Raw genomic sequence first — 57,671 nt, forward strand, 5'->3', positions numbered from 1 at the left:
ACGTGCTCGCGGATCACTCCTTCCTCAACCATCCCGACAGCCGCCATCGTCTTGGCCGAAGCGTCGTTAAGACGAGACCGCGCTCCCCAAATGCGGTGAAGGCCCAAATCGTCGAAGCCGACGCTGAGCAGCAACCGCACCATCTCCACGCCGTATCCGACGCCCCAGGCATCTGGACGCAGCGCGAAGCCCGTGGTGGCTGCTCGCTGCTGATGCGGATCGGCAGCGAGACGGCCGAACCCGATCAGCTCGTTCGTGTCCCGTTCGATGACGGCGAGAGCGTATTCGATGCGCGGAGTCGCCCTCGCCGAGGCGATCGACCTGGCCACCATCTGGGTCACCTCTTCACGGCTACGCTGTTCGAACGACAGGTGCTCCGTAGCTTCGGGGCTGCCGTAGATGGCCAGCACCGCATCCACGTCCTCAAGGGCGAGTTCACGCACAGCAAGGCGTGGGCCAGAACGTCCGACCGGATGCATGGAATACATCACATGATCCCTTTCCAGCTCCAGGGACGCGGCTCGGCACGGCCGCGCAGGCAGTCGACGCGGTACTGTGCCTCGGCTTGCCACACCGGGCGCGTTGCGGCGTGCTGGGCCGCATAGGTGGTCATGCGCAACTCACGGGCTCCAGCGAGGAGGTCATACCCCTCCCACTGTGTGACGTCCATGCCGTACGCAGCACAGAACTCGGCATACTCCGCTGCGGTGACAGTACCGGTCGTGGACACCTTGACCGCGATCGAGACCAGATCCCATTCTGGCGGCCCGACGGAGGCCCGCTCGAAGTCCAGCAGTACCGGCCCGTCCGTCGTACGTACGACGTTGCCCACCCACGCATCACCGTGTACGACACACTCGGGCAGGCCCTGGGGCCGGCGCTCCCACTGCTCGCGAAGTTCCGCATGCCGGTCCCGCAACCAGGCGCGATCGTCCTCCGACAGCGACGTGGCCGCCTGGATCCGCTCAGACACCCGGACGAACGGGTCCAGCCGGTCGAGCGGCAGGTCCGGCACCGGCAATGGGTGAAGTTGCTTCAGCAGCGTCACGACGTCCATGACGTTGGCGATCTCGTGCGGCGGGAGCTCGGCCCAAAAGGTCACGGGCTGGCCTCCAGCCTCGATGGGCTGCTCAAACGGCAACGCTCGCACGGCCGACACTCCGTTGTCGGCGAGCCACCGGGCCACGAGGACCTCACGCAAGGCTGCCTTCCACTGGCCAGCGCGGGCGATACGGACGATTACATTGCTGGCGAGACGCCAGATCTCATTCTCGGCGAGGCGGACAGGCTCGGCGCCTGCGGGGTCGAAGTCTGCAAGAGCGCAGGCTTCTTCTAATACGGCACGGGCGGGTACAGCCGAGATCGTCATATCAGCAAGGTAGTCGTGAACCGCTTGTGCTGGTGAGGGTTGCAACGCCTGACCAGCCTGGCGCCGGACTGCCTACTCGCCCTTGGGCTCGCCTGCGGCCAACCTCGAGCCGATCCGGGCACACCGAGCGGCGTAAGCCTGAAGATGCAGACTCTCGAATTCGGCTCGGTCCCAGTCCTCTGGCCGCACCTCCCCGTCCGGCCAGATGTACGCCAACCCGTTGCCGCCGGTCGAGAGAGCGACCTCCCGCAACTCGTACCGGTTGTCCTCGAACGAGTCGAGCAACGTCCATTCCTGGTCGGTCAGGTCGGTGAGCAAGAGGCCGGCCGCGGCGGTTCCGGGCGCGGCAACGAGTCCGGGATAGACCCGGCCTTCGAGCACGGCAGCGCGCCACCCCGGTGCGGAAGCAAGAATGTAGGCCGGTACTCGCCCCAACAGAGCTTCGAGGACGACAGCGAACTGAAGCGTGCCGTAAACGAAGAGCTCGCCAGGCGCATCGGAGAGGCGATCGAGACGGCTGGAAGGCTGGACCAAGGTCATGCCTGCAAGGTAGTCGTGATCCGGCGGCACGGGTATGCCGTCTCCTCCATGTGACAACGGGGGTCGCATTGTGGACTGGCCGCACGTGACTCGCCTGGGATGGGCGTCCCGTCCGGGAAGCCGCGCATCGCAGGGCCAGCCGCTCGGCGGTACAGCTACAGGGTCTCGCCGGGGATGGACAGGTACCTCTCGCGGAGCGCGCTCAGCACGGGGTGAACAGTCGGCAGTTCCTTGTCGTCGATCGCCGACAGGGCGCGTACCCCGATGCTGGTGTTCGTCGCGAAGGCCGCCGCCATGCGCTTGGCCTGGTCGAGAGTGACGGGGACAGTGCGGTGCTCAACGCCGTTGGTGTGCTTCTGGAGGAGGGCCATCGTCACGCCGGGCAGCACGGGTGCCTGCGGCCACACCACGGTCCCATTGCCGTCAATGAAGGCGACGTTCCAGGTGCCGCCCTCGCTCACGAGACCGTCGCGGCCGACGAACAGCGCGTCACCGAACCCCGCGCGCTGCGCTGTCCCACGAGCGTGCAAGGCACCGAAGAGACCGACGTGCTTCACCTCGGGCAGGTCGCGCTCGTACGGCACGCTCATGGCGCGCAGCGGTTCCGGGGGCAGAGCTCCGGCACCCCGCACGGACACCATGATGTGCGGCTCGTCAGCGTCGGCCGGGTGCCCCATCTCCACCTTTGGGTCGTAGATCGTGACGCGGACGACGCACGGGGTGCTCTGCCCCTCCAGGGCCCGGCGGACGTACACGCGAACGAGCGTGGTGTCCAGATCCGCGCCCCACACGGTCTTGCAATCCCGGACGAGCCGTTCCATGTGCAGAGAGAGGCCCCGGATGCTGCCATCGCCATCGACGCGCATAGACGTGAACTGACCGAAGTTGGTCAGGGCCAGGGGGAGCAAGTCGTCTGCGGACACCGGCTTACCATCGAGAGTTGCCATGCGGCCCAGCATGTCAGGACCGTCCGCTTCTGCGGCCCCCCGGTCACTCACCGTCTCCGAGCTGGTCACCAACGCCGTCGAGCACCGGACCGGAGACGTGGGACCCCGGGTCCACCACCACGGACAGCAAGGTGCGGATCGAGGTCACTGACGACATCCCGACCCCAGCCGATCTGCGGCGCCCCCCTTCACTCCTTCTCTACCCAGTAGTTCTCCAGCATCTCGCCAGGCCACGCGGGCTCGTGAACCGGGCCGCGCGGCCCCATTTCGATGAAGAACGGAGAGAGGTCGTAAATTCTTGTACCGACCACGGCGTCCAGGTCGGTCACCCGCAGACGGAGGCCGTCGACTCCCAACAGGCGAGGGAAGGACTGCGCGAGCTGGTTGGGGCGCCGGTGGTTGCGGTGCGCGAAGGTGCCTGTTGCCGGCCACCGCGTGTTCCCGCGCGGGCTGCGGGCGTGGTATTCGACGTCGCTCGGGGACGCTTGGTCGAAGTGCCACACGACCACCAGATGAGAGAATTCCTCCAGGCCCTGCACAGAGTCGAGCGGAAACTCATCCTCATCGAGCTGAATTACCGACTCGACGCCACCCCAATAGTCATCGGCGACCTCCGTACGGCCCGCGACAACCTCCCCGATCGGTTTGATCTCCAAAGCCATGGCCCAGCCTTTCGACTCCGTCTCAACGACACTTGCGATCAATCTACTTGGGCCAGATATGCGGACGCACGGGCATCGAGTACGCCCACCGCGGGGATGCCGCGCTTCCGGTAGGGCGACAGAAGTCGTCGCATCTCAACGACCCTCTGCCGCGCACGGCCGGAGTAGATCCCGTCCTCCATCGCGTCCAGGACGCTGGTCCATGTCGCGCAGGCTTCTTCGACGCCACCTTGTGCGATTTGCGTCGCGCCCATGTACCCGAGGGTCACCGCGTGCGTCCGCCGGAACGCAGTTCCACGCGTGCGCACGGAGCGCCGGAACTCCTTGATCGCCCGCTGGTGATCACCGAGATCCCGCAGCGTGCATGCGGTCTCGTGTGCCAACGACGCCTCACCGAAGAAGAACGTGCGGTCCGGCTCCCTGATGCCGTCATGGGCGTTCGACAGATTGTCCTCCGCTCGCAGCAGGGCCCGGACCGCCTCTTGGTTGTGGTCATTCGCAGCGAGAGTCCGCGCGTGCACTACACCCAAGAGAGCACGTTCCCGGGGCGTGGCGGCTGCGTACCGCTCGCCGTGCACCGAAGCCTGCGCGATCTGAAGGGCTTCGCGCCGGAAACCAAGGTCGAGTGCCTGGTGCGCCATGGCCCGCAGTATGTGTCCGATCAGCGGTGCGTCGCCGGAGCGCGCTGCCAGCTTCACCGCGGCATTGAAGCGCTGGAGCGCGATCGCATGCTCGCTGTTGTCGAAGGCCATCCAACCCGATAGATACGCCAGTTCGGCGGAGGCCGCGAACATGGCGCGCCGGGTCTCATCGTCAGCGAACCTGCCCCGGAGGAAGTTGTGGGCCTCATTCCGCAGGTACTCGTCGACCGCGCGCCGGCCGTGCCCGCCGCCACGCCGCTGGTCCATGCGCGAGAACGCTAGGGTCAGCTCCCGTACGGTCTCGACGTCTCCCAGGCCGACGCGCTTGCCCGTCGACGGCTCTTCGGCTGGTGGCCGCGACATGGCGTCCCACCACGTCTCGTCCGGCAGGATCAGGGCCGCCGCGGAGTACACCCCGCCTGCCAGCAGGCGGCGCCGGTCCGGGTCCACGCCACTCCCTATGTCGTTGAGCGTGATCAACGGATCGACGCGCCAGTCCAGCGCCCCCTGCGCTGGTGAGGTGGAAGCTGCGAACCCGATCTCTTGTGGCGTGATCTCACGCTTCAAGCGACGGGACAGCGCCTGACACAAGATAACCGGTGCGATTCCCGTCGGCTGAGTGCCTCCCACCCACATGCTCACGTGGGAGCGCCCGATCTTGGAGTTTTCCCGGACCTCGCCTTTCAGTGTCTCCTCGGCGACTCGGTTGTACGCCGCGGCAGCCTGGGCCCGTGACCAGCGAGCTTCCTCCAGCAGTGCGGCTAGCTTCTCGTTCCGCTCGCGCGCCATCCTTGCGCCCCCACCAGTGAACTCGATCTTTGACCACGTTGACCGACCTGCGCTCGCTGGAAGCCCAAGGCCAGCCACAGCTCCAACGCTAGACTCAACTAGCCGCCCACGTTCGACATGTGGCAGAAAGTCACCTCTCGGGGCAACCTCTGGTCATTCAAGGCGGCCGGGCTCAGGTCGGTGGGAGAGGAGCCGGGCGCGGCCCTCTTGATGTCTCAGGCCGGACGCTTGACCATGGCGGCGTACAGCGGGAGTAGTCAGACGGTTTGGCCTCGTCCTGCTTCTCATAGCCCCACTTCTCGTACAGAGCCTGCGCACGCGCTCGCCAGAACACGGCAAACCATCGAGGCCACGGCACCAGAGCGCCCGAGGTCGTGAACTGGATCGAGGAGTCCCGTCGATGGACGTTCGGATGCGCGGAGTCGACGAGGAACACGCTACGGCGGAGGTCCTTGCCACCGTGAGCTGATAACTACGCTTGCCCTCATGGCGACTAACAGCGTGAGCGTTCGCACCCTTGACGGCCTGCACCTGGCGGGCACCCTTGTACGTCCCCAGAAACCGACACCGTCGGCCGTGGTGCTTGTGCACGGCGGAGGCGTCACCCGTGAAGAAGGCGGCTTCTTCACGCGGCTTGCAGGCGGCCTTGCTGACGCCGGTATCGCCTCACTCCGGTTTGACCTACGCGGCCATGGCGAGAGTGAAGGACGGCAGGAAGAGCTAACGCTCTCGACAATCCTCAACGACATTCGCATCATGCTTGCCCACGTCCACAAAGCGACTCAGGCAGAACAAATCACGTTGCTAGGCGCGAGTTTCGGCGGCGGTATCTGCGCCTACTACGCCGCAAAGCGGCCGAACGAAGTTACTCGGCTCGTGCTGTTCAATCCGCAGCTGGACTACAAGCGGCGGACTATCGACAGTCGGCCGTACTGGACAGATGACGTCATCAGCGAGGAAGCCGCCCAGGAACTCAACGAGCGCGGCGCACTCCAGTTCACGCCAACGCTCCGCCACGGGCGGCCCATTCTCAACGAGGTGTTTTGGCTTAATCCCCATGAAGCACTCGGGGAGGTTCAAGCACCCACTCTCATCGTGCACGGCACGGCTGACACGCTCGTTCCGTATGAGTCCTCGCGCGTTGCCGTCGAGCAGTTCACGGCACCGGTTGAGCTCGTGCCCGTTGAGGGCTCTCAGCACGGTTTCGCTGTCCACGACGACCCGCAATACTTGAACCCCAAGAGCCAGGAATACCAAGCCTTCGTCATCCGCACCGTGACCGAGTGGCTCAGGAAGTAAGCGACTCACGGAATTCACGGACCGCAGGCCGGCTACGCCACCTATCAAGGGTCAGAAGTACCTCGCCGAGGACGCGCACTGTGCGCTCTGACTTCACTTCGCGCGCCACTTCGGCCGACTCCTTGCCGACCTTCGCGGCTTCATCAGGCTCACCGCTGAGCGCCAATGCTGCCGCCCGTCGCGCATTGAAAAAGCCCGTGTCGCGGCGGGAGAGGCTACCCATGCTCAGTACGTCGCTGAAGAAATCGACGGCGAGACTCGGCTTACCGGCCTCGGTGTAGGTAATTGCATCGCGGAGCAGGCGCGTGTGCCCAGTGAAGTACGCCCCGAGACTGTTTGGCTCCTCCTCGGGAACGCTGGCCAAGAGCTTTTGTGCCGTGTCCAGTTTGCCGCGCACCACGTCGAGCGGGTCCCCGAGCATGGCGCGGCCTAGCGCTTCTTGCTGCGTAACTTCGGCCCGGACACGGACCGGCAGCTGCCAGCGGGCATTGCTGGCAGCTTCGGCAAGCGTCAGCATGCGCAGGGCATCACGCTCGTCGTACGCCATCTGTGATTTTTTGAGAAGCACGTAGCCCTGCATGGCTGCGTTGTCCGCTTCCTGCGCCCACTCCATTGCGCGGTCATACCAGAAGACGGCCGCCTGCGGCTGTTGAATGTCTCGATACAGCCATCCGGTGAACTCTGCACCTTCCGCACCGAGGGCGAGGAGTTCACGGCGCACACGCGGCGTCACGTCCCGAGCATGGCCCTCAATCGCACCCAATAGGCCGAGCATAACCGGCAACGTCTTCTTCGGGCCGAGCGCCCCGTCGTCGCGCTTGGCTTGTTCGAGTTGGCGACGGAAGTAGCTAACGACCGGCCCGTCGAGGTAGCGGGCATCGTCCAGCGCAGCCGCAATGTGCTCTAGCTCGTCCAGCCCGAGGCCAGGCAGCGCGGCAGCTGCAACGCCAGTCCTGAGCAAGTCGCGGCGGTTTATGGGGCTCATGGGGTCTCGCTTGCGTGCGTCCGTGGCGGTGCTGTCCGCCGAGTGACCAAGTAGCGTGCCCAAACCGCTCGCTGCAAGGGTCTCAGCGTCTACCGGCACCAGGACTGTCCGGCCGTGGATAACGATCGGCAGCATCACGCCGACCTGCGGAGCCTCTTTCTGAACGGACGACGTTTCTTCGGGTTGTGGCACTACAGGAACAGCCTCGGTAGAAACTTCCTGCGTTGGCCTGGGCAACTTGAACCACAGTAGGTCTGCCGGAATCCGCAGGCTATGCGCCCACCTCATGAGTTTGCTGAGGTCTTGCGGAGGTTTGCCGCTCTCAATACGGCTGAGTTGCGCCTGATTGAGTCCGAGCCATACCGCCATGGCTTCTTGCGAGAGCACACGGCCATGCCACGGATGCGTGCGATAGGCGTAGAACACCCGGCCCATGTGCCAACTACTCAGCGCCTCACGCATGGTGGGCCGCTGCCAGAACTCCGGGGGCACAACGGGCGGGGAGGCCACAGTATGAGCCCGGTCCTTACGGAGGCAGAGGGCGCACCGGTTCGCGTAATTGTCCCGTGCCAATCGCGTGCCACAGGCGCAGTGCCGAACCTGCCCAGTTGCCATGTGCCGTACCCCGCTCGTCTGGCGCTCCGCTCTGGGAGCCCAAGCCTAGAGACGCTAGGTGTCCGCTGTCCGGCGGTCCATGCGTCTCATGCATACCCGCTCATGCAACGACGCAATGACGCAAGAGGGTTCGCGGCACTCATGCTCCTAACCGTGCTTCGCCCAGCAATCGACAGCAAGAGAGCACCACCATGGACCCGGAACCCGTCGTCAGTCGACGGGAGTTGGCCGCGCAGACCGCTGTGCACTGGATCCATCCCAAACGCACAACGTTGACGAGGCAGGGGCCACGCGTGCCCATCCGGCGCGCACCACGCCACCCGCCCGCGTCGATGTCCGCAGACGATCTTTGACCACCTTGACCACCTCCGAGCTCTTGACCCCATTCCAGTCACCGGGATTAGGCGGTTCGCTCTTGTAGGCCGGCCACTCGACGAGCGGGAGCACCCCCACATGAACTCCTCTACTGGCAGATCCACTGTCTTGAGCGCCGTACTGCTGGGCGGCGTCGGCCCGCAGTGGCACCGTGGGACCGGCCCCCGATGAGCCACGCCACGGCCGTCGCCATGGTCGCAGCAGAACTCGTGCACCAAACCGCCCTCGGTTTCGCGGTGGCCTTCACCCCGGACAAGGCCCGAGTCGGACGCATGCGCCGGATCACCGCCGCCCACTTGCGGCTGTGGAAAGTACCTGGGCCGACCGCGGAGAACATCGTGCTCGCCGTCTCCGAGCTTGTCGCCAATGGCATCGAGCACGGCTGCGGAGACATCGAGTTGACGGTCCTCTACGCCTGCGGAGAGGTACGGGTCGAAGTCGCAGACGGCAACCCAGCGCCAGCCAAGCTCACCGTTGCGGACGCCGAAGATGTCTCCGGCCGCGGGCTGTTCCTCGTTGCCGTCCTCGCACAGGACTGGGGCGTCAGCGCCGACGGCAGGTCGACGTGGTGCGTCTTCGGCGTTCCTACGAGGAGGTCGTGATGATCGCAGTCACGCGAGAAGCTGCCTCAGGACTAAGCCGGCGATGCTCCACCGAAGTAGTGAGTCCACTACCTGCATCGCCGTCCCCTCCCGAGATTTCAGGGTCGTCTGGGGGGAGCGACGGAACGACCCAGCCGCAACGGCTCACCGTTGTTGGGTCGTTCGGCCCTGATGGTTGTGCAACCAGTGGGACGTCCCAGGACGTCCCGACCGGGTCCTGCGGCGCGGTACCGGCGTCTACGGGCCCCTTGAACGATGCCCATGTAGCACGCTGCGCCGTGCTTCACCCGGACGAACCGCCCTTGTCGGCGAGTGGCGGCTCGAAATGCCTCGGCGGCTCCTCCTTGAGGGCCGCCGAGGTGACACCCCGATCGCTAACTTCGTATTCGATTAGTGGAGTTGTCCTTATGCCTCGCACCACGGCCTCGGCCCACCCAGTCGGCAGTGGGCAGGTGGACGGCGTGTCCTGGCCGGAGGGCTCATTCAGGGAACTGAGCCTTGACCTGAGGACCGTTGTATCGACCCTCGCACCTGGACCATCGCCTGTCGGGGTGCAGGAGACCCTTCACCCCGAAGTGACCAGACTGGTCTTCGCCGAGACTGCCTCCGTCAGCGAAGACCCGGACGAACGACACGTCCAACTACTCCTCATGCGCGGTCACTTGATGCGACTACTCGGAGCAGTCGTTCCTGTCGATGCCAACGAGCCTCCTCTGGAAGACGCTCGACTGGTCATACGCGTGCGTGCGCTACTCGACGAAGAGATTCCCGGCGACACCGTGCGTGCGGCGTCCCTGCACCGGCGGATGTCCGAGGTCGGGCGGGAGCTGCTCGCCGTCTTTCCTGCTGTCGACGCCTCTGCCGACTTGGTCGACGGCTGGGGCAGGATTGTGTGCGCCGGGTTCGATTCGACGCGTATCCGCGAAGCCATTCGTGCGGCGAAGTCCTGGGAGCATGCGGGGGTGTACCCGCATCCGCACACCCTCGCGGCGGTCACGCGAGCGCTCAGCGGCTACGTCACGACGCTTGTCCCCTACGTCTCGATCCACTTGGAATCGCTCGCCGCCGGGAGTCGCGGGTGGTCCGCATGCGGTGAGGCGATCGAACGCTCGCAGGAGGCCCGCGACGTCGCTCCGGGAGAGGGGCTCAAGGCGGCGAGGGAGCACGCATACCGTCTCGCCGTCCACACCGAGACCCTGGTGCGCTACGCCGAACAGGACTGCGAGCGGGACGGTGCATGACATGACCGGGTCCTATCGCGCGGCGCCTCCTCAGCGGATTCACCGTGCTCCGGCCGCCCCACCGAATTCGGGCTCACCCCGCAAAGACGAGCCGGCCCCAGGGCGCGTTCGACGTGGCTGGCGACAGGCTCGCGAGCACCGGGGCGCCGTCCTCCTCGCTACTGCCATCAGCCTGCCCACCGTCTACGTCCTCGCCGAACTCGCCCTGCAGCTCTACGGCGGTTCGTAGCTCACGCCCCAACCAGCCGACCAGCGAAGTGGGCCGGCCCCGATAAGACGACGACTGTGCCAGAACACCAAAGGAGTACGACCATGCCGGCCCCGGACGAGACCATCTCGCCGCCGCTCTCCCCTCAGGAGCGGGAGGCTCTGCTGGGCATCTCTCAGGGAAGGACGACCGCAGAGACGGCCTGCGACATGGGAGTGTCCGACAGCACGGTCAAGACGTACATCCTCCGGATCGGCGGAAAGCTCGGAACCTCCGAGCGGGCGAGCATGGTGGACCTCGCCTATCGTCGCGGGTACGTGGACGTCCCCGGGCCTGTGGACTACGTCGTCGAGCTGCCCAAGGAGCAGCACACCGTCCTGGCAGGGCTCGCCGGCGGAAAGACCGTCCAGGAGATCGCGGCCGGCGCGAAGCGTCCGCTGGACGACGTACGCAAGGACGCTCGACGCCTGCTGCGGGCGCTGGGCGCTTCCTCGGCCGCGCACGCGGTCACGCGAGGATGGCAGTTGCGTCTCCTGGGCCCCGCGACCGGCCGTGAAAACTCCGGAGACGTCGTCGCCAAGGCAGGACAGGCATGAACGCCCGCGTCGAGGCCGACAGCCTGCAACCGGGCAGTGGCCCCGTTCACCAGCACATGGGGGACGTGTTCACCTGCGACCGGCGACAGGACTTCGTGCCCAACGTGATCCGTACGCACCGAGGTGGGCGCTGGCGCAGGGTGGACCGGAGTAAGAACGCCGGTGAGTGGGCGAAGTTCGTCCATCGCTCCGAGATGCTCGTATTCGACGTCGACGACGGTGGGGAGGGCGGCCCCGGCATCGTCACGGGAGTGATCCCGTCCAAAGAAGACGTCACGGCACGCCTGGCCGCGCTCGCTCCAGTACCGGGGACGGCCGTTGCCGAGATCGGCACGGACTGCGGCTGGACGGCAGCCTCTCTGGAGCACCATCTCCAGGGCGGCCAGGTGGTGACGGTCGCGGACACAGAACGTCTCGCCGAGATCGCCCGGCAGCGCCTACGTCCCTACCCGCGGGTTCAGGTGGTCAGCGGGACTCAGGCCGGGGTCTTGGGACCGGCGGGTTCGTTCCACGGGCTCATGTCCCATCGTGCGGTACGCCGTGTGCCGTGGGAGTGGGTCACCCGGGTTCGTCCGGGTGGCCGGCTGTGCCTGCCCGTCCGTACCGCTCTGGGCGGATCCAGCACTCTGCTCGTCCTGACCGTGGCGCGGGACGGGGCGTCGGCCAGTGGTCGTTTCCACGCCGGACCGGCTCCGCAGACCGTGTGGCTGCGCGAGCACCGCCCTGGTGAGGGCACCTCCGTCGAGTCGCAGGGCAGCCCGAGGGCGTCGGAAGCCCTGGACGCGAGGGGGGCGCATGTACGGCCGGCGGCCCGATTGTTCGCCGGCCTGCTTCGCCCTGACCTTCGGATGCAGGTCGTGCGCAGCGTGGCGCAGCTCGAAGGCGACGTTGCCGACCGCCTGCGTATTCATGACCACCAGGCGTCTCGGGCAGTGGTCTTCCTCCACTCCCCCCGCATCTACGAGTGGGGGCCGCGCGATCTCGGCTCCGATCTGTTCGACGCGCTCGGTCAGTGGCACGCGGCCGGAGAACCAGAGGTGGAGCAGCTGGGCGTGACGATCACGGAGACCGAACACACGCTGTGGCTCGGTGCACCGGACGGTCCGTCGTGGCGTCTGCCCGAACTCCACACGATCACCGGCGAGGTGGAGCGGCATGCGACCTGATCATCCGATGCTCCTCCACCCCTCCGCAGCGATCGCCGAGTTGCAGGCACGGCCGTCGAGCGCCCGGATGCAGAACTACCTGCTCGGCGGGCGAGACCACTACATCGTCGACCGTGACGGGGCCCTTCGGGCGGCCGACCGCATGCCGTTCCTGGAGAGCGCCGTGCGCCACGAGCGCATGTACGTGCTCCTGATGGTGCAGGCCCTGGCCATCGCGGGCATCCGGCAGCTGGTCGACTTCGGCTGCGGCCTTCCCCACGGCCCCACGCCGGTGGATGTCCTGACTCGCATTCATCCTGATGCCCGCGCCGTGTGCATCGACAACGACGTGCTGGTGCACACTCACGCCGACGCAATGATGACGGGCAAGGCGCTCGCTGTCGTCGAGAGCCTGTGCGCCGACGTACGCGACCCTGAGTCGATCCTCGCTTCCAGAGAAATCCTGGAGACGATCAACTGGCGAGAACCGGTCATCCTTCTGTTCGGTAGCGTGCTCCACCACATCGATGACACCGCGGCGCAGCCCCTGGCCGTCCTCGTCGACCAGTACAAGCACGTCGCCGCCACCGGCAGCGCTCTCGTCATCACGCACGCCACCGCCGATGTCTCGGGCAAGCCCGTGCGCCGATTCGCCAAGACCATGACGGCGGCGGGCTGCCCCGTTCACCTGCGGACGAAGGAACAGATCGCGCGGCTGTTCGACGGCTGGCAACTGACCTCCCCGGGCCTGACCGCGCCACAGACACTGGCACTGGAATACCCGGTCCTGCCCCAGGCCGCGTCATACGCCGGCACGGCCCGGAAGGAGTCCGCGCATGGCCGAGCTGTGTGATCAGCAGACCGGCGTGATCAAGCCGGTGACCAGCCAACTCTCCATAGTGTCCCGGCTAGAATCCGTGACGTCCGGAAACGGGCACCCGGGCGTCGCGGTCACTGACGCTGGACGTCACGTCTGCACCCCGGAGATCCGCATGCCCCACACCCGCGCGTTCGCGCGCGTTCCCGTAAACCCCGTTGTGGGGTGGTTCGCCGACGCCACGCCGCGGTGCCCGGACGCGAGTCGGCGTCGGCCGCACCCCCGTCTGGCAGGCCAGCGGTGAACGGGCAGGCAGCCTCGCATCGGGGCGGGGACGACATCGGGCAGCGCCACTGGGAACCGGTCGACGTCCATCTCATCCTGCGCCGTGGCGGCGAGGTGCTGCTGAGCCGGCGGGCGGGCGACACCTACGCCTCCAGCCTGCTGCACATGCCCTCCGGGCACCTCGACGGCGACTTCGAGGACGTGGTCACCGGGCTGGTCCGGGAAGCCGAGGAGGAACTGGGCATCATCATCCGGCCGGCCGACGTCCGCGTCGCGCTGGTGATGCAGCACCGCAGCCCCGCCGGTCACAACCGCACCGGCTGGTTCTTCGAAGTCACCCGGTGGATCGGCGTCCCGCGCATCGCCGAACCGGACCGCTGCTCACAGCTGGACTGGTTTGCCCTCCACGACCTGCCCGACGACATGGTGGCGTACTGCCGGGCCGGCCTGGAGGCATACCGGAACGGGCACTCCTTCGCGCTGCATCTCCAGGAACCCGACGACCCGATCGCCTACGACGCGAACGGGCCAAGCCGTCTGCACCCCTTGCTCGCGCGGGCGCCGGAGCCCTACGCCGTACTGGGTGAACAGCTCGGCACATTCGCCGAGCAGACCATCGGCCCGCTGAAGGGAGCCACGGACGCCTCCTGGGCGCGGGAGGCGTCCCGCGTGTGGCGGCTGACCGGACGCGACAGCGGGAGCTGGTTCCTGAAGGTTCACCAGGGGCCCAAGTTCCATCAGCGTGAGGTGGGTGCCCTGAGAGAGTGGGCCCCGGCCCTCGGAGCCGGCCGCGCCCCGCAGCTCGTCGCCGCCGCCCCGGAACAACTCGCCGTGATCGTCAGTGCGCTTCCCGGCCGCGTACTCCACGGCGCCGACCTGAGCATGGCCGCCTGGCAGTCGGTCTACCGCCAGCTCGGGCAGCTCCTGCGGGCCCTTCACATCGGCGAGCCCCCGATGATGGCGCAGGCCCTGGGAGGGCTGGCCAAGCTGGAGCGGCACCTCGCGACAGCCGACGGGCTCCTCGAGCCCGGAGAGGAGACGCTGGTGCGATCTCTCGCCCTGCACCTGCCCCGTGTCCCGCCAGTCCCCCATGGCCGTCGCCACGGTGATGTACAGCGGCGCAACCTGCTGCTCGACGACCACGGGACCCTGGCCCTCATCGACTGGGAACGCGCGGAAATCGGGCCCCTCGTCAGCGACTTCGTGCGCATCGCCGACACCTGGATTGACGCGCCCGAACTTGAAGCCGCCCTGTTCGACGGCTACGGCCGCACGCTGTCCCCGGACGAGGCCCAAGCGCTCAAGGGTCTGTCGGCCCTCGACGCGCTCAGCGGCATCCAGTACGGCGCCACCCACGGCGACCCCGAACTCGTCGAGCGCGGGCATCGCACCCTGCACCGGCTCCGGAAGGAGGCATGACGACATCCGATCCCACGGCATCGGAGCGGGTCAATGAGCATGCCTGGCGTACGGGCGCAGGCAGCTCGACCGGTCCCGACCACCACACCTACACCTTCGAACGGATTCAGGAGCTGCCCTTGGGGCGCTGAGCAAACGCCGGCTTCCGCCAGCCGGCATCCATCGCCGAACCACCATGCAGTTGGCGCCGACGCCGGAGGCGAAGGCGCACGAGGCCCCGTAAGGAACCCCTCTATGACCGATGTGACCCTGGCCCCCGACGAAGCCACCCGGCTTCGCAACAAGGTCGTCGACCAGCTCAAGGAGGACGGCACGATCGTGTCGCCCGCGGTCGAGGCCGCCATGCGCAAGGTGCCCCGGCACCTTGCCGTGCCGGAGGCGTCGCTGGAGGACGCATACAGCACGTACAACGCCGTGATCACACAGGAGGACGAGCACGGCAATCACACCAGCTCGGTGTCTGCTCCGCAGATCCAGGCGATGCAGCTGGAGCAGGCCGGCATCCGGCCGGGTGACAACGTGCTGGAGATCGGCACCAATGGGCCGAACGCTGCCTACCTCGCGGAGCTGGTCGGGCCCACCGGTCAGGTCACCACCGTCGACATCGACCCCGCGCCCGCCGACCGAGCCAAGCGGTTCCTCACCGAGACCGGCTACACGGACGTCAACGTCGTCGTCGCCGACGCCGAGAACGGCCTTCCCGAGAACGCCCCCTACGACGCGATCGTGGTGACGGTCGGCGCCTGGGACATCCCGCCCGCCTGGATCGACCAGCTCAAGGACGACGGCCGGCTCGTCGTACCGCTGCGCATCAACGGCTTGACCCGCACCTACGGGTTCGTCCGGCAGGCTGACCACCTCGTCGCCACCAGCGCCCACGTGTGCGGTTTCGTGGCGGCACAGGGCGCCGGCTCCCACACGCAGCAGGTCATGCAGCTCCCCGGAGAGGAGGGCGTCACGCTGCGCTTCGACGAGGGCTTGCCCGCCAACCCCTCTCTGCTGGACGGCGTCCTGAACAGCGCCCGCGCCGAGACGTGGACCGGGGTGACCGTCGCCAGCCAGGAGCCGATCGGCACCCTCCAGATGTACCTGTCCACACAGGTTCCCAAGTTCTGCTTCATGTCCACCAACCCCGAGTTGACCACCGGCAAGATCGGCCCCACGGGCAACATCTGGTCCATGGTCGCCATCGACGGGCCGCACTTCGCCTACACCGTGGTGCGCCGCGACACCGAGAAGAAGACCGCAGAGTACGGCGTCCACGCCTTCGGGCCCGACGCGGCCGAGTTCGCTGAGCGAATCGCCGACGTCCTCCGCACCTGGGGCGAGAAGGTCCGCGGCGCTGACGGCCCGCGCATCGCCGTCTACGCGGCGGGCACGCCCGATGACCGGATCACCGGCGACCGGATCATCGACAAGAGGCACAGCCGGATTTCGATCTCCTGGCCGTCCGTCTGAACCGCGGCGCTGGGCCAGGGTGTTCTGCACCATCCCATCGGACAAAGAGAGTGATCGCATGACCACTGCCGTACTCGACCACCCCACCGCCCCGGCCGTGCTGCCGGTCGACGGCCTCGCCGACGACGACTTCGAGCTGGACATCAAGGTCGTCATCTCCGAGAGCCCCCTCACCGTCTTCATGTGCCCCACCAGCGACGGCTGCGGCAACACCTGCGTGAACGGGGCCAGCGCCTGCCAGTCCTCCATCGAGGACGCCGCCTGACACGTGGCGTCCGCCGGGGCGACAGCCGATCATCGCTGCCGCCCCGGCACCCTCCGTCCGCGCACCCCACAACAGGAAGGGACACCGGTGGCCCACGGAGTACCCCTCACGTATCAGTGGCAGCCTGGAATGCTGCTGCGCGCCTCCACCGTTTCCCGGCCGATCCCTGTGCCGGACTTTGACCTGCACGGCGACGACGCCACGATCCGCGGTCGGCAGTGGCTGGAGGAGGTATGGCGCGCTCCAGTGCCGACGGCGCTGTCCGCAGCCAGCCCCGTCCTGTGCCAGCGCGTCGCCGAGATCCTGAACGGCACCGTCACCGACGACCGCCGTATCAGGCGGGCCGTCCGGTCTGTTGCCGCCTACCTCCTGCGGTGGAACCACCGGCCCACCCCGTTCGGGGTTTTCGCCGGCGTCGCCCCCGCTGAGCCCACTCAAGCCGCCCACATTCTGTGGGGTGAGGGGTACCGGACTGTTCTGCGGCCTGACTCCGACTGGCTGACGGACGTCATTACCCGCCTGGAGAGCCACCCCGCTCTGCTGGCCCGGCTGACGGTCGTGACCAACAACACCGGCCGCTCCCGCGGCAACCGGCATGTGGTGGACGGGATGCCGACTGACGCGCACACCTCCGGCTACGCCCCCATCGAGCTGTCGGTCCGCCTCACCCGGCCCGTGGCCGCCGTGCTGGAGGCTGCCCGCACCCCGATCCCGTACGAGCTGCTCGTGCACCGTCTGTCCGGGCAGTTCCCCACCGCACGCCCCGAGCAGCTCGCCGGACTGATCTCCGACCTACTGAGCAAGCACATCCTGATCAGCAGCCTGTGGCCCCCGATGACGTCCGTCGACACGCTCGCCCACCTATGCGATGAGCTGGAGAAAGCAGACGCCACCGGCATACCCGACATCGCAGAGCTGGCCTCCCAGCTCGCTTCGATCCGGGGTGGTTTGAATCACCCGGACACCGTCGCCCCTTGGACGCTCGGCGACCCGCTGACGCAGAGCATGCAGCATGTGAGTTCCACCGGGCGCGTCCCGCTGCTGGTCGACGCCGCACTGGACTGCACCGCCTACATCCCCGAAGCCCTCCTGTCCGAAGCCGCCGAGGCAGCCGGGGTCATGCACCAGCTGTCGCCTCATCCGTACGGGTATCCGCAATGGCGCGACTACCACCAGCGGTTCCTGGACCGGTACGGCAACGAGGCCCTCGTGCCCGTACTGGATTTGGTCGCGGACAGCGGCCTCGGCCTGCCCGCGGGCTTCCTGGGCTCCGAGCGCGCCCGCCCGCCATATGAGGTGACCGACCGGGACGAGAAGATCCTGCGCCTGCTCCAGGAGGCGATGCTCGGTGGGAGGCGTGAGCTGGTCCTCACCCGGGCGACGATCGCCGACCTGACCGCCGGCCACACCGAACCGCTGCTGCCCGTGCCCCGGGCTGAGATCGCCGTGGAGATCCACGCCCCCACTCTGGAGGCCGTGCAGGGCGGCGACTACCGGCTGCTGGTCACCGGAGCCCCCCGCCCCGGCAGCAGCATGCTCGGCCGGTTCGCGCACCTGCTCCCGCCGTCCGCTCAGACCGCGCTCACCGACTCGTACGCGACCGCCGGCCCCGGCGCCATCGCGGCGCAGCTGTCGTTCACCCCTCGCCGGCGCCGCAACGAGAACATCGCCCGCACCGTGCAGGTCCTGCCCTTCACCATCCCTCTCGGCCAGCACCACGAGCCCGGCCCCGGCGTGATCACGTTCGACGACCTGGCGGTGACTGCGGATACCCGCCGTTTCTATCTGGTGCGCAGGTCCACGGGGCAGCAGATCGAGCCTCGCGTCACCCATGCGCTGGAAGCGTCCATCCACACACCGCCGCTCGCCAGGTTCCTGGCGGAGATCACCACCGCCCGCAATGCCGCCTACCGGGCGTTCACCTTCGGCGTCGCCGCCACCCTGCCCTACCTGCCACGCGTGCGGTACAAGCGGACGATCCTCGCGCCTACCCGTTGGTTGCTGTCCGCCGAGGAACTGCCCGGCCGGTCCGCCCCCATGGCCGACTGGGACAAGGCACTGGCCCGATGGCGCGAACGGCTCTGCGTCCCCGATCGCCTTGCTCTGGTCGAAGACGGCCAGCAGCTGCCCCTCGACCTGGACCAGCGCATCCACCGGGCGCTGCTGCGCGCCGGCGTGGACCGCAACCGCGTTGTCGAACTGCGCGAAAGCACCACTGCGCGGGACTGGGCATGGATCGGCCGCCCCCACGAGCTCCTGATCCCTCTGGCGAACTCCACCCCCGCCGCCCCGCCCCGCCTGCCGGAGGCCGCTGCCGCCGCCCCCGCGCCCAGCCAGCCCACCGTCCTGTATGCCCGTCTGTTCGCGCACCCCCAGCGCTACGACGAGATCCTGACCGGCCACCTGCCCACTCTGCTCGACCAGTTCACCACCATGCCGCTCTGGTGGTTCAGGCGCCATCGCGACACAACCCGCCCGGCCTCCGACCAGCATTTGGATCTGTACCTGCGCCTTCCCGATTCAGCCGCCTTCGGTCCGGCCGCCCAACTGGTCACCGGCTGGGCAGACGCCCTCAGCAGCCAACGTCTGGCGTCCCGCCTGGAGTTGGCCACCTACCCGCCTCAGACCGGCCCGTACGGGCACGGCCCCGCTCTGGACGCCGCGCACCTGGTGTTCGCCGCGGACTCGGCCGCCGGCGTGGCGCAGATCCGTGCCGCTGCGGATGACGCCGCCACGGGGCAGGCCCTGACGGCTGCGAGCATGTTCGACCTGACGGTGCGGTTCATCGGCGACGCAGATCAGGCGTCGGACTGGCTGACCCGCACTCTCCCTCAAGAACGCGGCCCCATACCTCGGGATCGAATCGCCCTGGCCCAGGCTCTGGCCGATCCCGAGCACACCGCTCTCCAAGCCCTGCGGGGCGGCCCCGAGGTCGCCGCCGCCTGGCGGCAGCGCGCTGCCGCCCTGACCGCCTACCGGCAGCAGCTGGCCACCGGGCACAACTCCGACAGCGTGCTGCTGTCGCTGCTCCACGAGCACTGCGTGCGGGCGCTGCCCGTCGACCCCGATCGCGAACGCGCCACCGGCAGGCTCGCCAGGGCCTGCGCCCTGCGACACCGGGAGCGGCAGCCATGACCACCGCAACCAGCCCGGCCCTGCTGGCGGACGCAATCGCCCTCCACCTGGCCACCCCCGTCCCGCCGCCCCAAGACCAGCCCTGGGCGGCTCAGGACCTGGCCGCCGGCGCCGCGGGATCTGCGCTCCTGCACATCGAACGCGCCCGTACCGGAGACGGCACCTGGCAGCAGGCACACCCCTGGATCAAGACCGCCGTCGCCACCACCGTCAGCGCCGCCGACACCAGCGGCCTGTACCTGGGGGCGCCTGCGGCAGCGTTCATGCTTGACTGCGCCGTCACCGCCGAGGCGCCCCGGTATCAGGACGCGCTGGCAGCCCTGGACCACCACGTGGCTCAACTCGCCCACCGCAGGTGCGACGCGGCTCGGACTCGTATGCGCTACGGGCGTCCAGCCAACTTCCGCGAGTACGACATCTTTTACGGGCTCACCGGCATCGGCGCGTACCTGCTGCGCCGGTCTCCGTCCGGCGCCGCGATGGCGCGCGTCCTGGCCTACCTCGTACGGCTGACCCGCCCCATCCGGCACGGTGACCAGGGGATGCTGCCCGGCTGGTGGGTCGATCACCAGCCCGACCTCACCCCGTCCACCGTTCCCGCCGGCCACGCCAACTTCGGAGCCGCCCACGGGATTACCGGCCCGCTGCTGCTCCTTGCCCGCGCCCTGCGCCAAGGCGTGAGGGTCGACGGTCAGGAAGACGCCGTCGACACCATCCTTCACTGGCTCGATACGTGGCGGCAGGACGGCCCCGCCGGATCCTGGTGGCCCGAGCACCTCCGCCTCGGTGAAGTCCACGCCGGCCGTCCCGCCCAGCAAGGCCCGGCACGGCCCAGCTGGTGCTACGGCACCCCCGGCATCGCCCGCGCCGGGCAGCTCGCCGCCCTCGCCCGCCGCGACCCGGATCGCCAGCGCCTGTACGAGGACGCCCTGGTCCGCTGCCTGACCGATCCCGATCAGCTGTCCAAGATCACCGACGCCGGCCTGTGCCACGGCTGGGCGGGCGTCTACCAGACCGCCTTCCGCGCCGCCCACGACGCCGCCACCCCGGCCCTGCGCGCCACCCTGCCCGACCTGGCCGCCGCCCTGACCCGGCACGCCCATCCCTGCCGCGACGCCGGCCTCCTGCAAGGCGACGCGGGCACCGCCCTCGCCCTGACCACCGCAGCCCACGACGCTGCGCCGACCTCGGGATGGGACGCATGCCTACTGATCGACTGATCCAGCCCGTCCGCCTGGAAGCGACCCTGAACGCCGTGCTGGACGTCCTGGCCGGCACCGACACGGACACCGCCGCAGCCCGCGCCGGACTCGAGCTCACGGACCTGGACGCCGCCGTCGCCGTCTACCAGCAGGCCGGGCAACAGGCCCTCGCCCAACAGGCGGGGCCCCCGGCATGGCGTCAGCTGTACATCCAGTTCACCGACTGGGCCAAGGCCGAGCAGACGGCCGCCGACCACATCGCCCCCGTCCTGGACCAGGCCCAACAGGACGGCCTGATCACCGGGTGGTGGTTCATCCGTAAGCACCCGTGCTGGCGGATGCGGCTGCTCCCGGCCTTCGGGACGCAACTCCCCCTGGCACTGACCGACATGCTCGACAAACTCACGGCCGCCGGACAAGTCCACCGCTGGTGGCCCGGCATCTACGAACCCGAAACCGCAGCGTTCGGCGGCGACACCAGCATGACCATCGCCCACACCCTGTTCCACGCCGACAGCCACGCCATCCTCACCACAGCTCATGGCGAGCTGGGCCGCCGGGAGTTGTCACTGCTGCTGTGCGCCACCCTGATGCGCGCCGCCGGACTGGAGTGGTACGAGCAAGGAGACGTGTGGCACCGCGTCACCCGGGAACGGCCCCTTCCCTCAGACGTACCGGCCGCCAAAATCCACGCCATGGCCGACAGCCTCCGACAGTTGCTCATCGCTGACACCAGCCCCTCTGGTCCCATGCTCCAGTCGGACCGCACCCTCAAGCCCGCCGCCGACTGGGTGAGCGCGTTTCGGCAGGCCGGAAGAGACCTCGGCACAGCCGCCCGGGACGGAGCCCTCGACCGCGGCCTGCGCGAGGTCATCTCCTACCACGTGATCTTCCACTGGAACCGGATCGGCCTGCCCGCCCGCACCCAGAGCGTTCTCGCTCACGCGGCACATACCGCGATCCTGCATCCCGCTGACCCCACGGACAGGCCGATGCCATGACCGCGCCGCCACAGCACCCACAGGCAAGGCTCCGTCGGCTCTCCAAGCGCTTCCCCCTGGTCAGCCGGTCCCACCTCGTCTACCCCAGCTTCGCCGCGCGGATCGACGAAGTCCGCACCTGCGGGGAGAAGTCGGCGCAGGACGGACCTCTCCTCGACCGGATCAACCTCGCATGCGCCACCTGGAACCTGTCCGCACTGATCGCCTCCGACTGCGGGCTGACCGACCTGGCGACAGACCTCTGCCGGCGTCAGCTCCGTCTCTTCCAGGCAGCATGGCCCGTCACCGGGGACACCGCCATCGCCAGCCTCCAGCCCATCGTCAACCTCGTACGACTGACCGCCCGAACGGGCGACCCTCAGGCCGCCTATCAGCAGCTCATGAAGGTGCACCGCGCCGCCCGTGACGGCGGCACCGTGACCGTCCACGGACAGGCCATCGACCTCACGGGCTTCACCACCGAAGCCACCTTGGACCACATCCAGCCCTGGCTCCACGACCTCTTGCTCGACGACGGCACCCGGCTCCTGGTCGCCGCCGGCCAATGGCATGAGGCGGCAGAACACGCGACCGCCTACGACGAGCGGCCCGAGCGGCTGTACGGCAGCAGGCAAGCACGCATCGTGGCGAACCTGCATACGGACGCTCTGGACACGGCCAACTCCCTGATCGACAAGGCCACGATCACGGAGCCGTGGGAGGAAGCCGTCGCGCAGATCCTCCGCCACTACGCCGACCACCTTGCGGGCCGCGCCACAGCAAGAGGGTTCGCCGCTACGGCACTCGCCGTGCGGGATGCGCTGGAGCCGGACCCGCCACACCTGCGCATGTTCCGGGTGCGGCTGGCCCTGGCGGCGATCGACCTGGCGCCGGAAGGCTGCGAAGTCCTCGCACGCCCCCTGTACGACGCGATCGTCAGCGACACCACACAGGCGCGGGACGCGTACGCAGCACGCGAAATCCTCCGCCACCCCGCTCCACCGGCTGACGAGTGGTCACGCCACGAGCTGGAGGCGATCGTCCACGACGGCGGCCTCGGCCGGGGCACCCTGCCGGAATCGGTGCTGTCCACGTTGATGCGGGCTGTCAGCACGGCTGGGGCGAGCCTCGCTCAGTGCCTCACTGAGGAGGGAGGTGTATCGCCGCATGCGAGAGGGCCAGGCGTCAGCTGATGCAACGACCACCGATGCTCTGGGGGCGTGGGACGCGTGCCGCTCTCACCCGCCACGCAATCGCCGCCTTCGACCACACCTGAGTGCTTCCGACCAGCAGGAGGCTGGGCCATCGGCTGCGCCGCCATGTCGCCTGTGTGGAGGCGCAAGCCACCGACGCGCCTCCCCGTCGTTCCACCCCGCCAGCCCCTAACCTCGCGCGAATGGAGACCACCGTGACGCCCGTCACCGATCCCGCCGTATGGCGGAATGAGCTCGTGAGCCGCCTCGTCGACAGCGGCCACCTGCGGACCCCGGAAGTCATCGCCGCGTTCCGGGGCACCGATCGCCACCGGTTCCTCCCTGGTGTCGACCTTCAGAGCGCCTGCGTCGACGACGCCGTGGCGATCAAGCACGACGCGACGGGCGCGATGCTTTCCTGTATCTCCGCACCCTCCATCGTCGCCACCCAGCTCGAACAACTGGGCGCCCAGCCCGGCCACAAGATCCTCGAAGCTGGGGCCGGCACTGGTTACAACGCCCGGCTGCTGTCAGATCTCGTAGCTCTCGAAGGCCATGTGTGGACCGTGGATGTCGACCAGGACCTCGTCGATGGCGCGCGGAAGAACCTCGCGCAGGCCGCGGCCGCAAACGTCACAGTCGCACTGGGCGACGGCGCCGCCGGTCTGCCCGAACATGCGCCCTTCGACCGCATCCAGTTCACGGTCGGCGTCGGGGACATCCCCGTGCGGATTCTCGACCAGCTCGCCCCAGGTGGACGCCTCGTCATCCCGATGCGGATTCGCGGCAGCATCTCCCGCAGCTTCGCGTTTGAACGCGACGGCCAGACCTGGCGGACGGTCTCCACCGAGATGATGACGTTCGTCCCCCTGCGCAAGGGCGTCTGCAACGACGTCCGAACCATGGTCGACATGGCAGGTGACGGCGACGTGCGCTTGGAGACCTACAGCGAGCAGAACGTCGACCGCGAGGCGATCCGCACCGTCCTGGACCAGCCCCCAGCCGAGATCTACACCAACGTGAAGTTCCGCAAGGGCGACTCCTACGAGTGGCTCTACCTGTATCTGGCATACGTGCTGCCGAACGGCCTGTCCCGGATGCCGGGGTCCCGCTCCGGCCTCATCCCGAACTTCGGCTGGGGCTCGATGACCGCACTCGACAATGACTCCTTGGCGTACCTCACGAAGCGGGAAGGCGAGGACGAGCACGGCACGTTCTGGCAGATCGGCGTCATCGGCCACGGCCCGCGCGCCTCGGAAGTAGCCGACCAGGTCGCCACCGAAATCAGCGAGTGGAACCAAAGCTGGGGCAACGGCTCACCCGACCCAAGCTTCTGCATGGCCGTTGGTGACGCCCGCAACCAACTGACAGCCTCCGAACCGCGCTTCGTCATGGACAAGCCCTGCAGCCGCCTCGTCGTCGACTGGCCCCGCAGGAGTTGAGCCGACGATGTCACCACAGCAATGGAGAGAATTCAGTCCGGTTGACCAGCATCACCGAACATGCAGCGCAGCGGTATTTCCCGTTCTGGGTGCCAACACCCTTGTGCGCCATGCATTTTTCACAGGCTTCTGACCTGAGAGCATCGATTACTTCCCTGGTTTACCTGTAAAATCAACGAAGGCCGGAAACGGTCACCCGGGCGTCGCGGACATGACGCGAGACGACAAGTCTGCGCCCCCGGAGGACATCGTGCCTGCCCCGTTTCCCGCCTTAGCCGGTATGACGGCCCATCTCGGCCGCGCACGGACCAATTCGGTCACCAGCTGCGCATGTGCGCCATCCTTCAGGCGCGCCAAGGCTTCGCGGGTCATTGCCGCCGACCCGATTGGCAGCGCGGGGCCCCTCGGACGCACTCGCCCAGCAGAAACCCAATTCCGTGAGCATCACTGTCTCCCTGGTTGTTGTGCTGGCCGTCATGGTGTGGCTGCTGATCCGCAAAGGCGGCCTCAAGGCCGGCCACGCAATAGCGGCCGTGCTCCTCGGCTTCTATCTCCACGACAGCTCGCTCGCTCCGTCCATCAGCCGCATCGTGCAGAGTGCGGTCGAGACGATCAGCGGGATCCGTATATAGACCGGCCGCCGGGGCACCCCCGTGGACCCGGGCCGTACGCCGCCTCCCCCGTCGGCTGCGGTCTGGCGCGCGTGCCCCGGCGGCCACTCCCACCCGAATCCCGGCCTGCACGCTGCGGTCCCCGCGCCCGGTGCGGGTGCGCTGCTCGCTCGTTCCCTGCCGGCCATTCCCTCCTCCCTGTCAGGACCACGTTCTTCGAGGTCACCAATGTCTGATCAGTCACGCCCGCGACCCATCGGTCACCGACGTGGCCAGCGCCGACGTGCGCGCGGCGCCGAGCCCCTACGCACCGAGAAAGGGCTGCATCTGCGGCTGCGGCTTCTGGTACTCGTGCCCGCCCTCTTCGTCGCGGCGATCTTGTGTACGGCGGCTGCCGTCGGCACGACGGCACGCGTCCATGTGGATGGCTGGATCATCGGGGCCGTGGCAGCAGCCGCCGGCCTGGCCGTGCTGGTCTCCGCGGACTGGATGGCAGTTCGCACGGCGGCTGAGCTGCACCGGCAGCGCAGCGAGTACAGCGATTCAGTGCATGGCTGGCTGCGGCACTTCCAAGCTGGCGTGGACGAAGGACGCAAGAGCATCAGCGATGCTCTGGAGCAGATCGACCGGGGCGAGCGGCCTTCCCCTCCCGACTTCTCCACAGCGCAGGCGAACTCCGGGGGCAACCCGTGGAATGAAACCGAGGCCGCTCTGTTCCAGTTGCACGCAGATACGTGGCGGGCGGTGGTGAACGGGCGGCAGACGGAACTGACGCAGGCGCTTGTCTATCTGGCCGGGGGCTTGACCCTGCTGCTCGTACGCGCGCTCGGCATCGTGACGGAGCTGACCAAGCAGGTCCAGGACCCGGACGTGCTGTATCGCGTGTTCGACGTCAACAACCTGCTCAAGCGCATGCGCCGGTCGGCTGGACGGCTGGCGGTGCTGGGTGGTGTGAAGGCGCGCACGCTGAACCAGCCGATCGGGCTGGTGGACCTGCTGCGCGGCGCGTCGGGGGAAATCGAGAAGTACGCCCGGGTCCGCATGCACACATCCACCCTGGATGTGCAGATACCGGGCTTCGCCGGTCCCGATCTGATCCACCTGCTGGCCGAGTTGGAGGAGAACGCCACTCTCTGCTCCCCGCCGGACAGCAAAGTCGTCGTGCGCGCGACGAGGGTCACCGCGGGTCTGGCCGTGGAGATCGAGGACCGGGGCATAGGCATGGCCCAGGGCGAACTCGATCGCTGCAACCGGATGTTGGCCGATCCCCAGGACACGGACCTGGCCGAGCAACTGGCCCAGCGCCAGACCGGGTTGCTCGTGGTGGCCAAACTCGCCCGCCGGTACGGCATCCAAGTGCGACTGCAGAAGAATCTCATGCACGGGATCACGGCGCTCGTGGTGATGCCGGACAAACTCCTGCTCTGGCAGAACGAGCCGGCGGCACCGTCACAGGCTCACGCGTACGTTGCCGCCACACCGGTCCCGGCAGCGCAACTCACGAGGCACCCCAGTCCTCGGCCGTCCGGCGGTCCTCGGCCCAGTCCTCCGGCCCCAGTCCCAGCGGGGACGGCGCCACTGCCTTACCGTGACGCGCGGCCTGCCCCTGAGCGGCGACCCGTCGCCTCGACAGCGACCACGCCAGCGCCGCCACTCGGCGCAACACCTGACACTCGCCCCCGGTTGCCGCAGCGAACACCACAAGCAACGGTCCATGAGCGCGCGGCCCCTGCCGAGCCAGAGGCCACCCCCATCCCGCTCCCGCCGCCGGATCCGGCCTTCGTCAGCAATTTCACCCAAGGCGTGCATCGCGCGGAACAAGCCGCGGCAGACAGCGAGGCACGACCGCCAAAGGGGAGCGCGAGCTGACCCCCGCAACGCGCCCCACACATCCTTCGTGCCTCGCTTCGCGCCTGAGCACCAGTCCGTACAGCGTACGGAGATACGGAGAATTGGAATGACCACCGACTCGACGGCAGCACAGCCGGATGTGGTTGTGGACGAGCTCCTCAACGACTTGGCCCAGCTGCCCGATGTGACGGGCGTCCTGCTCGGCACGCAGGACGGTCTGCGGCTGGCTCACGCGGGACCGAGCATGGACGGCAAACTGGCGGACCGTCTGGCCGCGGTGATCAACGGCCTGTACTCGATCGCTCACGGAGTCGACGACGGCGAGGGCCGTGTCGAACAGGTCCTCATCAGGAAGAGCAGCTTCCTGCTGTTCATCATGAGTGCCGGGAGCCCCCCGTCCGTAGTGGCGCGAAATGCGGGACGCGACCCGAAAAAGGTCGAAAGCGTGCTGGGTGTGCTGACCAACACCCGCGCGGACGAGGGAGCCGTCGGTTTCGCGATGGTCGACCTGATCAAGCGGATGGGCGAGTTGCTGACCATAGAGGCACGTGTGGGCGGGGCTCCTTCCGGTGACGGCCAGTGAGATGGCGTCCGCAAGCAGCCCGGCCTGGACCGTCGAGGACACCGAGGCCCCCAGCCTCTATGTCCTGACCGGCGGCCAGACCAAGCACACGCACGACTTGCAGATCGAGACGCTGCTGTGGGCCGAGGGAGAACCGCCTGCGGGCCAGCCGCCGGAAGTCGAACAGGCGATGGCGTTGTGCCGGGAGCAGCCCCTGGCCGTCGCTGAGATCGGCGCCCTGATCGGCTTGCCCTTCCAGATCACCAGGATTCTCATGTCCCGGCTGATCGACATCGGTGCGCTGAGTGCCGTGACCACCACGGGCTCCACTGACCTTCCCGACGTTGCTCTCCTAAAGGCCCTTCGCAATGGACTCCTCAAGCTCTGACCTCGGGCTGCCACGCCGGCTCGGCGGCGCGAATGCCACCTCCGTCAAGATCGTTGTCGCCGGCGGGTTCGGGGTCGGCAAGACCACGTTTGTGGGCGCCGTCTCCGAGATCACCCCGCTGCGTACCGAGGCCGTGATGACGGCCGCCTCCGAGGGCGTGGACGACCTCACGCTGCTGCTCGACAAGAAGGCGACCACCGTCGGCATGGACTTCGGCCGGATCACCTTCCCCCAGCTGAACACCGTGCTGATGCTGTTCGGCACCCCAGGGCAGACCCGGTTCTGGTTCATGTGGGACGAACTCACCCGAGGAGCCCTCGCCGCGATCGTCCTCGTCGACACCCGCCGCCTCGACGAAAGCTTTCCCGCGGTCGACTACTTCGAGCGACGCGGCCTGCCCATCATCGTCGCCGTGAACGAGTTCGACGACGCCTGCCGCTACGACCCCGACGAAGTCTCAGCCGCTCTCGCCCTGCCAGCCACGGTTCCGGTCGTGCTGTGCGATGCCCGCAAGAGGGCGGACGCGGCCGGCGTACTCGCCCATCTCATCGACCACGCACTCACCCGCCCACATTCCCCTGCCACCGTCCTTCAAGGAGCACAGCTGTGAACTCCCACGCTCCGTCCGACCTCCTGTCCACCGCCGGCCACGACATCGACTGGCAGAGCCACCTGCCCGAATTCTTCGACCCCACGGCTCCGCCCGTGGGCGCGTTCGACGCCTTCGCCCAACAGGTCGCCAACGCGGCCGGCACTCCGTACGCCATGCTCAACTGGGTCGGCAGCGAGCAGTTCTTCCTCGGTCTCGCCAACCCCTCCGGAGGCGAACTGCCCGTGGTGGGCCGCACCATGCCGCTGACGCACGGCTTTTGCCCGCACGTCGTCCAGCGCCGGGGCTCGCTGGTCCTGACCGATGTCCTCGATTTCGACGAGTTCGCCGGCAACTCGGTCGTCGACGAGATCGGGGTCCGCGTGTACGGGGGAGCCCCTCTCATCGACGAGCGCACGAACCATGTCTGGGGCACGGTCTGCGTGGTCGGCACCGAGCCGCGCAACCGCTCGGAAGGTCGCCCGCTGTGGACGCTCATCGACCACTACCGCGACCTCTTCATGACCGAGTTCTACCGGCGTACCAGCTCGTAGCAACACCCGCGCGCCCGGCCGCACCAGCCGCGACCACCACCCCGAGGGGGAGACAACGATGCCCACGATGTCGTCCACGACTCCGGTCACGCCCGACTACGAAGCCCTGGTCCAGCAGTTCGACGAGTTCGCCGCTGCGGAAGTCACCCCCCGAGTCCAGCGCATGGAGTCCTCCCCTCACTCCGTGGAACGCGACCTGGCCCTGCTCATGGCCGAGCAGGGATGGTTCGGCGCCACGATCCCGCGCCAGTACGGTGGTATGCATGCGGGACATCTCGCCAAGACCCTCATGATCCAGAGCGTGGCGCGGGCATCAGGCGCGGCCGGCGCCGTCCTGCAGGCGAGCCAACTGCCCGTATCAATGATCATCCACTTCGGCAGCGACGAGCAGAAGGCTCTGCTGCTGCCCCAGATCTCCTCCGGGGACACGCTGCTGTCGATCGCGGTGACCGAAGAGGAGACCGGCAGCCATGTGCTCGGCCTGGAGACCACCGCCCGCCGCGACGGCAGCGACTGGATCATCGACGGCAGCAAGGTCCACATCGGCAACAGCCACATCGCCCACATCCACTGCGTCGTAGCCCGCACCGCCTCCGCCGAGAAGGCCAACTCCCGCGCCCTGACCGCCTTCCTCGTCGAACACGACCGCGCCGGACTGACCGTCGAACCGCACCGGCCCGCCCTCGGCCTCCACGGCTTCAGCTTCGGCAAGCTCACCTTCGACGGCGTACGAATACCCGAAGCCAACGTGATCGGCGAAGTAGGCGACGGCAAAGACATCGCCTACAGCAGCAGCATCCTCTACGGCCGGCCCAACCTCGCCGCGGTATCCCTCGGCATCCACGAAGCGATCATGGAATGCGCCGCCAGCTTCCTTGAGGGACGCCGCCGCTACAACGGCACCCTCGCCGACCTGCCCGTTCTGCGTGACCGGATCGGTGCCATGAAGTCCCGGCTGATGGCCTGCCGCGAACTCGCCCACCAGGCCGTACACATGCTCGACCACGGCCAGAGCTGCGACGGCGAACTCATCAACTCCAAGTACCTCAACCACAAATGGGCCGTCGAATCCGGCCAGGACGCCATGGAACTGCACGGAGCCCACGCCCTACGAACGGACTACCCCCTCCAGCGGCTCTGGCGGGACGTCCAGCACACCTACTCCCCCGCCGGAACCGGCGAGGTCCAGCGCCAACGTCTAGCCGAAACCGAGCTCGGCGCCCCTCCCATCCAGTGGTCCGAACGACTCGCCGCCAAAACCTCGCTCTTCCTCCCCACCAGCACAGCCGCCTAACTCCCAGGCACCCGCGCCCTCAAACACCACAACCAACTTCGGGGAACCCCGACCGCCTATCTGCCTGCCGCCTGTCCAAGCTCCACCCGTCGAGTGGAGCCTGCCGACAGCGCGGCTAACCGTGGAACAGATCACGCGCCACGACCTTCCCACCCCATCTCCCACTCAACCGACACGGAGCACCTCCATGACCAGCACAACTCCCGCCGTACGTACGACCGACACGGACGTGTCCGCGCTGTTGGTCGAGACGCGACGGGAGCTGGACAGCATCGCGAACCGGGGCATCGTCTCCGCCCCACGTGCCGTCGCCGACACTCTCACCACACTGAAGGAGCTCGCCCCCACCCTGATCCCGCACGCCCGCACCCTCGCCGCAGCGCTCGGCGACAGGGAACGCTCCGAACTCCACGAGCTGATTGAGCGGACCGAGGCCCGCTCCAACTCCCGGCCGCGGGCGGACCTCGCGTACGAACACCTGCTGGTGCTGGTCAGCCAGTTGCAGGAGCTGCTGCGCTGGCTGGAGCGAGCGCACGGCATCTCGTGTCGACGCACACAGGCAGCCGTCGCCAGGCGCCGCAGCAGCGAAGAATTTCATCCGAACCAACTGGGGTAACGGTCTGCACGTGGTGCCAATCGGCGCTCGTCATCGCCACCTTCGAGCTGCACGCCCGTGCAACAGATCCTCAGCACCGCCGTATAACCGGGGCCAACGGCGCGCGAAGACCCCCCTGCCGTGCCCCGAAGTCCCGGCTGGTTTGGCCCGCCTGACGCGGCGGGGCGGCAGACCGAGACGCCCTACCCGCTGAACGAGTGCCTTCCAATCCCTCTTCGACGACATCGAGGAACCGACCGACCGTGAATCAGCTCCAGACCTCACCCCCGCTGTTCCCGCACCAGCAGGAGGCCGTGGACGTCCTGGCCAAAACCCTGATCGACTCCAGCCGGGTCACCGCAGTGATGGCATGCGGGACAGGCAAGACGCGGGTGGGCGCCGAAGTCGCGGGCCAGATCGCCGAGTTCGGTTCCCGGCGCCGCCTAGTGGTCGTCCCCACCCTGGAACTAGTCCGCCAGACGATGATGGAATGGGCACACCAGCTCGGGCGGCACCGGCTGGGCCGCATCATCGCGGTCTGCTCGGACCGCGAGGTCCTCTCCGCCCACCGCACCGGACTGCAGGACGAACTCGCCAGCGCCGAGGCCCACGTCGCCAACGACGCCGCCCAGCTGGCAGCCCTCGCCAAAGACCCGGGGCCGCTCACCATCGCCTGCACCTACGCCAGCCTCCACATCCTGGCCCAGGCCCAGGCCCACCACCGCATGGCGCCTCCGGACATCGCCGTGATCGACGAGGCCCACCGCACCGCGGGTGCCGCAACCAAAGCCTGGGCGGCCATCCACTACGACGACATCATCACGGCGCGACGCCGCCTGTATCTCACCGCCACTCCCCGGATCCTCGACGACGAGGGCGAGGACGTCATCAGCATGGCGGACGAGCACCTGTACGGCCCGGTCGCCTACCGGCTGCCCTTCGCGACCGCCATCGACCTCGGCTTACTGGCCCGCTACCGCCTCGTGGTCCCCGTCGTTACCAGCAGCGAGGCCCACCAACTGCTCGGCCGGGACGACGCCTTCCTGCGCATCGGCAGGACCGCCGTGGCCGCCCCCATGCTCGCCAAGCAACTAGCCGTGCTGCGCGCCGCCCACGAGCACGGCATCCGGCGCATGATCACCTACCACGGCAGCATCGCCGAGGCGAAGTGGTTCGCCACGCTCCTGCCCCACGCCCACGCTCTCCTGCCCCCCGATCAACGCCCCACCGCCTTGGCCGCCGAGCACGTCCACGGCAACCAGACCGTCGCCCAGCGGCGCAAGGCGCTGGACAGGCTCGCCGGACAGGAAGACGGCCTGATCGTCGTCTCCAACGCACGCGTCCTGTCAGAAGGAGTCGACGTCCCTGCCGTGGACGCCGTCTGCTTCCTCAGCCCGCGCAGCACGATCGACACCATCCAGGGGACCGGCCGGGCCATGCGGCTCAGCGACCGCAGCCGACCCAAAACCGCGACCATCATGGTGCCGGTCTTCCTCCAGCAGGACCAGGATCCCGAAACCGCGCTGAGCTCCACCCCCTTCGGCCCGGTCTGGCAGACGGTGCGGGCCCTCGCTTCACACGACGAGACACTGCACCAAGAACTCGAAACCGCCCGCCGCTCCCTCGCCACCCCCACCGCTACCGGAAAGGTCCGGCTCGGCGCCGGCACCGAAGGTGAACTGCCCGACTGGCTCTCTTTCACCGGCATTCCCGTCCCTCCGGACTTCGCCGACGCCATCACCGTACGGACGGTTCGCGCAGCCACCACCGTCTGGCCCGAATACCTCCAGGCCGCCGAAACCTACCGGGCCGAGCACGGGGACCTCCGTGTCCACGAGGACTACCGCACCCCCACCGGACTGGGCCTGGGGCGCTGGATCGCATACCTGCGCAAACTCCACCGGCTGGGCAAACTCTCACCTTCCCAGATCGAAGAATGGGAAGCCCTCGGGATGACATGGTCAGTTCCCGATCAGAAACTACAGAAACTGATCCACGAGCTAAGAGAATTCAAGAAGGAATACGGACACCTGGACGTCCCGAAGACCTACGTCGCCAAGAGCGGCGACCGCGCGTACCCGCTCGGCCAGACATATGCCAGCCTGCGTACCTCCTACAGATACGGACAGGTGCCGGATGCCAAGGTCGCGGCCCTCAACGCGGAGGGATTCATCTGGGACCGAGCCGAGTACGTCTGGAATCAATTCGTCTCAGACTGCCGCGAGTTCATGATCTGGCATGGCCACCTCGACATACCCCAGACCTACGTCCTGCGCGGTCGAAGCATCGGCCAGCAGGTTTCCGGATTCCGTACGCATCCGGACCGCCTAAGTCCCGAGCAACACCGAACACTCGACCGCATAGGCTTCGTCTGGGACTCGCTGCAATTTCGCTGGGACCTCCATATAAAGGTAGTTACCGACTTCAAGGCCGAACACGGGCACCTGAACATCCCAGGCAGCTATGTGATCGAAAAGCCCGTCCTTCTTCGCCCGCGCAGCTGGATGAACACATGCATACAGAAATACCGGAAAGGAAAACTCAAACCGGAGCGACATCAGCAACTCGTGGCCCTCGGAATGAAATTCCCCGACTAGCAGGAGAGGCTGTGCCCAGTGAAGATCTCCGCCGCGGGCGCGCCAATGCCTGACCGGTCGGCCCGCCATGCTGATCAAGCCGCTCCGAGCTCGATCGCGCCCCAAACATGCCGTCATCCCACCCACCTCATCGGCCTCATCCGTATCGACCGTCGGTGTTTCGGCCACCGCCGTCATGTGGTGGACCCGCCTGAATCAACGGCCACGAGCGTGCGGACCGCGAGATTGGGCGGCTGGGGATACGACTCAAACACGTGTGTTCGAAGACGGGCGTCGCGTCGTTGTTCCGGTCATCATCAGCCATCCCCCCAAGTCGGTGCTGGAGGTTCCCAGTTGCCTGTCGTTCAGAATGCCCCGAATGAACTCCCGACGGCCGCATGGCCGTTTGCGTCTTCCTCCCGGTTTACCGACAGGGCGAGGGGAGGTGGCCGGTGAGCGCCGAGCCCGCCTCTCCGGCGCCTGATACGGCGGCGCCGCGCCGGTTGCCGCCTCCACCGCCTGCCGAGCTGCGCTACGGCGGCCGGCACGCCAAGAATCCCCTGACGGACGCATCGTTTGCGCAGATGTGCCGGCGGCTTCCGTCGGTGCTGGCGCAGACCGCACGGATGGCGTGGGCGATCGACCGACGGGCTGTGCTGCTGCTGGTGGGTTGTCAGCTGGCCATCGGCATCAGTGCCGCCGTTCTGCTCACCGCCGCATCCCGTGCGATGCGCTGGATCCTGGCCGACGGCGAGGTGGCCGACCGGCTCCACCAGGCGCTGCCGGCCCTGCTGATCATCGCCTGCGCGTCGGCGGTGGGGCGGGTGGCGACCGCGCTGTCCTCATACGCGGACGGCCGGATCACCCCACGGTTGACGACCGAGTCCGACTGCGCCCTGGTGGCGGCGGTGTGCCGGATGGAGGCCGCCGCGCGGGCGGAGGACGGCTGCGCGGACCGGCAGGAGGCCGCGGAGATGGGGGTGGTCCGCAGCCACGTGATGGTGCAGGACGCCACCCGCTTCACCGCTGCCATCGTGCGTATGGTCAGCGCGAGCGGGGTGCTGTCGGTGCTGCACCCGCTGTTGCTGCCGCTGTTGCTGCTCGCCGTCGTCCCCGCCGGCGTGGGCGCCGTCCTGCACGCCCGCGTCAGCTACGAGACCCACTACGCCAACGTGGGCGACCGCAATGTTCGGCAGAACCTGCGCGGCTGGGCGACCAGCGTGAAGTTCACCGACGAGATCCGCGCCAACGGCATGACCTCGTACCTGGTGTTCTGGTACCGGTCGATCTCGGAGCGGATCGACGCACGCACCCTCGCCGCGGCGCCGAGGATGTTGCGGATCGTGCTGATCAGTTCGGCAATCGGCGGCATCTTCCTCATCGCGACTTGGGCGGGTCTCGCCTGGCTGGCGGCCAGCGGACGGATCGAGCCGTCGATCGCGGCGACCGCGGTCATCGCGGTGCAGACCGCGCTCGCCGCCCTCAGTCAACTCGTCATCTACGGCGCAGCCATGTTCCACACCTCCCTCTACCTCGCGGACATGGGCGGTTTCCTCGACTACGCCGCCGAACGCGCCCCCAACCGAGGCGAGTTCACGCCGAGCCGGCCGGTGGAAGAGATCCGCCTCGACGAGGTCGCGTACCGGTATCCGGGCAAGGAGACTCCGGCCGTGGCGGGAGTGTCGCTGGCGGTCCGCAGCGGCGAAATCCTCGCCGTGGTCGGCGAGAACGGCTCCGGGAAGTCCACCCTTACCCGGCTGCTCGCCGCCATCTTCCTGGCAGACAAGGGCAGCGTCTCCTGGAACGGCCGCGACGTCGCCGACCTCGCCCCCGACAGCCTGTGGGACCTGTCCGGGCTGGTGCCGCAGAACTTCGCGCAGTGGCCTCTGTCCGTCCGCGACAACGTCACCCTCGGCCAGCCCCGCGAGGCGGGCGACGACCTGGTGTGGCGGGCCCTGGAGGAGGTCGGGCTGCGGGACGCCGTCGAGGAACTCCCCGACGGCCTGGACACGCTGCTGGCCCGGGAGCTGTGGGGCGGAACGGAACTCTCCGGCGGGCAGTGGCAGCGCCTGGCATGCGCGCGGGCCCTGTATCGCAGGTCAAGCCTGCTGATCCTGGACGAGCCGACCAGCCAGATGGACGCCCGCGGCGAGCACGCCATCCTCGAAGAGATCAAGACCATCGCGGCCAGCCGGATCACGATCGTAGTGACCCACCAGCTGGTCAACACCAAGATCGCCGACCGGATCATCGTGATGGAACACGGCCGGATCGCCGAACACGGAACATACGACGAACTCGCCCACGGAGGCGGCCTGTTCGCCGAACTTCTGGCCCTGTCCACCGACCGCTGACCCAACTACGTCGCGCTGTAGGGTCCGCGATTCGATGCGCAATGTCGGCTGAGGACGCGCACTCGATGCGCAAATCCGGGTCTGGGTGCGCAATGGATCACAGGACCTGCGGTGGTGTCGAAGCCGATCCCGCCCTGAACCACGCTGGGGCGGAAGAAGTGCGCACTTCCGGCCGTCCGGACGAGTGCGCATCGAGCTCGGATTCCGGCGTCTCCGCAGGAACCCGTGCGCACGAAGTCGCGAATCCTACACGCGCCCTGGCCCCCGGGGGCGCGACGACCCCACCACTTGCCCGCCGTACCGATGGAGGATTCCGTGACCGCACCAGCCGTTACCACGACCACGGCGGCGCTGCTCGTCAGCGCGGACGGCCACTACCTGCTGCATCTGCGGGACGCCAACAAAAACATCAGCTGCGCCGGACAGTGGTCCCTGCCCGGAGGCCATCCCGAACCCGGCGAAAGCCTCGACGACACGATCGCCCGCGAACTGATGGAAGAGGCCGGCCTGCACATCCCCGACCTCGTCCCGCTCGCCGTCGTCGAGGACACCGACGCCGACGGCCGGACCACCAGCCGGGTCCAGGTGTACGCCGGGACGTGGGACGGCGACCCCGCCCTGCTGCCCCTCACCGAGGGGATCATGCTGCGCTTCACCGATGCCGAGCAGATCCCGTATCTGACCATGGACCCCGGCACCACGGCCGTCATCCGCCACCACCAGGAGGGCCCACGCCCAGACGGTGGTGCCACCGACGCGTTGCCGGTGCTGCGCCTACGCGATGCCGGCACGAAGACGGTGCCGAACGTTATCGGCGTCCATCTGTACCTGGAACGGGACGGCGAGATCCTGCTCGGGCTGCGGCATCCCGACTCTGCCTACGCGCCCCTGGAGCACCACTTCCTGGCCGGTCACTGCGAACGAGAATCCGCCATCGCCTGCCTGATCCGGGAGGCTTGCGAGGAGGCCGGGTTGGTGATCAAGGCTGAGGACGTCGAACTCGTGCACGTCGTCCACCTCGTCGACTCCCCCGGCGCACAGCCGCGCCTCCAGCTGGTCTTCCGGGCCAGAACGTGGCAGGGCGAACCCCAGGTCCTCGAGCCAGACAAGTGCGTCAGCTGGGGCTGGTGGCCCGCCGACGCTCTGCCGGAGCCGACCGTCACCTACACCCGGGCCGCCATCGACGGCATCCGGCGCGGCCGCCTCTACACCGAACTCGGCTGGACCTGACCCTTGTGCCTTTCCCCTCGCCTTCTTTAGGAGATCGCCACCATGCCCAAACCCGCCCCACCCGTTTCCCCCACCACCCCAGCCGTGGACGACGCCGACGCGGCGAGAGCCCGTGCGGCCATGGTCGCCCACCTCCACGAGGCCGGGCATCTGCCCCCGGGCCCGGTGTCCGAGGCACTTCTGGCGCTGCCCCGCCAGGTACTGATGCCGCAGGCGTACGTACGACGCAGCGCACCGGACGAAACCCCACCACGCTGGGATCTGCTGGACTGGTCGGCGCCCGAGGACCGGGACGAACTGTTGCACGTGCTCTACAGCGGGGACAGCGTCGCCATCCAGCATGACCGTGAACCGCTCCTGGGCCGGGCGCGTGGCACGCGCTCGGGCGGGGCGATGACGTCCATGTCGAGCGTGACGGGGATGACCGCCGGGCTCCTGCAGGAACTGGATCTGGAGCCTAGGCAGCAGGTGCTGGATGTCGGCACGGGGGCCGCCGTGACCGCTGCGGTGGCCTGCTTCCTCAGCGGCGACGCCGGGGTCGTCACCATCGACCGCGACGAACACGTCACCTCGGCCGCCGCCACCCACCTCGCCGGCCTCGGCTACCGGCCCACCGTGGTGACGGGAGATGGCAAGGCGGGCTGGCCCGACCGGGCGCCGTATGACCGGGTGTTCGTCTCGTTCGCCGTGCCTCGTGTGCCGTCGGCGCTGGTGGAACAGCTCGCGCCGCAGGGGTTATCGCTGGCGACTGTCGGCACCAGCTCGCCGTCGTGGCCGGGATTGGCTGTGATCACGAAAACCGCTCAGGGACGCATCGAGGGAGAGCTGCGGGCGGTCGAGTTCGGGCACCGCGCCGGGTGGGGCTGGGACCGTCTCTTCCTGTCCGCCGCGTTCCGCGAGGAGATGGCCACTGCCGAAGGTGTGACCGTACGCGGGCACCGCCTGCCACCACCCCGAGAGGCGCGTGGATTCTGGCTGGCCCTCGATCACCTTCGGCCTGGACTGGTCTGCAACTTCGGCGCCGAGCACCTTCAGATCGGCGCTCCGGAGTGCGGCTCCTGGGTGCGCGTGAGCCCGGATGGTGACGGCACGTGCTCAGTCACAGAGTTCGGGCCTCGCGGCATCTGGCACGAGATCGAAGAGATCGCGGCCCAGTGGCAGGCGGCCGGCGAACCCGACGCGTACCGGATCGAGTTCTCTGCGGACGGAAAGCAGTGGGCGGTCGCCGGATCCGGCCGTAACGAGCTGTGCTGGACGCTCCGCGACGAACGCCCGGTGAAAGGGGACCCGCAGTGAACACACCCGCCGATCACCCACCCACTCCGTCTCCGGATGGCGAGGATCTGCTGTTCGGCGCGGCGGCCGACGAGTACGCCCGCTTCCGGCCGGGTGTACCCGAGCAGGTTGCGTGGCTACTGGCCGACGCCGTGAAGGGCGTACCGGACGTGACGCTGCTCGACCTCGGAGCAGGCACCGGGCAAGTTGCCGCAGCTCTCCTCCCAGCGCTTCCCTGTATTACTCACGTGGATCTGGTCGACCCCAGCCGGGCCCAACTCCGTGAAGCCGTCGTCACCCTCCACCCTCTGTTGGGGAACCGCGCTCTGTCCTGCCACGAAGTCCCGGCCGACCAGTTCAACCCTCAACGGCCTCACTACGGGGCTGCCTTGATTACCTGCTGCCGGGCCTTCCACTGGATGAACCGCCCCGCCGTACTGGCGATGGCCACCCGGGTCGCAGCCCCGCACGCGACGCTCGCACTCATGGGTGACGGCAGCCTGTGGACCCACGAAGCCGACTGGACAGGCGCGTTGAAGGGCTTGATCCAGTCCTATCTCGGGCCTGGCCGCCGTGTCGGCAGCTGCGGCACCTACAACCAGCCAAGCCGCCGTTACGAGGACGACCTCGCCGACTCCGCCTTCAGCGACGTCAGCCAGCACCTCTTCCGCTTCCCCCGGGCCTGGACGCCGCAGCAAGTGATCGGCTATCTGCGCACCACCTCGTTCGCCCGAGCCGACCTGTTCGCCGAGCGGCACGCCGAGTTCGAAGCGGAGGCGCTGCACCTGCTCGAAGGACACGCCGATGAGAACGGACGGTTGACCGAGCAGGTCGAATTCACGGTGCTGCTGGCCCGCCGCCCGGGAGGAACCGCGTGAGCGGGCAGGCTGCCGCTGGGCGGTTCACACTTCCGGTCGACGTACACCTGATCCTGCTGCGCGACAGTCCCAAGGGCCAGCAGGTGCTGCTGACCCGGCGGGCCGGACCCGTGTATGCGGCCGGGATGTGACATCTGCCCTCTGTTCACTAGGCAAGCCACCTGTCGCGTATCAGCTTGTCGAGTTTCGCGCTGGAGCGTATCCCTCCAGGGTGGTCGAGGGCATCACCGGCACGTCGTGCTCGGTGAACGCCCGCCACAGCTGGGGACGGCGGAGCCAGCCGAGGTAGCGGGCCGGTATCCCGGCCGCTACAACAGCGGTGACAGGGCGGGGAACTGGGCTCCTGAGGGCGCGACGCTCAACTCGATACCCGGGATCGGCGCCAGGCTCTGGACCAGGTGCTCGGTGCCCTTCTCGGCGGTCGGCCGTCCCGCCTAACAGGGGCAACTGTCCGGGTGTGGCATTTTGAGCCCTCTACACGACGTGCATGAGATCACGGACTCCTGGATGGTCCTCGTACGGTTGCAGTGCGGCGGCCACCTCTCGGAGCCTGGACAGCGCACGGGCCGATTCGACGCCATCGGTGAGGTGGGCCGCCTGCAGGGCCAGTGCGGTGCAGGCGTCGACGTCGCCCGAGACGCGATAGGTATCGGCCAGGTCAAGTGACGCGAGCATGTAGTCGCGGGGGTAGGCAGGGCCGGTCATGGCCAAGCGCTGCTTGAGGTAGGGCGTTGCGTCCTCTGGCTTGCGCGCGGCGAGCCAGGCGCGGCCGGTCGCTGCATCGAGCGCGTGTGGAGTGAGCCACTGTGACCACCAGGGCCCATCTGTGCCGGCGTCCTGGAGGAGCTCGTGGCCCCGGTCGCGTGCGCTGCTGAGCGCGTCGGTGTCGCCGCGGCGTCCTGCGGCGAAGATTTCCCGGTCGGCAATGACCGCGCGCACGCGGGGTGGGAGATCGCCGTGGGAGGCGACGTCGAGGAGTGTCTTGGCTTCCTGGTGCTGCCCGATCCAGGATGCCTGGTAGGCAGCCGAGGCCAGGAGGTTGTGTGCCGCGAAGCGGGCGGGGCCGGCCGGTCCGACCTCGCGGGCCAGGCGTAGTCCGGTCTGGTAGACGCGTTGCGCCTGCGCGTGGCGGTCCGCGTCGAACAGCATCCACCCGTACTGCTCACAGACCTCGATGAAGGCTGTGTGCAGGCGGTCGGCCTCGGCATTGCGGTAACGGGCGTTGATGACGACGCGGGCGACGCTCTGCCACAGTCCGTGCGCCCAGTCGAGATTGCTGGAGCTGCCTTCGGTGTCGTCCAGGTCGCGTAGCTCTTGGACGCCGTTTTCGATGCTGGCGACCAAGCGGAGGGAGAGGCGGTCGCCGCCTTGTGCGGCTCTCAGAGCCCCGCCGGACATGAGGAGTGCCAGGCCGGGCGCTGTGACAGCGGCACCGCTGAGGAGGGTACGGCGGTCCATGGAGTTGGGGTCTCCCTTGCTGATCTCGTGGAGCAGGTCGGGCAAGGCGGCGTCGCCGGGGGTGTCCAGGTATGGGCGGACAGGTTTGTGCTGGCGGCGTCGTGGCCCGTCCCAGCCCAGTTCCTGGGCTGTTACGCGGCGTCTGGCTCGGAAGCTGAGGACGGCGAGTGCGTCCGCCTGATTGGCCTTGTCGGGGCGGACTGGCACCGGCCGGATCCACGGGTATGCGCTCTTGAGGTGCAGCGGCGATAACCCGCGACGGGCACGCAGTTCGTTGATTCGCGCGGCGAGTTGTTCGGGTTTCATCCCGAGCTGCGTCAGGAGGATGGCAAGCGGTGCTGCACCTACCGGCTGTGGCTCCACCACGGCACTCCTTCCGGGCGCACAACGCGTCTGTCGACGCTAGCGCGAGGCGCTCCGGAGTGGCACCTGGCGCGGGTGAAACCTGGTGTATGTACACCGAGTTGCGTGCGTACACCCCGTCCACCCCGTAAACCGCGCGGACGACTACTCCCCGGGCCCCGTTTGCGGTTCTCTGTCGTGCACCGAACGAGGAGCAAGGGGGAGGAAAGTGGATCAACCTACCGATTCTCTGCAGTGTCGCGGGCTCGACACCACGGGTACGGGCTGGACGCTCAGCGTCTGGAACGGCCGAGCCCCCGCGCCATCATCGGCGAGTGGCTGATTAAGGATCGGCCGCCGACCGGGGGCTGCCCGGCTGGACTTGGCAGCCCGATCCCGTCCCTGTCCGGACGGTGGCGGATCTCCTGATCGCCCGGACCCCGATGTACCGGATCCGAGCCGGAGTCGCCACCGGCGGGTGGGTCGACCGCTTAGCGGACTGGATCCGCTGCCTGGAGCCCCATGCCATACCGGCGCCGGCGCTCACTCCATGGGCTGCCCACGCCCCCTTGTCCTGCACCGCCGAACTGGCCGGGTCAGCGGCATCGCTGTGCCCTGCGCTTCACACCGGGAGGAAACGAAATGACCGCCACCGACGAGGCCGTGGCCTCTTCGCACCTGGCGCAGTCCCTGGCCCCGCCGACGGGCAGTTCCCCTCCCAGCCCTGGGCGGAGGTTCACCGCCACGGGCGGGGGGATGGCGCTCGACGACCGATGGCACGCCCAGAGTGCTCGTACGGATGCGCGGGCTGCTACCAGAGGTGACGTGGTCGGACCGTGCGCGAGCGGCCAGACCCGTTACCCGCGCTACTTCAGTCGCGCTGCCGGGCCTTACCTGTGGGATCTGGACGGGAGGCGGTACGTCGACTTCACCCTCGGGTACGGGCCCGTCGTCCTCGGGCACGCCGATGAACGGGTGACCGAGGCGGTGCTCGCTGAACTGCGCAACGGCAACTGCATCGCTCCGCTGTGGAGCCGTCGCCAGAGCGAGCTCACCGACCTGCTGACCTCGGTGGTGCCCGGCGCGGAGATGGCATACCTGCTCAAGACCGGGTCCGACGCGACGAGTACGGCGGTACGGCTGTCCCGGATCTTCACCGGACGCGACAAGGTGATCCGCTGGGGCTACAACGGCTGGCACGACTGGGCGGCAGGTATCCCGGCGGGCATTTCGGAAGGGACCCGCGCCGACACGCTGCTGTTCGAGTACAGCGATCTCAGTACGCTGCGCGAGGCGTTCGCCCGTCATCCCGGGCAGGTGGCGTGCGTGCTGATGATGCCGTTCGGCGACGAGACGGCTCCCGAGGGCCACCTGCAGAAGATCCGTGACATCGCGCACGAGCACGGGGCGCTGTTCGTCCTCGACGAGATGCGTTCGGGGTTCCGGCTGGGCCTGTCCGGTGCTCAGGGACTCCTGGGCGTCCAGGCGGACGTCAGCACGTTCAGCAAGGCCATGGCGAACGGGCATCCGATCTCCGCCGTCGTCGGGCGGGCCGACGTGCTGTCGACCTTGGCCCGCACCCGGATCTCGTCGACGTTCTACGCAGACCCCGCACCGATGGCCGCGGCACTGGCCACGATCCGGATCCTGCGTGACACCGACGCGTTCGAGCGGATGTGGAAGGTCGGCTCCGCCTTCCAGGACGGCCTGTCGGCGCTCGTCGACCAGCATCGTGTGCCAGCCCGGGTGGTCGGGTACCCGCCGATGCCGTTTCTTCAGTTCACCCACGCCGATCCGGTCATGCGCGAGCGGATGAGCACGGCCTTCGCCGCCGAGGCGGCGCAGCACGGGGTTCTGCTGCATCCGAGCCACCAGTGGTTCCTGTCCGCCGCACACACCGGCGAGGACATCGAGTTCGCACTGCACGGCTGCAACCAGGCGCTGTCCGCGCTCGAACCGGTGCTCGCAACGGAAGCCGCCTGATCAACGCCGAAGCGCCTCCCTTCGTCCCGGCGCGAGCGTGCCCGTCGGCGGTTGCCCGCCGACGACGGCACAGATTCCTTCGCAACTCGCCGACGAGTTCGGCCGAAACTAGAGGAGACCACGAGTGACGACAACCCGGCTGATCGCGCCCTCCGACACGGAGCAGACGACCAGAAACCGGCTCATGGACCTGTTCGCCGAACGGCCGATCCCCGATGACGCACTGCTCGACCACCTCGAAGTCTTCATGCGCCCGCAGCGCATCAACGAGATCCTCACTCTCGAACAGCTCTACCAGCAGATCCTCGGCGTCCACGGGATCATCGTCGAGTTCGGTGTCCGCTGGGGCCGCCACCTGTCCGTGTTCAACGCGCTGCGTGCCCGCCACGAGCCGACCAACATGTACCGGAAGATCGTCGGGTTCGACACGTTCACCGGCTTCCTCGACCCGGCCCTCCAGGACGGCGACTCCGACCGGGTCTTCGCGGGCAGCATGAGCGTCACGCCCGGCTACGAGAACTACCTGGAACAGGTCCTGCGCCTGCACGAGGCCGAAGCGCCGATGGCGCACATCCAGCGGTTCGAGCTGTGCAAGGGCGACGCTCCGGAGCAACTGGCCGCCTACCTGGAACGCAACCCACAGACGATCGTGGCGCTCGCCTACTTCGACATGGACCTGCACGATCCGACCCGCGCGTGCCTGGAGCTGCTGCGCCATCACATGCCCGCCGGCAGTGTCCTGGCCTTCGACGAGCTGACGCACCCGGACTTCCCCGGCGAGACCATCGCGCTGAAGAACGCGATCGACCTCACCGGCCACCGCGTCCAGCGGTTTCCGCAGTCGCCGTACCCCGCGTTCGTGGTGCTGTGATGGGCGCCCTCACGCAGGTCCTGCGGTGGGCTGCCGATGCACACGACACCCCGGAGGATCAGGACTTCGACGACCGCGTGCTGCTCGATCTGATCGTGCAGCACGCGCTCAGCGGCCGTCTGGCCCGGCGCCTTCCCACCGGGCCGCAATGGCTGCGTGACCGGCTCGGTGGGCCCGTAGCGGCGATGCATGCCGACACCCTGGCGCTCGCCGAGGCACACATCCGTGCGGTCGATCGCATCGTGACAGCGCTCGGCGAGCAGCAGCCACCGCCGGTGGTGGTGAAGGGGATCGCTACCGGGCTACTCACCGGCCAGAAGCACCTGCTGCGGTGCGGGGACATCGACCTGGTCTGTGCCGACGGGGGGCCGCTAATCGAGACGTTGACCCGGCTCGGCTACGAGCGCACCCGGGCACCGTTCCTCCACGAACTCGGCGAATTCACCCGTGCGGGCGTCGAGATCGACGTGCACGCCTACCTTCCGGTACCCGGGTACGGCGCGGTACGGTACGCGGACCTCACACCCCCGGAGCGGGGGACCTGGTATCAGCCGCGCCGCGCTCCCTCGATGCACCCGATCCGGCACGGCCAGCTGGTCGACGGCGGCACCGTCACGGTGGGCCGGGTCAGTGTTCCCGACCCCTGCCTGCTGACGATCGTGCTCTGCGCCCACGCCTTCTTGAACTTCACCAACATGTGGTCGCTGTCGCATCGCGCCAAGCCGTACGTCAAGTTGGCCGAGCTGGCCGACCTGCACGCCCTGGTCCAGCACGAGGCATTCGATACGCAGAGGTTCCTCGCGTTGGTCGCGGAGCTGGACGCGGGGGACGCGGTGAGCTGGGCGGGCTGGGCCTCGACCGTGCTCCTCGGGAGGAATCCACTGCCCGTACCGGCCGGCACCGGACCGTTTCCCCGCTGCCTGTGGTGGGACTTCTGGGCGCGGCTTCCGGTCGACGAGGAGGCGCTGCTCCTGCCCGACTGGTTCGACCCCGCCGCCGTGACCCCCCTGCTCGGAAGCCGGATCGAACTGGACACCGGCCGCCCGGCGCCGCCCTGGACGGTCGAGGTCCGCCGCGACGGCGACCTGGTGACGGTCATGGTCGGCCTGCCGGAATCGACCGACGCGGAGGCCGAGCGCGGCCGGGTCGACTTCGGAGCGATCGGGACGGAGTGGGTCCTGTCCGATGGACAGCTGACCGCTGTCGGCGACCATGACACCTGTGACCTGCTCTCGGGACGTCGCGTCCGGCTGCGCTACCGCGTCGACCGTGCGGGCGGCAAGCTGCTGGTCGGCGTGGCCGAGCAGAACGCGTCCGGAGCGCTGCTGTCGGCCGTGCTGCTTCCCGCCACCTGGCAGACGTCGGATCGGGCGGGTGTCCGGTGATCCGCGCCGCTCAACTTCCCGGATACTCCTGGGACACGACCGGGCGGGTCGAAGCCAGTATCCAGGCCCTGATCGGTGCGCGGCTGGCGGAGCTGCCGGCGCGCGCCGCCACGGTGGCAGCCCGGCTGCGTGAGGTCACCGGGGACTGCCGCCTGGTTGCGGTCTACCTGCGGCCGGACTCGCCCGACGCCGTCGTGGGGCTGTGTGAACGCCTCGCGTCCACGCAGAGCGCTCAGGAGCGCGCCCGGTTGCATCACGAGATCGGGCGGCTCCGCTTCGCCCGCCCCGGCACGGCGGAGGTGAGCCTCACGGGCGACCTGGGACAGGTGCTGACGGGGGCCGGCGACCGTACCCGGGCCTACGTACCTGATCCCGGGCATCGGGACATGATCGGTTCCCTGCTGGACGACTTCGGCACGGGTTTCTCGGACTTCGTGGAGAGCCAGCACGAGGTGCCCGGACCGAACGCGCGTCTGCGCCAGGGCATCGTCAAGTCGTGGCGTCTGCCCGACGGCACCCGTGTGATCAGCAAACGTGCCAACCCGGCCAAACCTGGCCGGTTCGCCCAGGAACAGTTCGCCTACCGCGCCATCGCCTCCCGGCTGGCCGGCCCGGTCACCTTCGGCCGGGACAGGCGCCTTCAGCTCGCACCCCTGCTCGCGACCATCCGGGACGGCGCCACCGGGCACGTCTACGCCATCTTGCAGTGGGTTCCCGGTGAGACCGCCGAGTCGATGCTGCTGGCACCGGGCGAGCACACGTCGCTGCTGCGCGACTACCGGGATCTGATGGACGCCCTGCTCGACCGCGGCATCCTCTGGGGCGATTTGAGCCCCCGCAACATCCTCGTGCACGGCCCCGTGCACCATCTCGTCGACTTCGAGAAGACACAGGCCCCGGGCGAAGCCCCCGTATCGCACGGGGACCGGGGCGCCTACTGCCGCGGTCAGATCGGAGTCGAGGAACTCGGGGTCCTGTGCCCCGAAGACGCGGTCCGCACATGCCTGCACGGCTACCTGGACCCCGACACCTGGGACGTCAACGCGCCGGGCCCGGTGCCGTTCCCGCCGCGCCCGGAGGTGACGGCGGTGCTCGCCGGGCGCGGCGTCACCGACCCGGACCTGGGCACCTACAACCGGACCGACCGACAGATCTGGCAGGTCCGATCACCCGACCTCGACCCCGTCACCGGGCAGCCCCGCTATCCGGGCCTGGTCAATTTCCGTGTCGAGCACTACCTGAGCTGCGCCGGTCGCACCGACGCGGACGACTACGACCGCAAGACCACCGAGATCCTGATCGCGGGCCGACGGCACGGCTGCTTCGACGACGCGCTCGGGGCCGTGGCCGACGCGGTGGACGAGGCGGAACGGCAGTTCGTCGTCGCCGAGGTCGCCGGGCTTCTCGCCGGCAACGACACCGGGCCCGTCACCGCGCCGCACGCGGCGATCCGCGCACTGGTGGACCGCATCGACGTCCTGGACACCGCCCGGCAGGATCCCGGCACCTTCCGGTCGGCCTGCACGGCCTTGGGAAAGGAAGGACGATGACGCAACCGCCCTTACTCCGGTCCGTGTCCTTACGCACGGATCAGGTCGTCCGTATCGGCCCGCTCACCCTGCGCATCGCCAGCGACCAGGCCGACTTCCCCGCGCTGCGCTACTTCAGCCGAGCCGCCCGGATGCCGGTCGCCACCGTGCCCGACGTGGAACTGTGGTGCCTGTCGGAGGCCGATCCCGGCCTGCCCGCCGACACCACGGCGCGCGCCCTCAACTTCGCCTCCGGCTACTACGTGACCGACCATTTCGGGCCCCCGGTGCGCATGTCCACCTCGGGCAACCGGATCGTGCTCGTGGGGGACCACCTGGAACGGCTGGTCTGGCCGTACATCGTGAAGTATCTGCTCCTTCGCCACACCGCCACCACGGGTGGGCTCTTCCTCAAGGCAGCCGCCCTCGCCGTCGGCGACGGGGCGACGCTGGTCGTCGGCCGCGGTGGCGCCGGCAAGTCCGTCCTGGTCACCGGGCTGTGCCGCAACGGCGCGACGTACATCACCAACTCACACGTGGTCCTCGCAGACGGGGCCGTCCACGGAGTCGCGAGCACCATGCGGATGCGGCCCGGCCCCTGGCTGGACCAGGCGGCGACTACGGCGGCCCTCGACCCGAGCGAGCGCCTCGTCGACCCGTACGACGTGTTCCCCCACCACGCGGGCGCCGCGATGCCGCTGCGCGCCGTATGGATCGCCGACTTCCGGGCCCCTGGCGAACACGACGTGCAGCAACTGGCCCCCGACGAGGCGGCCGGCATCGTCGAGCAGTTCGGCTTCGGGCTCAACGTCTACCGGCTCGAAGAGGACCTGCTGGACCTGTGCGGCGGCGACTACCGGGCCTTCTCCACCCAGTACGGACGGATGCGCGCGCAGCTGCTCGCGGCGGTCGCCAACTGCCCTACGTACCGCGTGCGCTCGGACGTCCAGCTCACCGCACGCCGCGACCAGCTTCTCCAACTGCTCTGTGACGGAGGTACATCATGAGGGGCGCCCTTATCGGCTACGGCACCATCGCGACCGGTCACGCCATCGGATACCGCAACACCGCGGGCATCGACGTGATCGCCGTCGTCGACCCCACCCCGGCACGCGCGGAGGCCGCCCGCAGCGCCGGGCTGCGCGCATACGCCACCTACGAGGAGATGACCGACCGCGAGGCTGTCGACTTCGTCGACATCTGCACGCCGCCCAACAGCCACGCCGGTTACATCGAGCGCGGGCTGCGCGACGGTCTGCACGTGCTGTGCGAAAAGCCGGTGCTGATGCCGCACGAGGGCCGCTACGACCGCGTGCTCGACCAGATCGCGGCCTCGGACAAGGTCTTCTACCCCTGCCACAACTACAAGTTCGCGCCCATCCTGACGGAGATGGAACGGGTCGTCCGCAGCCCCGGCTTCGGCGACGTCCTCAGTGCCCGCTTCCGCACCCTGCGCCAGGGCCACGCCGTCGGCGTCCCCGAGTGGAACCCGCACTGGCGGCGCGATCCGCTCATCGCCGGTGGCGGGATCCTCCGCGACCACGGCCCGCACAGCGTGTACCTGGCGACCCACCTGACCGGACGCACGCCGCTGGCCGTGTCCTGCCTGACCGGTTCCATGCGCCACGACGGGCACACCGCCACGGAGGACACCGCGAAGCTGATGATCCGGTGCGACGGCGACGTCCAGATCGAACTGGATGCGACCTGGTCGGCCGGCTACCGCAACAGCTACTACTCGATCATCGGCAGCGGCGGCTGGGTCACCGTGGAGAACGACGACGTCCAGTACAGCCTGAACGGCCAGCCGCACCGTGCGGCTCTGCGATCGAACTTCGACGACCCCAGGCACAGCGACTGGTTCGCCGCGATGTTCGCCGACTTCCTGACCAAGACACGGCACCCGGAACAGGCGGCACCGCTGCTGGCCGAGTCCTTGACGACCTCCCTGGTGCTCGACGGCGCCTACGCCTCGGCCGCCGACGACGGCCGGTGGGTCGAGCTGACACCGGCGCGGGACCTGCTCATGGGCGTCGCGCGATGACGGCGCCGCGCGACGGCGGAAGCGGCCCGGTGCCACTCGACGACATCCGGGACTGGCTCAGCAGCCGCCCCGGCGAACGGACCGTCGTGCTCGCCACCGGCTGCTTCGACCTCCTGCACGCGGGACACCTGACGTTCCTGGAGGAGGCGAGCCGGCTGGGTGACCTCCTGGTCGTCGGGGTGAACAGCGACCAGTCGGTCCGGGACCTCAAAGGCCCGAGCAGGCCCATCGTCGGCGAACGCGAACGCGCCGTCCTCGTGGGCGCTCTGAGGTGCGTCGACCGGGTGTTCCTCTACGACGAGCCCACCGCCGACCGCCAGATCCGCTTCCTGCGCCCGCAGGTCTTCGCCACCGCGCGCGCAAGCATCACCGCGTACCCGAGTGAAGTGGCGTCCGCCGTCGAGGTCGCGGCACACGTACACGCGATCGACCGGATTGCGCCGTACTCCACGACCACGCTGGTCGACACCCTGCGAGCGAACCTATGACGGAGGAGGTCATCGCCACCGGCAGCGCCCCATGGATCCCGGTGCCGCATCTGATGGAGGTGGTCCCCGCAGACTTCTCCCCGCCCCAGCACCTGACCACCGCGGCCTTCGCCCTCGTATCCGAAGCTCAAGGCCGCCTGCTGCTGACGCACGTCAACCTTCCCGGCCGGGGCTGGGACGTGCCCGGCGGCCACATCGACCCGGGCGAGGACGCCCGGCGTGCGGCAGCGAGAGAAATCAGCGAAGAGACCGGGCTTCTCGTACCTTCCGAGACACTGACGCTGCTCGGATGGCAACGATTCACCTTGCACGAGAAGCCACAGGACAGTTATCCGTACCCGTTCCCAGTGTCGTACACGCTGATGTTCACCGCGCAGACCGGCCTCGCCGATCCGCCGGTGGCCCCACCCCGGGACTCGGAGTGCGGGCCTGCCGGATGGTTCACCCCTGCGCAAGTCCGGCAGCGGTGCGCGACCTGCACCTGGCTGCCGTTCCTCGCCCTGCTACGCGAGGCCCGGCACCCTGCCGACGTCTCCTCAGACTGAGAAGACTGAGCTTCCAGCGTCGGGCACGAGGAGACACCGATCGAGAAGGGTCACCTGCGTCTACGCCGGGCCGCTTGGGGAACGCTCCTCAAGCGGCTCGAAGCCCTCAGGCAGAGGGATCCCGAACCGCTGGCACAGCAAGGGCACGTCGTGGCGATCGACATCACGAGCCGGATAGCCGGTATGCCAGCGCACCGCCCACTCGGCCGACTCGCACCGCACTGCAGTTCCGGCAATCGAACCACGTCCGGCGAGGGCCTCAGCCGGAAAAGGACCGCCCTCCACCACGGATCCGTAATGCAGCGATCCGTCCGCGAGCGGCTCGTAGAGGTGCAAGTCGACCCGCAGCCGAACACCGTCGTGCAAGACGAAGTTCCACGGCCTGTCACCAGGCCACGGGAAGATCCGGTCGACACCAGCCTCAGCGAACGCGACGAACAACGACTCCAGATGGGCGGCCGGCGCCCATACGTCAAGGTCTGAATGTTCTCGCGTCTGCTCCCCGAGCAGCGCATCCACGCCCCACCCGCCGCCAACACACGCATCTACGCCGTGGGCGTCGAGCCGTTCCACAAGCGCAACTACATCCTTGGCTGACATCGAATAATGGCTCACCGCATCAGGATAGAGGCTAGCCCGACCCCACATCTGGCGATCACTTCGGCTTCACCGGACTGGCTCCCGGGGAGAGACGCCAAGACCGCCTACGCCTCGTCGAACCCAGCGGCGGATCTAGTGCCGCCTCAGGCAACGTTCGCCCTGTCGACGACCTTGCGTAGTCGTTCGTCGGCGGTGTGGTTGTTCCACCAGACGATGTAGCGGCGGATCATGCTGCCCTGCTGTAGACGACGGACGTCCTCGAGCATTCCGACGGACTCTGGGCGATCGTCTACGGGCCGTCCTACACACACGGCCTCCGAAGCCGCGACCGGCCCAGCCGGATCTGACGTGAGGCGGCCCGCACCCGTTCTGGCTGCCGGGCTGGGAGAAGTACCCCATCTTCCCTGTTGGATCGACGTGTTGAAGCGGATCGAGCAAGAGCGGATGCGTGCCAGGTCGGCGTACGTACTGAGCGCCGAAGGATCGCCGGGTGGCAAGGGATCGAGTGCCTGTTCTTCGACTTCCTGTGGCGGGAAGGCGCGGAGCTAAGCCACGGCCGACGATCTGTGGGACTTCGAGAACTGGCGGCCCCAATCCCTGCGGAATCCACGTCGGGTTGGTGGGGCGCGGCGGAACCGTGAGCCGGCCGCGCTGATCCGTGAGCACGAGGGCGGCCCTCGGTAGGAACGGCGAGCGGGTCCTGATCCCGGCTGCTCGGACGAGGAACGCCCGGAGCAGCGAGGTCCGTTGAGCGAGGTCCGTTGCCTGACACCGCGGGCCTTTCGCCGTTGGGCGCAGGTCGGGTTACTCGGGTACGGCGCAGACGGTGTGCTCTCACCGAGGTGTTCGCGGCACCGGGAGCCATCTCGTGCGCCGCGAACACCTCGGATTCTGCTTCTGGGCTAGAAGGCTGCTGTCCGGTCTTCGCTGCGCGGGTCGATCACTTGGTGGCCGGTGTAGACGCCCGCGCGCGCCTCACGACGCCAGGGACGCGCGTAGGTCAGTGCCCATGTGGCGGCCTCGGCACTGTCGTCGAGGTTCACGACGGCTACCGATGGCGAGTCGTCCGCGGGGCACCGCGCAAGCCAGTCGCCGTTGGGAGCGACGATTCCGGACGGTGCGGTGGCGCTCTGCTGTGTCGGCCCTGACAGGCTGACCCAGTAGCTGTTCACCGCGGCGTGGCCTTGGGCTTGAGCGGCGGTGTTACCCGGGGTGCCGCTGGTGGAGAACAGGACGCAGTCGACATCCAGCTTCTCGTACTCTGCGAACAACTCCGGGTAATGGATCTCCATGCCGAGCAGGCAGCCGAAGCGCACACCGTCGACCTCGAAGGTCACCGGTGAGACGCCCGGCGAGTACATGTACGAGACCTTCGTCTTCGACATCAGGCGCTCGTCATAACGCGTGACGACCTCCCCGCGATCGGAGATGACATAGAGGCTGTTGTGCGGACGGTTCGGGCCGGTCAAGCGGTGCACCGACGGGATCACCGTCCACAACCGCAACTCGCGGGCCAGCTCGGCGATCGCAGCCAACTCCGATCGGAGCACGGGCCACTGGCACCGATCCCAGTCCGCCGGGCCGACCGCGTCCGGGCCATCGACGGACATGACAAGCTTGCTGGGAAAGCAGATCGCGCCTTCCGGAAAGTGCACGATCCTCGCCCCCTGAGCACTGGCCTCGCGCATCAGAGCACGGACCTCACGCCCACTTTCGCGCAGCGCTTCCACGTCTCGGGGGTCTTCGCGTACGGGGGTCTGCGCTACGGCGAGCCGCACGCTCTTGGGATTCCTTGCTTCCGACATGACGTCTCCTGATGGAGTCGGACGGAAGTGCCGCAGGGCGGACGTGTAGGACTCGCCGGTCTTGGCGGCGCGGGCACGCACCTGGTGCTTGAAGTTCCTACGGGCTGTCATCGCGGCCTTCCACGCCCTGAGCGAAGGCTCCCCAGCAACCTCGCCCGAGGCGATCGGGCTGCAACAACGACCTGAGACGCTGGTCCCTTTGCCTCCGATGGGAGACCGCGCTGGGGACGGTCGCGGGAGGTTCGGCGTAGGCCACGCAGTCGGTCATCATGCCGTCGCTCGCGGGCTCCGTCAACATCCTTCAACACGTCCAGCGCGCCGTCGCACGGCCGGCCGCTGGAGAGGAACACCTCAGCTCAACACACTGAACTTGACAGAGAAAGCAACGTGGGGCAAAGGGCAGGGCCCCGGCGGACACAGCACCTGTACGCGCAACTGATCCCCAACCAGGGCGGCCGGACGCCGAGCCGCGGATCTGGATCACCCCGCCCCGGCACACTGTGCAGACCGTCGATGAGCTCGCTGACGTGATCAGTGCGGCCATCGCGCCCTATGAGCCGGTCAGATGCCCGGCGTGCTGATCAAGATGTGGCTGACCCGTCCGCCCCTGTCATCCCAGTAGACCGAGTCCAGCAAGCCCCGCTCCGTTGGGTGCCGTTGAGAGGACGGCGCGATAAAGAAGGCCGCGAAGAACCCAGGCCGGGGGCGACCCCGGCGCAGAACAACAACGAGTGCGCTCCTGCTGCATTTCGCCATTCACCATCGCGGGACCGCCGGTGGTGACCGCGGCGGTTCTTCGCAGGTGAGAGACACCCTGTCGTGAACCTCGAAGCGCTTCGGCGGGGCGGGACATTCCTGACCGCTCAGGAGTCGGCAGGTTCATCCGCCGAGGTCAGCAGCCCAGGCTTCCATCCTGGTGGGCTGACAGCTCGGAGTGGCGCGCCTGGCTTGATGACGGCCTGCCCCGGCTCGCTCTCGTCATGATCCATCAGTTTCTGTCAGTGCCCGCTGCTACACCATTTTCGAGGGACAGGCCGCGACCGCGGCTCGCATACGGGAGGGGACACCATGTCGAAGGCGCCGAACGGCTTCCACTACGTACGCGGCCACATTCGCCGCAATCCGAAGCCGGGCAGCGGGAAGCGGATGAGCGGCTGGATGATCGCCGGCCTTGCGGCCGGCATCTGGTTATGGGGGCAGGTGTTCGGGTTCGGCGAGGCTAGTTCCACGACGCCGCCCGCTCAACCGCAGCCGGCCGTCTCCACTCCGGCCGCCCGCTGATGGGGCGAAAGCAGTTACGCATTCGCCGCCCGCGCGGCGCGCCCGAGGTCCTCTCGGCCACTGTCGTGGCGCTGGCCGCCCTGGTCCTGACGTTCCAAATGGCCGCCGCGGCGGTCGGAGCGCTCAAGGACGCCTGGCCGTTCCTCTTGGCCCTGGTCCTGCTGGCGGGGGCCGTCGGGGCCTGGCGGATCGCGCGCACGGTGCACGGTAGACGGCGTGCCGCCGAGCGGCTGGCCACGCTGCGGATCACCCTGGCCGAGTTCGACGCCATGGACGACCGGCAGTTCGAGCACGCTTTGCGGGACCTGTTGGTCCGCGACGGCTGGTCGGCACGCCGCGTAGGCGGCAGCGGCGATCAGGCCGCTGACGTCATCAGTGACCACACGCACCTTGGCCGGATCGTCGTCCAGGCCAAGCACACCCGCGTCGGCGGGAAAGTGGGGTCCTCAGTCATGTACGCGGTGAAAGGGACGGCCGGCCCGGCCCACCGCGCCGACCACGCCGTCGTCGTCACCAACAGCACCTTCACCCGAGACGCCATGGCCTGGGGCGACCGGCACAGCGTCCACTGGGTCGACCGGAACAGACTCCGGCGCTGGGCGGAGACCGGCACCGCGCTGCACGAGCTCCTCGGGCTGCCCGCACGCTCCCGCCGTGCCCGGTTCAGGCGCGCCGCCTGACACGCCCCTCATCGTCAACGTCTTGGAGGTGTTGTGTTCGATGAAGACGGGTCACTCGACCCGCTGCTGAAGTTTCTGTTGTACGCCGTCCTTGCGCTGGCCATCGGCAAGATGGTGTGGGAGTGGCTCACGGACGACGTCAGCCGGTGGATCACCGTGGACCTGTGGGGACTGATAGCTGATCACCCCTGGTGGACCGGCTTCATCGCCGTCGGCACACTGGCCACACTCACCCTCGTTACGAGGCTGCTGTCGTTCCGGTTCGGCGCCGGCACGTACACCTACGTTGGTGACGGCGAGGACTACGCGTCCACCGCCGCACCGGGCGAAGCCGTGGATCCGGATGTGTTGACCTTCAAGATGAAGCAACTCGCCGCGATGACCGCGACGGGCTTCGAGCAGGCGTGCGCCGATCTCCTAGCCCGTGACGGCTTCCGCAGGACACGGCGGGTGGGAGGTGCCGGAGACCTCGGCGTGGACGTCACCGCCCGCGACTACGACGATCGGCTCCTGATCTTGCAATGCAAGCAGTACCAGAACCCCGTCGGCTCGGGGCACGTGCAGAAGTTCAACGGCACGGCACGCCTCCACCACGGAGCCGATGTACCGATCATGATCGGCCTCAACGGCTTCACTCAGCCTGCGATCGACTTCGCCGCGCACCACGACCTCATCCTCATGGGCCGTCCCGAACTGAAGAAATGGGCCCACGGCCAGCACCTGTACGACGTCCTCGGTATCCCGAGCACGACGCAGTGACCCCAGCCGGGACACCTGATGCGGACATCGACTACCTCGACACCCTGAGCGCTGGCCGCGTGTGGTCCTACCGGGACGACCATCTCATCGAATGACCGTGCACGGGAGCCGGCCACGGGAGCAGGGAGAGGACCTATGACGCTCACCCGCGACCTTGACTCGACCACGGCCGCGCTCGACCCGTTTGGTGCCGACGCGGTAATGAGGGCCCTGCCCGAGGCCCAACGTCGCAGCCGACACCACCTGGCTGCGTACCCGAGCCGAGCGCCTCTCCCGGCACGCCGCCCCCGCCCGGGTGGCGCTACGGAACCTGGGCATGATCACCGCTTCCCTCGCCCGCCACACCGGCAACGCGGTCCCGCCGGCCGCTGTCGAAGCGGCCATGCTGCGTCTCAGCGCTACGGCCAACGAGGTGCCCCGGGGGACGGTGTACTCCTACGCCACCCGCAACCCCCGGGTCCCCGGAGGCGTTCCTTCACCGACACCACAGGCGAGCACGTATTCATCGGCGAGAACACAGCTGACGCCCTCGCCGCCGCGTCCACGAGCGGCTGCGAGACTTCGCCGCTCGCTTGCTGACGGTCAAACGCACGCTGACACCGCACTACTTCACCATGGTCTCCTGCGCCCAACTTCCCGGGGGCGGTCAGTGACCGCGCATGCGTTGGTCATAGTCCGCCGCTGGTTCCAGGCCCATCGCGGCACGGCGTTCATCGAGCCGGTCAGGGTCGGCAACGGGCTGCAAGCGCAGGTTCGAGCCGTCTGGGTCGTCGGTGTATTGCGTTCCGTACACCTGGGGTTCGCCAGCTGCGACCAAGACCCGGTCGGTGAGGTAGGCGAGCTGGCGTGGAGAGGCGTCTCCGGCCGCGACCGCAGCCTTCAGGAGTTCGAGCGCCTGGCGCTGGAAGGTGGGAGCGAGGTCGGCGTGTTGGGCAAGAAGCCACGCCTCCTCGGCTCCCTGCGCGCCCACTAACGCGACACCTGGCCAGCCGTGTTCGGCGATTACCTGCTTGAGCCAGGCGGTGTTTTCGGCGTCGATCCGGCACATCTCGCGTCCGTCACGAGTATTGGCCGCGACGCACCGTGCAGCTTGGTCTTGTTCGGCGCGGCGGTGGATCTCAGCGGCGAGGTCGTGGTTCATCGTGTACAGATTGACCTCGTTCGGGACTTTGGACAAGGCAAGGGACCCAGGCACCCTCCGCCACTGGTCGCGAGGGGCGCGCGGGCATGGTGGAAGGCGCAGGTCATGCCGGGTGTGTGGCGTCGCCGAAGACGCGCACCGCGGTGGGAGGGACCTGGGCGGCGAGGGGCTGGGCTTCCTCAGGCCGGCCGGCGGCGGTGAGGACACGGGCGAGGTCATCGGACCCGATGGCCGGACCAACAGCGAGCCAGGCCACCGTTCCTCTCAGCCCAAGAGATCGTCTTCCCCTGACTACGGTCACGGTGCTGTCCGACCGGTCCTGGGCTCGGCAGCACGCGGTGATCGCCAAGGACGCCGTCGCGGCGGCCCACGCAGTCCAGCTTCACCCACGGCGGGGAGAGCGTCCTGATGGGCAGCGGAACAAGGCGACGCTGTTGCCGCTGAGTCGAGCACTCGCCGGGCCCGTCGCCCTCTGGGGTGTCGCCTCCCCAGGCGAGAAGATTCGCCGTACCAGATCACGGAGTCGCGACCAATACTCCAGTGGTAGATCGTGATCTTGGTGTCTGACTGCCGTCGGCATAGGGCGACTCGCCTCAGGCCATGGGGCATCGGCCCTGTCAGATGATGGCGCTGAAGTACGCAGCTGCAGCGTCGATGAAGCGGTCGTGTGCCGCCCGTGCAGCGTCCTGCGCTGCGGTGAGTTCCTCGATGCTCGTGGCGGCATCGACCATGTTGTAGGTGGCGACAACCATCGCCTGTGCGGTGGCGTGGACAGCCGGGTCGGGCACGAGGAGCCGCAGCGCAACCAGGGGGCAGGTGATGGCGGAGCGGGTGATGTGAGACCTGGCTCGTAGTTCTTCCAGCTCAACGTCACTGACGCCGCGCAGCCGAGCCTCCCCACGCATCCACAAGGCCCGTCGGTGGTCGGAGTCGGCGGAGGCGAGTGTGGTCACCGCGTCGAGCCGGTCGCGGCGCAACTGCTCAGCGGCGGCCGCGCGCTCGGCGCGGCCAGCCGCCAGGTGTTGGAACGTGCCGGTGACAATCGATCCCAGGAGCGTCCCGATGACGGCAAGGACAGTGGCGATCATGAGCTGCTTTCTTAGCCGGGCACTTGGTCCGGGACCGGTGCAGAGACGGGTGCGGCCACCGTGATCATCGTGAGTTGTGTGGACTGACGATGAGACGGTGGCCGCAGGCCACAGCATAGATCCCGCCCGATGGCGGGAGGTGTTCGAGTGGCCATGGGACGGATTGCGGGCCTGTTCCCCCGGGCCGAACCCCGCCTCCGGGCCGGGCAGATGGTGCTGGGCCTGGACCAGCGTGGAGTGGGCCGGGGAGGCCGGCCCGCATGGCATGCAGCTATCTGCTGTGCCGGGCCGTCTGGGACGCCGAACGCCGTCCGCGATGACGTGCGTGAATACGTCTCGAGCATCTCCACGACGATGCCGCGGTGCTGGTCGTGGACGAGACCGGCGACCTGAAGAAGGGCAGCCATACCGTCGCCGTCCAGCGCCAGTACACCGGCAGGCCACAGTGCGGCAGCGTCTCCGGGAAGCGGTTGCTGGGTCACGGCGCCGAGAGTAGCGGGCGCCGATCGCCCACCGTCAGGCCGACGGCGGGCTGATCAGCGTGCCAGCTGGAACACAGCCGCGGCCACGATGGTGCCGAGAATTGTGCCCGCGATGACCTGGTTGCGTGTGTGGTCCCGCAGCTCGACCCGGGACCATCCAACAATGACGACCAGGAGGAACCCGAGGGCCATCCACGCACCGTAGGTCTGTACGAGCATCGCG

The 57,671-nt window shown here is 68.2% G+C and carries 53 protein-coding genes and 3 pseudogenes (2 of these 56 cut by a window edge); 41 read left to right on the forward strand and 15 right to left on the reverse strand.

The window, feature by feature from the left end:
• From ACN6LD_RS08770 to ACN6LD_RS08795, 6 genes are all read right to left on the reverse strand, one after another.
• A protein-coding gene (locus ACN6LD_RS08770; RefSeq protein ID WP_445034289.1) for a GNAT family N-acetyltransferase crosses the window boundary here: on the reverse strand, positions 1-479 show its 5' portion. 79 nt of this gene lie to the left of the window's left edge; only the first 479 of its 558 coding nucleotides appear in the window; the start codon lies at positions 477-479; its stop codon lies off the left edge, out of view.
• Between the two features lie 8 nt (positions 480-487).
• On the reverse strand, positions 488-1,369 hold the full coding sequence (locus ACN6LD_RS08775) for a phosphotransferase family protein (protein ID WP_119581079.1): 882 nt from the start codon (positions 1,367-1,369) through the stop codon (positions 488-490).
• Between the two features lie 72 nt (positions 1,370-1,441).
• Entirely contained in the window at positions 1,442-1,909 is a 468-nt protein-coding gene (locus ACN6LD_RS08780) for a gamma-glutamylcyclotransferase family protein (RefSeq protein WP_445034257.1), read from the reverse strand.
• A 155-nt stretch (positions 1,910-2,064) separates the two neighbouring features.
• Positions 2,065-2,868: an aminotransferase class IV family protein gene (locus ACN6LD_RS08785; protein WP_445034256.1), complete on the reverse strand. Its 804-nt coding sequence runs from the start codon at positions 2,866-2,868 to the stop codon at positions 2,065-2,067.
• 176 nt (positions 2,869-3,044) lie between these two features.
• Positions 3,045-3,518, reverse strand: a complete 474-nt coding sequence (locus tag ACN6LD_RS08790; protein ID WP_445034255.1) for a TrmO family methyltransferase domain-containing protein — start codon at positions 3,516-3,518, stop codon at positions 3,045-3,047.
• Positions 3,519-3,556: 38 nt separating this feature from the next.
• Positions 3,557-4,948, reverse strand: coding sequence for a Tat pathway signal protein (locus ACN6LD_RS08795; protein ID WP_445042832.1), 1,392 nt, complete (start codon positions 4,946-4,948; stop codon positions 3,557-3,559).
• A 486-nt stretch (positions 4,949-5,434) separates the two neighbouring features.
• Between ACN6LD_RS08795 and ACN6LD_RS08800 the strand changes: the two genes are divergently transcribed.
• Positions 5,435-6,247, forward strand: a complete 813-nt coding sequence (locus tag ACN6LD_RS08800) for an alpha/beta hydrolase (protein ID WP_445036482.1) — start codon at positions 5,435-5,437, stop codon at positions 6,245-6,247.
• Here the strand turns inward: ACN6LD_RS08800 and ACN6LD_RS08805 are convergent.
• A complete protein-coding gene (locus ACN6LD_RS08805) occupies positions 6,237-7,694 on the reverse strand; it encodes a helix-turn-helix domain-containing protein (RefSeq protein ID WP_445036481.1) in 1,458 nt (485 codons plus the stop codon). The two genes, ACN6LD_RS08800 and ACN6LD_RS08805, sit on opposite strands and share 11 nt — an antisense overlap.
• Positions 7,695-8,389: 695 nt before the next feature.
• On the opposite strand from ACN6LD_RS08805, the gene ACN6LD_RS08810 reads away from it, so the two are divergent.
• From ACN6LD_RS08810 to ACN6LD_RS08945, 28 genes are all read left to right on the forward strand, one after another.
• Positions 8,390-8,824 carry an ATP-binding protein gene (locus ACN6LD_RS08810; protein WP_445036480.1) on the forward strand — a complete coding sequence of 145 codons (435 nt, stop codon included), beginning with the start codon at positions 8,390-8,392 and terminating at the stop codon, positions 8,822-8,824.
• Positions 8,825-9,399: 575 nt separating this feature from the next.
• Positions 9,400-10,065 carry a DUF6415 family natural product biosynthesis protein gene (locus ACN6LD_RS08815; RefSeq protein WP_445042833.1) on the forward strand — a complete coding sequence of 222 codons (666 nt, stop codon included), beginning with the start codon at positions 9,400-9,402 and terminating at the stop codon, positions 10,063-10,065.
• 312 nt (positions 10,066-10,377) lie between these two features.
• Entirely contained in the window at positions 10,378-10,869 is a 492-nt protein-coding gene (locus ACN6LD_RS08820) for a LuxR C-terminal-related transcriptional regulator (RefSeq protein WP_445036478.1), read from the forward strand.
• Positions 10,866-12,035 carry a protein-L-isoaspartate O-methyltransferase family protein gene (locus ACN6LD_RS08825; RefSeq protein ID WP_445036477.1) on the forward strand — a complete coding sequence of 390 codons (1,170 nt, stop codon included), beginning with the start codon at positions 10,866-10,868 and terminating at the stop codon, positions 12,033-12,035. The genes ACN6LD_RS08820 and ACN6LD_RS08825 overlap by 4 nt, the downstream gene beginning before the upstream one ends.
• A gap of 7 nt (positions 12,036-12,042) precedes the next feature.
• Positions 12,043-12,867: an SAM-dependent methyltransferase gene (locus ACN6LD_RS08830; protein WP_445036476.1), complete on the forward strand. Its 825-nt coding sequence runs from the start codon at positions 12,043-12,045 to the stop codon at positions 12,865-12,867.
• 264 nt (positions 12,868-13,131) lie between these two features.
• The gene (locus tag ACN6LD_RS08835) at positions 13,132-14,535 is read left to right on the forward strand and encodes a phosphotransferase (RefSeq protein WP_445036475.1); all 1,404 of its coding nucleotides are present in this window, start codon (positions 13,132-13,134) and stop codon (positions 14,533-14,535) included.
• On the forward strand, positions 14,532-14,666 hold the full coding sequence (locus ACN6LD_RS08840; protein ID WP_405745340.1) for a hypothetical protein: 135 nt from the start codon (positions 14,532-14,534) through the stop codon (positions 14,664-14,666). The genes ACN6LD_RS08835 and ACN6LD_RS08840 overlap by 4 nt, the downstream gene beginning before the upstream one ends.
• Before the next feature lie 103 nt (positions 14,667-14,769).
• Positions 14,770-15,993 carry a methyltransferase, FxLD system gene (fxlM, locus tag ACN6LD_RS08845; protein WP_445042834.1) on the forward strand — a complete coding sequence of 408 codons (1,224 nt, stop codon included), beginning with the start codon at positions 14,770-14,772 and terminating at the stop codon, positions 15,991-15,993.
• A 58-nt stretch (positions 15,994-16,051) separates the two neighbouring features.
• A complete protein-coding gene (locus ACN6LD_RS08850) occupies positions 16,052-16,258 on the forward strand; it encodes an FxLD family lanthipeptide (RefSeq protein ID WP_127177387.1) in 207 nt (68 codons plus the stop codon).
• A gap of 87 nt (positions 16,259-16,345) precedes the next feature.
• A complete protein-coding gene (locus tag ACN6LD_RS08855; protein ID WP_445042835.1) occupies positions 16,346-19,393 on the forward strand; it encodes a lantibiotic dehydratase in 3,048 nt (1,015 codons plus the stop codon).
• Complete coding sequence (locus ACN6LD_RS08860) at positions 19,390-20,613, forward strand: lanthionine synthetase C family protein (RefSeq protein ID WP_445034621.1); 1,224 nt, start codon at positions 19,390-19,392, stop codon at positions 20,611-20,613. Before ACN6LD_RS08855 ends, ACN6LD_RS08860 begins: the two co-directional genes overlap by 4 nt.
• Complete coding sequence (locus tag ACN6LD_RS08865) at positions 20,595-21,596, forward strand: thiopeptide-type bacteriocin biosynthesis protein (protein WP_445034622.1); 1,002 nt, start codon at positions 20,595-20,597, stop codon at positions 21,594-21,596. Before ACN6LD_RS08860 ends, ACN6LD_RS08865 begins: the two co-directional genes overlap by 19 nt.
• Positions 21,593-22,768, forward strand: a complete 1,176-nt coding sequence (locus ACN6LD_RS08870; RefSeq protein ID WP_445034623.1) for a hypothetical protein — start codon at positions 21,593-21,595, stop codon at positions 22,766-22,768. The genes ACN6LD_RS08865 and ACN6LD_RS08870 overlap by 4 nt, the downstream gene beginning before the upstream one ends.
• Positions 22,769-22,971: 203 nt before the next feature.
• Positions 22,972-24,210: a methyltransferase, FxLD system gene (gene fxlM / locus ACN6LD_RS08875; RefSeq protein ID WP_445034624.1), complete on the forward strand. Its 1,239-nt coding sequence runs from the start codon at positions 22,972-22,974 to the stop codon at positions 24,208-24,210.
• 437 nt (positions 24,211-24,647) lie between these two features.
• Positions 24,648-24,842: a hypothetical protein gene (locus ACN6LD_RS08880; RefSeq protein ID WP_445034625.1), complete on the forward strand. Its 195-nt coding sequence runs from the start codon at positions 24,648-24,650 to the stop codon at positions 24,840-24,842.
• Between the two features lie 330 nt (positions 24,843-25,172).
• The gene (locus ACN6LD_RS08885) at positions 25,173-26,690 is read left to right on the forward strand and encodes an ATP-binding protein (protein ID WP_445034626.1); all 1,518 of its coding nucleotides are present in this window, start codon (positions 25,173-25,175) and stop codon (positions 26,688-26,690) included.
• A gap of 88 nt (positions 26,691-26,778) precedes the next feature.
• Positions 26,779-27,255, forward strand: a complete 477-nt coding sequence (locus tag ACN6LD_RS08890) for a roadblock/LC7 domain-containing protein (RefSeq protein WP_445034627.1) — start codon at positions 26,779-26,781, stop codon at positions 27,253-27,255.
• Position 27,256: 1 nt separating this feature from the next.
• Positions 27,257-27,622, forward strand: coding sequence for a DUF742 domain-containing protein (locus tag ACN6LD_RS08895; protein ID WP_445034628.1), 366 nt, complete (start codon positions 27,257-27,259; stop codon positions 27,620-27,622).
• Positions 27,603-28,232, forward strand: a complete 630-nt coding sequence (locus tag ACN6LD_RS08900) for a GTP-binding protein (RefSeq protein ID WP_445034629.1) — start codon at positions 27,603-27,605, stop codon at positions 28,230-28,232. Before ACN6LD_RS08895 ends, ACN6LD_RS08900 begins: the two co-directional genes overlap by 20 nt.
• Positions 28,229-28,765 (forward strand): GAF domain-containing protein, encoded by a 537-nt coding sequence (locus ACN6LD_RS08905; RefSeq protein WP_107446620.1) that lies wholly within the window; start codon positions 28,229-28,231, stop codon positions 28,763-28,765. The genes ACN6LD_RS08900 and ACN6LD_RS08905 overlap by 4 nt, the downstream gene beginning before the upstream one ends.
• 67 nt (positions 28,766-28,832) lie before the next feature.
• Positions 28,833-30,059, forward strand: coding sequence for an acyl-CoA dehydrogenase family protein (locus tag ACN6LD_RS08910; protein ID WP_445042836.1), 1,227 nt, complete (start codon positions 28,833-28,835; stop codon positions 30,057-30,059).
• Positions 30,060-30,246: 187 nt separating this feature from the next.
• On the forward strand, positions 30,247-30,675 hold the full coding sequence (locus tag ACN6LD_RS08915; RefSeq protein ID WP_445034631.1) for a hypothetical protein: 429 nt from the start codon (positions 30,247-30,249) through the stop codon (positions 30,673-30,675).
• A 242-nt stretch (positions 30,676-30,917) separates the two neighbouring features.
• Entirely contained in the window at positions 30,918-33,251 is a 2,334-nt protein-coding gene (locus ACN6LD_RS08920) for a Helicase associated domain protein (protein ID WP_445034632.1), read from the forward strand.
• A gap of 563 nt (positions 33,252-33,814) precedes the next feature.
• On the forward strand, positions 33,815-35,584 hold the full coding sequence (locus tag ACN6LD_RS08925) for an ABC transporter ATP-binding protein (RefSeq protein WP_445042837.1): 1,770 nt from the start codon (positions 33,815-33,817) through the stop codon (positions 35,582-35,584).
• 315 nt (positions 35,585-35,899) lie between these two features.
• Positions 35,900-36,814, forward strand: coding sequence for an NUDIX hydrolase (locus tag ACN6LD_RS08930; protein ID WP_240439625.1), 915 nt, complete (start codon positions 35,900-35,902; stop codon positions 36,812-36,814).
• A gap of 204 nt (positions 36,815-37,018) precedes the next feature.
• On the forward strand, positions 37,019-38,110 hold the full coding sequence (locus tag ACN6LD_RS08935) for a protein-L-isoaspartate O-methyltransferase family protein (protein WP_445042838.1): 1,092 nt from the start codon (positions 37,019-37,021) through the stop codon (positions 38,108-38,110).
• Positions 38,107-38,967 carry a class I SAM-dependent methyltransferase gene (locus tag ACN6LD_RS08940; protein WP_445034635.1) on the forward strand — a complete coding sequence of 287 codons (861 nt, stop codon included), beginning with the start codon at positions 38,107-38,109 and terminating at the stop codon, positions 38,965-38,967. The genes ACN6LD_RS08935 and ACN6LD_RS08940 overlap by 4 nt, the downstream gene beginning before the upstream one ends.
• On the forward strand, positions 38,964-39,098 hold the full coding sequence (locus ACN6LD_RS08945; protein WP_269647814.1) for a hypothetical protein: 135 nt from the start codon (positions 38,964-38,966) through the stop codon (positions 39,096-39,098). The genes ACN6LD_RS08940 and ACN6LD_RS08945 overlap by 4 nt, the downstream gene beginning before the upstream one ends.
• A 73-nt stretch (positions 39,099-39,171) precedes the next feature.
• Here the strand turns inward: ACN6LD_RS08945 and ACN6LD_RS08950 are convergent.
• Together ACN6LD_RS08950 and ACN6LD_RS08955 are read right to left on the reverse strand one after the other, a co-directional pair.
• Positions 39,172-39,401, reverse strand: a pseudogene (locus tag ACN6LD_RS08950) (glycosyltransferase); the annotation flags it as partial.
• Positions 39,402-39,441: 40 nt separating this feature from the next.
• Positions 39,442-40,791, reverse strand: coding sequence for an XRE family transcriptional regulator (locus ACN6LD_RS08955; RefSeq protein ID WP_445034636.1), 1,350 nt, complete (start codon positions 40,789-40,791; stop codon positions 39,442-39,444).
• 801 nt (positions 40,792-41,592) lie between these two features.
• On the opposite strand from ACN6LD_RS08955, the gene ACN6LD_RS08960 reads away from it, so the two are divergent.
• The 8 genes from ACN6LD_RS08960 to ACN6LD_RS08995 all read left to right on the forward strand — a co-directional run bounded on the left by ACN6LD_RS08960 (position 41,593) and on the right by ACN6LD_RS08995 (position 49,612).
• A complete protein-coding gene (locus ACN6LD_RS08960; protein ID WP_445042839.1) occupies positions 41,593-42,750 on the forward strand; it encodes an aspartate aminotransferase family protein in 1,158 nt (385 codons plus the stop codon).
• A 124-nt stretch (positions 42,751-42,874) separates the two neighbouring features.
• The gene (locus ACN6LD_RS08965; RefSeq protein ID WP_445034638.1) at positions 42,875-43,621 is read left to right on the forward strand and encodes a class I SAM-dependent methyltransferase; all 747 of its coding nucleotides are present in this window, start codon (positions 42,875-42,877) and stop codon (positions 43,619-43,621) included.
• On the forward strand, positions 43,621-45,006 hold the full coding sequence (locus ACN6LD_RS08970) for a nucleotidyltransferase family protein (protein ID WP_445034639.1): 1,386 nt from the start codon (positions 43,621-43,623) through the stop codon (positions 45,004-45,006). The genes ACN6LD_RS08965 and ACN6LD_RS08970 overlap by 1 nt, the downstream gene beginning before the upstream one ends.
• Positions 45,003-46,556 (forward strand): hypothetical protein, encoded by a 1,554-nt coding sequence (locus ACN6LD_RS08975; protein ID WP_445034640.1) that lies wholly within the window; start codon positions 45,003-45,005, stop codon positions 46,554-46,556. The genes ACN6LD_RS08970 and ACN6LD_RS08975 overlap by 4 nt, the downstream gene beginning before the upstream one ends.
• Before the next feature lie 23 nt (positions 46,557-46,579).
• Positions 46,580-47,542, forward strand: coding sequence for a hypothetical protein (locus tag ACN6LD_RS08980; protein WP_445042840.1), 963 nt, complete (start codon positions 46,580-46,582; stop codon positions 47,540-47,542).
• Positions 47,539-48,579, forward strand: a complete 1,041-nt coding sequence (locus tag ACN6LD_RS08985; RefSeq protein ID WP_445034641.1) for a Gfo/Idh/MocA family protein — start codon at positions 47,539-47,541, stop codon at positions 48,577-48,579. Before ACN6LD_RS08980 ends, ACN6LD_RS08985 begins: the two co-directional genes overlap by 4 nt.
• Before the next feature lie 29 nt (positions 48,580-48,608).
• Positions 48,609-49,067, forward strand: coding sequence for an adenylyltransferase/cytidyltransferase family protein (locus ACN6LD_RS08990; RefSeq protein WP_159083327.1), 459 nt, complete (start codon positions 48,609-48,611; stop codon positions 49,065-49,067).
• Positions 49,064-49,612: an NUDIX hydrolase gene (locus tag ACN6LD_RS08995; RefSeq protein WP_107446606.1), complete on the forward strand. Its 549-nt coding sequence runs from the start codon at positions 49,064-49,066 to the stop codon at positions 49,610-49,612. The genes ACN6LD_RS08990 and ACN6LD_RS08995 overlap by 4 nt, the downstream gene beginning before the upstream one ends.
• A gap of 60 nt (positions 49,613-49,672) precedes the next feature.
• On the opposite strand, the gene ACN6LD_RS09000 is transcribed toward ACN6LD_RS08995, so the two are convergent.
• From ACN6LD_RS09000 to ACN6LD_RS09010, 3 genes and pseudogenes are all read right to left on the reverse strand, one after another.
• Positions 49,673-50,227, reverse strand: coding sequence for a nucleotidyltransferase domain-containing protein (locus ACN6LD_RS09000; RefSeq protein ID WP_240439549.1), 555 nt, complete (start codon positions 50,225-50,227; stop codon positions 49,673-49,675).
• A gap of 128 nt (positions 50,228-50,355) precedes the next feature.
• Positions 50,356-50,454: pseudogene (locus ACN6LD_RS09005) on the reverse strand (transposase); the annotation flags it as partial.
• Positions 50,455-51,114: 660 nt separating this feature from the next.
• On the reverse strand, positions 51,115-52,017 hold the full coding sequence (locus tag ACN6LD_RS09010) for a carbon-nitrogen hydrolase family protein (RefSeq protein WP_445034642.1): 903 nt from the start codon (positions 52,015-52,017) through the stop codon (positions 51,115-51,117).
• Positions 52,018-53,085: 1,068 nt separating this feature from the next.
• On the opposite strand from ACN6LD_RS09010, the gene ACN6LD_RS09015 reads away from it, so the two are divergent.
• From ACN6LD_RS09015 to ACN6LD_RS09025, 3 genes are read left to right on the forward strand one after another with little or no spacing between them, the layout of a single operon-like run.
• Positions 53,086-53,298 (forward strand): hypothetical protein, encoded by a 213-nt coding sequence (locus tag ACN6LD_RS09015; protein WP_107446603.1) that lies wholly within the window; start codon positions 53,086-53,088, stop codon positions 53,296-53,298.
• Positions 53,298-53,978 carry a restriction endonuclease gene (locus tag ACN6LD_RS09020; protein WP_445034643.1) on the forward strand — a complete coding sequence of 227 codons (681 nt, stop codon included), beginning with the start codon at positions 53,298-53,300 and terminating at the stop codon, positions 53,976-53,978. Before ACN6LD_RS09015 ends, ACN6LD_RS09020 begins: the two co-directional genes overlap by 1 nt.
• Before the next feature lie 33 nt (positions 53,979-54,011).
• Positions 54,012-54,737, forward strand: coding sequence for a restriction endonuclease (locus ACN6LD_RS09025; RefSeq protein ID WP_445034644.1), 726 nt, complete (start codon positions 54,012-54,014; stop codon positions 54,735-54,737).
• Positions 54,738-55,383: 646 nt separating this feature from the next.
• On the opposite strand, the gene ACN6LD_RS09030 is transcribed toward ACN6LD_RS09025, so the two are convergent.
• Together ACN6LD_RS09030 and ACN6LD_RS09035 are read right to left on the reverse strand one after the other, a co-directional pair.
• Positions 55,384-55,878: a DUF6624 domain-containing protein gene (locus tag ACN6LD_RS09030; RefSeq protein WP_107446599.1), complete on the reverse strand. Its 495-nt coding sequence runs from the start codon at positions 55,876-55,878 to the stop codon at positions 55,384-55,386.
• A 617-nt stretch (positions 55,879-56,495) separates the two neighbouring features.
• Positions 56,496-56,966 carry a hypothetical protein gene (locus ACN6LD_RS09035; RefSeq protein WP_445034645.1) on the reverse strand — a complete coding sequence of 157 codons (471 nt, stop codon included), beginning with the start codon at positions 56,964-56,966 and terminating at the stop codon, positions 56,496-56,498.
• A gap of 210 nt (positions 56,967-57,176) precedes the next feature.
• Between ACN6LD_RS09035 and ACN6LD_RS09040 the strand changes: the two are divergent.
• A pseudogene (locus tag ACN6LD_RS09040) lies at positions 57,177-57,403 on the forward strand (transposase); the annotation flags it as partial.
• A gap of 99 nt (positions 57,404-57,502) precedes the next feature.
• Here ACN6LD_RS09040 and ACN6LD_RS09045 read toward each other — a convergent pair.
• Positions 57,503-57,671, reverse strand: partial view of a phosphatase PAP2 family protein gene (locus tag ACN6LD_RS09045; RefSeq protein ID WP_254076161.1) — the end only. Its footprint extends 425 nt past the window's final position; only the last 169 of its 594 coding nucleotides appear in the window; its start codon lies beyond the right edge, outside the window; the stop codon is at positions 57,503-57,505.

The organism is Streptomyces sp. SAS_272, from assembly GCF_052543235.1.

Bases quoted from the DNA above. Each gene is read 5' to 3' on its own strand.
- ACN6LD_RS08925 (WP_445042837.1), top strand. From the start codon at position 33,815: ATGTGCCGGCGGCTTCCGTCGGTGCTGGCGCAGACCGCACGGATGGCG.
- fxlM (WP_445034624.1), top strand. From the start codon at position 22,972: ATGGAGACCACCGTGACGCCCGTCACCGATCCCGCCGTATGGCGGAAT.
- ACN6LD_RS08895 (WP_445034628.1), top strand. From the start codon at position 27,257: ATGGCGTCCGCAAGCAGCCCGGCCTGGACCGTCGAGGACACCGAGGCC.
- ACN6LD_RS08865 (WP_445034622.1), top strand. From the start codon at position 20,595: ATGCCTACTGATCGACTGATCCAGCCCGTCCGCCTGGAAGCGACCCTG.
- ACN6LD_RS08900 (WP_445034629.1), top strand. From the start codon at position 27,603: ATGGACTCCTCAAGCTCTGACCTCGGGCTGCCACGCCGGCTCGGCGGC.
- ACN6LD_RS08790 (WP_445034255.1), bottom strand. From the start codon at position 3,518: ATGGCTTTGGAGATCAAACCGATCGGGGAGGTTGTCGCGGGCCGTACG.
- ACN6LD_RS08820 (WP_445036478.1), top strand. From the start codon at position 10,378: ATGCCGGCCCCGGACGAGACCATCTCGCCGCCGCTCTCCCCTCAGGAG.
- ACN6LD_RS08775 (WP_119581079.1), bottom strand. From the start codon at position 1,369: ATGACGATCTCGGCTGTACCCGCCCGTGCCGTATTAGAAGAAGCCTGC.
- ACN6LD_RS08805 (WP_445036481.1), bottom strand. From the start codon at position 7,694: ATGCGTGAGGCGCTGAGTAGTTGGCACATGGGCCGGGTGTTCTACGCC.
- ACN6LD_RS08850 (WP_127177387.1), top strand. From the start codon at position 16,052: ATGACCACTGCCGTACTCGACCACCCCACCGCCCCGGCCGTGCTGCCG.
- ACN6LD_RS08890 (WP_445034627.1), top strand. From the start codon at position 26,779: ATGACCACCGACTCGACGGCAGCACAGCCGGATGTGGTTGTGGACGAG.
- ACN6LD_RS09015 (WP_107446603.1), top strand. From the start codon at position 53,086: ATGTCGAAGGCGCCGAACGGCTTCCACTACGTACGCGGCCACATTCGC.
- ACN6LD_RS09020 (WP_445034643.1), top strand. From the start codon at position 53,298: ATGGGGCGAAAGCAGTTACGCATTCGCCGCCCGCGCGGCGCGCCCGAG.
- ACN6LD_RS08810 (WP_445036480.1), top strand. From the start codon at position 8,390: ATGAGCCACGCCACGGCCGTCGCCATGGTCGCAGCAGAACTCGTGCAC.
- ACN6LD_RS08870 (WP_445034623.1), top strand. From the start codon at position 21,593: ATGACCGCGCCGCCACAGCACCCACAGGCAAGGCTCCGTCGGCTCTCC.
- ACN6LD_RS08935 (WP_445042838.1), top strand. From the start codon at position 37,019: ATGCCGCAGGCGTACGTACGACGCAGCGCACCGGACGAAACCCCACCA.
- ACN6LD_RS08825 (WP_445036477.1), top strand. From the start codon at position 10,866: ATGAACGCCCGCGTCGAGGCCGACAGCCTGCAACCGGGCAGTGGCCCC.
- ACN6LD_RS08785 (WP_445034256.1), bottom strand. From the start codon at position 2,868: ATGCTGGGCCGCATGGCAACTCTCGATGGTAAGCCGGTGTCCGCAGAC.
- ACN6LD_RS08830 (WP_445036476.1), top strand. From the start codon at position 12,043: ATGCTCCTCCACCCCTCCGCAGCGATCGCCGAGTTGCAGGCACGGCCG.
- ACN6LD_RS08970 (WP_445034639.1), top strand. From the start codon at position 43,621: ATGGGCGCCCTCACGCAGGTCCTGCGGTGGGCTGCCGATGCACACGAC.
- ACN6LD_RS08910 (WP_445042836.1), top strand. From the start codon at position 28,833: ATGTCGTCCACGACTCCGGTCACGCCCGACTACGAAGCCCTGGTCCAG.
- ACN6LD_RS09010 (WP_445034642.1), bottom strand. From the start codon at position 52,017: ATGTCGGAAGCAAGGAATCCCAAGAGCGTGCGGCTCGCCGTAGCGCAG.
- ACN6LD_RS08915 (WP_445034631.1), top strand. From the start codon at position 30,247: ATGACCAGCACAACTCCCGCCGTACGTACGACCGACACGGACGTGTCC.
- fxlM (WP_445042834.1), top strand. From the start codon at position 14,770: ATGACCGATGTGACCCTGGCCCCCGACGAAGCCACCCGGCTTCGCAAC.
- ACN6LD_RS08995 (WP_107446606.1), top strand. From the start codon at position 49,064: ATGACGGAGGAGGTCATCGCCACCGGCAGCGCCCCATGGATCCCGGTG.
- ACN6LD_RS08795 (WP_445042832.1), bottom strand. From the start codon at position 4,948: ATGGCGCGCGAGCGGAACGAGAAGCTAGCCGCACTGCTGGAGGAAGCT.
- ACN6LD_RS08985 (WP_445034641.1), top strand. From the start codon at position 47,539: ATGAGGGGCGCCCTTATCGGCTACGGCACCATCGCGACCGGTCACGCC.
- ACN6LD_RS09035 (WP_445034645.1), bottom strand. From the start codon at position 56,966: ATGATCGCCACTGTCCTTGCCGTCATCGGGACGCTCCTGGGATCGATT.
- ACN6LD_RS09030 (WP_107446599.1), bottom strand. From the start codon at position 55,878: ATGAACCACGACCTCGCCGCTGAGATCCACCGCCGCGCCGAACAAGAC.
- ACN6LD_RS08860 (WP_445034621.1), top strand. From the start codon at position 19,390: ATGACCACCGCAACCAGCCCGGCCCTGCTGGCGGACGCAATCGCCCTC.
- ACN6LD_RS08780 (WP_445034257.1), bottom strand. From the start codon at position 1,909: ATGACCTTGGTCCAGCCTTCCAGCCGTCTCGATCGCCTCTCCGATGCG.
- ACN6LD_RS08800 (WP_445036482.1), top strand. From the start codon at position 5,435: ATGGCGACTAACAGCGTGAGCGTTCGCACCCTTGACGGCCTGCACCTG.
- ACN6LD_RS08840 (WP_405745340.1), top strand. From the start codon at position 14,532: ATGACGACATCCGATCCCACGGCATCGGAGCGGGTCAATGAGCATGCC.